42 protein-coding genes and 4 pseudogenes are annotated in these 46,439 nt (G+C 41.4%); 34 read left to right on the forward strand and 12 right to left on the reverse strand.

The features are described from left to right. Together L5M10_RS15135 and L5M10_RS15140 are read left to right on the forward strand one after the other, a co-directional pair. Nucleotides 1-212 (forward strand): annotated as a pseudogene (locus L5M10_RS15135) (IS30 family transposase); the annotation flags it as partial. A 34-nt stretch (nucleotides 213-246) separates the two neighbouring features. Further along, a pseudogene (locus L5M10_RS15140) lies at nucleotides 247-1,836 on the forward strand (M61 family metallopeptidase); the annotation flags it as partial. 171 nt (nucleotides 1,837-2,007) lie between these two features. Here the strand turns inward: L5M10_RS15140 and rdgC are convergent. Next, nucleotides 2,008-2,922, reverse strand: coding sequence for a recombination-associated protein RdgC (gene rdgC / locus L5M10_RS15145; protein ID WP_113941038.1), 915 nt, complete (start codon nucleotides 2,920-2,922; stop codon nucleotides 2,008-2,010). 291 nt (nucleotides 2,923-3,213) lie between these two features. Between rdgC and L5M10_RS15150 the strand changes: the two genes are divergently transcribed. From L5M10_RS15150 to L5M10_RS15170, 5 genes are all read left to right on the forward strand, one after another. After that, a complete protein-coding gene (locus tag L5M10_RS15150) occupies nucleotides 3,214-4,182 on the forward strand; it encodes a porin (protein WP_263255501.1) in 969 nt (322 codons plus the stop codon). Between the two features lie 186 nt (nucleotides 4,183-4,368). Beyond that, nucleotides 4,369-5,058 (forward strand): phosphate regulon transcriptional regulator PhoB, encoded by a 690-nt coding sequence (phoB, locus tag L5M10_RS15155; protein WP_006085167.1) that lies wholly within the window; start codon nucleotides 4,369-4,371, stop codon nucleotides 5,056-5,058. A gap of 80 nt (nucleotides 5,059-5,138) precedes the next feature. Then, nucleotides 5,139-6,437 (forward strand): phosphate regulon sensor histidine kinase PhoR, encoded by a 1,299-nt coding sequence (gene phoR / locus L5M10_RS15160; protein ID WP_263255502.1) that lies wholly within the window; start codon nucleotides 5,139-5,141, stop codon nucleotides 6,435-6,437. Between the two features lie 228 nt (nucleotides 6,438-6,665). Continuing rightward, nucleotides 6,666-7,637: a PstS family phosphate ABC transporter substrate-binding protein gene (locus tag L5M10_RS15165; RefSeq protein ID WP_263255504.1), complete on the forward strand. Its 972-nt coding sequence runs from the start codon at nucleotides 6,666-6,668 to the stop codon at nucleotides 7,635-7,637. A gap of 613 nt (nucleotides 7,638-8,250) precedes the next feature. After that, on the forward strand, nucleotides 8,251-10,104 hold the full coding sequence (locus L5M10_RS15170) for a M1 family metallopeptidase (RefSeq protein WP_263160731.1): 1,854 nt from the start codon (nucleotides 8,251-8,253) through the stop codon (nucleotides 10,102-10,104). Nucleotides 10,105-11,117: 1,013 nt separating this feature from the next. Here L5M10_RS15170 and L5M10_RS15175 read toward each other — a convergent pair. Then, a complete protein-coding gene (locus L5M10_RS15175; protein WP_028760673.1) occupies nucleotides 11,118-11,603 on the reverse strand; it encodes a glutathione peroxidase in 486 nt (161 codons plus the stop codon). Between the two features lie 151 nt (nucleotides 11,604-11,754). Here L5M10_RS15175 and L5M10_RS15180 point away from each other — a divergent pair, with 151 nt between their 5' ends. From L5M10_RS15180 to L5M10_RS15190, 3 genes are all read left to right on the forward strand, one after another. Continuing rightward, nucleotides 11,755-13,125 carry a magnesium transporter gene (locus L5M10_RS15180; protein WP_263160729.1) on the forward strand — a complete coding sequence of 457 codons (1,371 nt, stop codon included), beginning with the start codon at nucleotides 11,755-11,757 and terminating at the stop codon, nucleotides 13,123-13,125. A gap of 91 nt (nucleotides 13,126-13,216) precedes the next feature. After that, nucleotides 13,217-13,720 (forward strand): GNAT family N-acetyltransferase, encoded by a 504-nt coding sequence (locus L5M10_RS15185; RefSeq protein WP_263160728.1) that lies wholly within the window; start codon nucleotides 13,217-13,219, stop codon nucleotides 13,718-13,720. 166 nt (nucleotides 13,721-13,886) lie between these two features. Beyond that, nucleotides 13,887-14,426 (forward strand): YfaZ family protein, encoded by a 540-nt coding sequence (locus tag L5M10_RS15190; RefSeq protein ID WP_263160726.1) that lies wholly within the window; start codon nucleotides 13,887-13,889, stop codon nucleotides 14,424-14,426. A gap of 62 nt (nucleotides 14,427-14,488) precedes the next feature. On the opposite strand, the gene L5M10_RS15195 is transcribed toward L5M10_RS15190, so the two are convergent. Next, nucleotides 14,489-15,340: a DMT family transporter gene (locus tag L5M10_RS15195; protein ID WP_028760669.1), complete on the reverse strand. Its 852-nt coding sequence runs from the start codon at nucleotides 15,338-15,340 to the stop codon at nucleotides 14,489-14,491. A 245-nt stretch (nucleotides 15,341-15,585) separates the two neighbouring features. On the opposite strand from L5M10_RS15195, the gene L5M10_RS15200 reads away from it, so the two are divergent. Further along, nucleotides 15,586-17,259, forward strand: a complete 1,674-nt coding sequence (locus L5M10_RS15200; protein WP_263184735.1) for a diguanylate cyclase — start codon at nucleotides 15,586-15,588, stop codon at nucleotides 17,257-17,259. An 869-nt stretch (nucleotides 17,260-18,128) separates the two neighbouring features. Here the strand turns inward: L5M10_RS15200 and L5M10_RS15205 are convergent. Genes L5M10_RS15205 through L5M10_RS15220 form a run of 4 tightly spaced genes read right to left on the reverse strand, consistent with a single transcriptional unit; the run spans nucleotide 18,129 to nucleotide 23,048 of the window. Then, nucleotides 18,129-19,478: a hypothetical protein gene (locus L5M10_RS15205; protein ID WP_263255505.1), complete on the reverse strand. Its 1,350-nt coding sequence runs from the start codon at nucleotides 19,476-19,478 to the stop codon at nucleotides 18,129-18,131. Then, nucleotides 19,469-20,419 (reverse strand): TniB family NTP-binding protein, encoded by a 951-nt coding sequence (locus L5M10_RS15210; RefSeq protein WP_126491949.1) that lies wholly within the window; start codon nucleotides 20,417-20,419, stop codon nucleotides 19,469-19,471. Before L5M10_RS15210 ends, L5M10_RS15205 begins: the two co-directional genes overlap by 10 nt. Continuing rightward, nucleotides 20,413-22,428, reverse strand: coding sequence for a transposase family protein (locus L5M10_RS15215; RefSeq protein WP_263255530.1), 2,016 nt, complete (start codon nucleotides 22,426-22,428; stop codon nucleotides 20,413-20,415). Before L5M10_RS15215 ends, L5M10_RS15210 begins: the two co-directional genes overlap by 7 nt. Beyond that, entirely contained in the window at nucleotides 22,428-23,048 is a 621-nt protein-coding gene (locus tag L5M10_RS15220) for a Tn7 transposase TnsA N-terminal domain-containing protein (RefSeq protein ID WP_261271641.1), read from the reverse strand. The genes L5M10_RS15215 and L5M10_RS15220 overlap by 1 nt, the downstream gene beginning before the upstream one ends. Nucleotides 23,049-24,524: 1,476 nt before the next feature. Here L5M10_RS15220 and L5M10_RS15225 point away from each other — a divergent pair. The 6 genes from L5M10_RS15225 to L5M10_RS15250 all read left to right on the forward strand — a co-directional run bounded on the left by L5M10_RS15225 (nucleotide 24,525) and on the right by L5M10_RS15250 (nucleotide 27,590). Next, nucleotides 24,525-24,839, forward strand: a complete 315-nt coding sequence (locus tag L5M10_RS15225) for a hypothetical protein (protein WP_182751884.1) — start codon at nucleotides 24,525-24,527, stop codon at nucleotides 24,837-24,839. 74 nt (nucleotides 24,840-24,913) lie between these two features. After that, nucleotides 24,914-25,288 carry a hypothetical protein gene (locus L5M10_RS15230; protein WP_263255507.1) on the forward strand — a complete coding sequence of 125 codons (375 nt, stop codon included), beginning with the start codon at nucleotides 24,914-24,916 and terminating at the stop codon, nucleotides 25,286-25,288. An 87-nt stretch (nucleotides 25,289-25,375) separates the two neighbouring features. Continuing rightward, entirely contained in the window at nucleotides 25,376-25,615 is a 240-nt protein-coding gene (locus tag L5M10_RS15235) for a hypothetical protein (protein WP_263255509.1), read from the forward strand. A 245-nt stretch (nucleotides 25,616-25,860) separates the two neighbouring features. Further along, entirely contained in the window at nucleotides 25,861-26,211 is a 351-nt protein-coding gene (locus tag L5M10_RS15240) for a hypothetical protein (protein WP_263255510.1), read from the forward strand. A gap of 104 nt (nucleotides 26,212-26,315) precedes the next feature. Continuing rightward, nucleotides 26,316-26,552: a hypothetical protein gene (locus L5M10_RS15245; RefSeq protein ID WP_106650479.1), complete on the forward strand. Its 237-nt coding sequence runs from the start codon at nucleotides 26,316-26,318 to the stop codon at nucleotides 26,550-26,552. Between the two features lie 558 nt (nucleotides 26,553-27,110). Then, entirely contained in the window at nucleotides 27,111-27,590 is a 480-nt protein-coding gene (locus tag L5M10_RS15250) for a hypothetical protein (protein ID WP_219234170.1), read from the forward strand. Nucleotides 27,591-27,671: 81 nt separating this feature from the next. On the opposite strand, the gene ltrA is transcribed toward L5M10_RS15250, so the two are convergent. After that, nucleotides 27,672-28,976, reverse strand: a complete 1,305-nt coding sequence (gene ltrA / locus L5M10_RS15255) for a group II intron reverse transcriptase/maturase (protein WP_263255511.1) — start codon at nucleotides 28,974-28,976, stop codon at nucleotides 27,672-27,674. A gap of 327 nt (nucleotides 28,977-29,303) precedes the next feature. On the opposite strand from ltrA, the gene L5M10_RS15260 reads away from it, so the two are divergent. The 6 genes and pseudogenes from L5M10_RS15260 to L5M10_RS15285 all read left to right on the forward strand — a co-directional run bounded on the left by L5M10_RS15260 (nucleotide 29,304) and on the right by L5M10_RS15285 (nucleotide 33,164). Continuing rightward, nucleotides 29,304-29,561, forward strand: a complete 258-nt coding sequence (locus tag L5M10_RS15260; protein ID WP_263255512.1) for a hypothetical protein — start codon at nucleotides 29,304-29,306, stop codon at nucleotides 29,559-29,561. Nucleotides 29,562-29,691: 130 nt separating this feature from the next. Beyond that, complete coding sequence (locus L5M10_RS15265; protein WP_220777824.1) at nucleotides 29,692-29,895, forward strand: hypothetical protein; 204 nt, start codon at nucleotides 29,692-29,694, stop codon at nucleotides 29,893-29,895. A 596-nt stretch (nucleotides 29,896-30,491) separates the two neighbouring features. Further along, nucleotides 30,492-30,767, forward strand: a pseudogene (locus tag L5M10_RS15270) (DUF952 domain-containing protein); the annotation flags it as partial. Between the two features lie 206 nt (nucleotides 30,768-30,973). Then, nucleotides 30,974-31,837: an alpha/beta hydrolase gene (locus L5M10_RS15275; RefSeq protein ID WP_219234174.1), complete on the forward strand. Its 864-nt coding sequence runs from the start codon at nucleotides 30,974-30,976 to the stop codon at nucleotides 31,835-31,837. 94 nt (nucleotides 31,838-31,931) lie between these two features. After that, nucleotides 31,932-32,297, forward strand: a complete 366-nt coding sequence (locus tag L5M10_RS15280) for a hypothetical protein (RefSeq protein WP_263255513.1) — start codon at nucleotides 31,932-31,934, stop codon at nucleotides 32,295-32,297. Nucleotides 32,298-32,327: 30 nt separating this feature from the next. Next, on the forward strand, nucleotides 32,328-33,164 hold the full coding sequence (locus L5M10_RS15285; protein WP_263255514.1) for a PhzF family phenazine biosynthesis protein: 837 nt from the start codon (nucleotides 32,328-32,330) through the stop codon (nucleotides 33,162-33,164). Nucleotides 33,165-33,311: 147 nt separating this feature from the next. On the opposite strand, the gene L5M10_RS15290 is transcribed toward L5M10_RS15285, so the two are convergent. Continuing rightward, nucleotides 33,312-33,740 (reverse strand): DUF6957 family protein, encoded by a 429-nt coding sequence (locus tag L5M10_RS15290; protein ID WP_263255515.1) that lies wholly within the window; start codon nucleotides 33,738-33,740, stop codon nucleotides 33,312-33,314. Between the two features lie 444 nt (nucleotides 33,741-34,184). Here L5M10_RS15290 and L5M10_RS15295 point away from each other — a divergent pair, with 444 nt between their 5' ends. The 7 genes from L5M10_RS15295 to L5M10_RS15325 all read left to right on the forward strand — a co-directional run bounded on the left by L5M10_RS15295 (nucleotide 34,185) and on the right by L5M10_RS15325 (nucleotide 41,478). Beyond that, entirely contained in the window at nucleotides 34,185-34,775 is a 591-nt protein-coding gene (locus L5M10_RS15295) for a hypothetical protein (protein WP_263255516.1), read from the forward strand. Nucleotides 34,776-34,947: 172 nt separating this feature from the next. Next, nucleotides 34,948-35,493, forward strand: a complete 546-nt coding sequence (locus L5M10_RS15300) for a PIN domain-containing protein (protein WP_261272569.1) — start codon at nucleotides 34,948-34,950, stop codon at nucleotides 35,491-35,493. A gap of 782 nt (nucleotides 35,494-36,275) precedes the next feature. Next, the gene (locus L5M10_RS15305; protein WP_263255517.1) at nucleotides 36,276-37,721 is read left to right on the forward strand and encodes a hypothetical protein; all 1,446 of its coding nucleotides are present in this window, start codon (nucleotides 36,276-36,278) and stop codon (nucleotides 37,719-37,721) included. Then, on the forward strand, nucleotides 37,718-38,524 hold the full coding sequence (locus L5M10_RS15310; RefSeq protein WP_263255518.1) for a hypothetical protein: 807 nt from the start codon (nucleotides 37,718-37,720) through the stop codon (nucleotides 38,522-38,524). The genes L5M10_RS15305 and L5M10_RS15310 overlap by 4 nt, the downstream gene beginning before the upstream one ends. Before the next feature lie 9 nt (nucleotides 38,525-38,533). Beyond that, the gene (locus tag L5M10_RS15315) at nucleotides 38,534-39,946 is read left to right on the forward strand and encodes a MotA/TolQ/ExbB proton channel family protein (RefSeq protein ID WP_263255519.1); all 1,413 of its coding nucleotides are present in this window, start codon (nucleotides 38,534-38,536) and stop codon (nucleotides 39,944-39,946) included. Further along, nucleotides 39,943-40,845, forward strand: a complete 903-nt coding sequence (locus L5M10_RS15320) for a hypothetical protein (protein ID WP_263255521.1) — start codon at nucleotides 39,943-39,945, stop codon at nucleotides 40,843-40,845. The genes L5M10_RS15315 and L5M10_RS15320 overlap by 4 nt, the downstream gene beginning before the upstream one ends. A 201-nt stretch (nucleotides 40,846-41,046) precedes the next feature. Further along, nucleotides 41,047-41,478: a thermonuclease family protein gene (locus L5M10_RS15325; RefSeq protein WP_263255522.1), complete on the forward strand. Its 432-nt coding sequence runs from the start codon at nucleotides 41,047-41,049 to the stop codon at nucleotides 41,476-41,478. A 377-nt stretch (nucleotides 41,479-41,855) separates the two neighbouring features. Here the strand turns inward: L5M10_RS15325 and L5M10_RS15330 are convergent, their stop codons facing one another. From L5M10_RS15330 to L5M10_RS15340, 3 genes are all read right to left on the reverse strand, one after another. Continuing rightward, nucleotides 41,856-42,728: a hypothetical protein gene (locus L5M10_RS15330; protein ID WP_263255524.1), complete on the reverse strand. Its 873-nt coding sequence runs from the start codon at nucleotides 42,726-42,728 to the stop codon at nucleotides 41,856-41,858. Between the two features lie 4 nt (nucleotides 42,729-42,732). Then, nucleotides 42,733-43,101 carry a YebY family protein gene (locus L5M10_RS15335; protein ID WP_263255526.1) on the reverse strand — a complete coding sequence of 123 codons (369 nt, stop codon included), beginning with the start codon at nucleotides 43,099-43,101 and terminating at the stop codon, nucleotides 42,733-42,735. A 219-nt stretch (nucleotides 43,102-43,320) separates the two neighbouring features. Further along, nucleotides 43,321-43,890, reverse strand: a complete 570-nt coding sequence (locus L5M10_RS15340; protein WP_263255527.1) for an SOS response-associated peptidase — start codon at nucleotides 43,888-43,890, stop codon at nucleotides 43,321-43,323. Between the two features lie 324 nt (nucleotides 43,891-44,214). On the opposite strand from L5M10_RS15340, the gene L5M10_RS15345 reads away from it, so the two are divergent. From L5M10_RS15345 to L5M10_RS15360, 4 genes and pseudogenes are all read left to right on the forward strand, one after another. Continuing rightward, complete coding sequence (locus tag L5M10_RS15345) at nucleotides 44,215-44,445, forward strand: hypothetical protein (RefSeq protein ID WP_263255528.1); 231 nt, start codon at nucleotides 44,215-44,217, stop codon at nucleotides 44,443-44,445. Nucleotides 44,446-44,505: 60 nt separating this feature from the next. Then, nucleotides 44,506-44,913: a LexA family protein gene (locus L5M10_RS15350; RefSeq protein ID WP_107404054.1), complete on the forward strand. Its 408-nt coding sequence runs from the start codon at nucleotides 44,506-44,508 to the stop codon at nucleotides 44,911-44,913. Continuing rightward, entirely contained in the window at nucleotides 44,913-46,169 is a 1,257-nt protein-coding gene (locus L5M10_RS15355) for a Y-family DNA polymerase (protein ID WP_263255529.1), read from the forward strand. The genes L5M10_RS15350 and L5M10_RS15355 overlap by 1 nt, the downstream gene beginning before the upstream one ends. 169 nt (nucleotides 46,170-46,338) lie before the next feature. Further along, nucleotides 46,339-46,439 (forward strand): annotated as a pseudogene (locus tag L5M10_RS15360) (integrase); the annotation flags it as partial.

The following is a 46,439-nucleotide window of genomic DNA, read 5'->3' on the forward strand; positions in this document are numbered from 1 at the left end:
AGGTATATTTTGCGCACCCTTATCGTTCTTGTGAACGAGGAGCGAATGAAAACGCCAATGGATTACTGCGGCAGTACGTCAAAAAAGGGGTTGATTTGAGGCTAGTGAGTGATGAATTAATCGAATTTGCTCAGAATAGAATTAACTATCGACCCAAAAAGTGTTTGAAGTTTAAGCAGCCTGCCGTGGTGTTTCACCAGTTAGCTGCTTAATTGTCGAGTGTCGCACTTCGGGGTTGAATTCGGGTTTAGTGCTAAAGATAGTCAAGGTCATGAACTGCAATGGAAGCGCACCGCGAGCGGTGAATGGCAAGTGGCGCTCACGCAGCCAACCCGTGTTACCGTCAGTTATCAATTGTATGCTAATGAATTAGGCCAAAGGGTGCGCCATATTGACGCGAGCCATGCCTATTTAGATGCTAGCGGTGTGTTCATGTACAGTCCGCAATTTCGCTCTGAACCAATATCCGTAGAATTAAAAGTACCTAAAAATTGGCAAAGTTACTCTGGGATGTCATCGGGTAAAGCCGCTCATTCCTTTATTGCCCCTAATTATGATGTGTTGATCGACTCCCCGATTGAAACTGGTGTGAGTACCCATAAACAATTTAGTGCTAATGGTAAAAACTATGAATTGGTGTTTTGGGGGGAAGGTAACTATGACACGGATAAAATAGTAAAAGATCTTAAAGCCTTAAGCGGTCAAGCCAAGGTGATTTGGGATGATTATCCTTTTGATCGTTATGTTTATATGGTACATGCAACGAGTGGTGCCAGTGGTGCGACTGAACATTTAAACTCTACTGTCATTCAGCTGCCGCGCTTTAGTTTCCGTGAACGCAAGGACTACCTGCGCTTTATTAGCACGGCATCCCATGAGTTTATCCATACCTGGAACGTGAAGGCTTATCGTCCCGAGGGATTAGTTCCCTACGATTATCAACATGAAAACATGACGGAATTACTGTGGATGGCTGAAGGTTCTACCAGTTATTTTCAAGATCAGTTGCTGTTGCGGGCTGGAGTCATAACAGTTAAAGAGTTCCTCGAAGATTTAGCCAAGCGCGTCGAGAAAAACCAACTCAATCCAGGTCGTGAAACTCAATCTGTGGCAGAGGCGAGTGCAGGGGAGTGGAGCAGCATCGGTGGCGATTATGCTATTAACCACAGTGTAAATATTTACTCAGAGGGTTACTTAACCTCTTTAGCCTTAGATTTTTCATTATTGCAAGACTCCGAACTTAAGTATTCATATCGCGATGTGCACCGTCGTTTATATCAAGAACATCGCGTACCAAAAGGCTATGGTGTTAGTGATGTTCAGTATATTCTTAAAGACTTATCCGGCAAAGATTATGCACCTTGGTGGCAAGCCAATGTGAATCGTCCCATGAGTTTAGATTTCCCAGAGTTATTATCACAGGCAGGGTTAAATCTGTCCTATGGTAAAGATTCAAAAGCTGAGGCATTTGCGGGAATGACCTTGAGGAGTACCCATGGCTCTTTAGTGTTAGACCAAGTGTTGCGTAATGGTCCTGCTTGGCAAGCGGGCATAGTTGCGGGGGATGAAGTATTAGCGATTAATGGTCTCAAGGTGACTGCTGCGGGTTTCTATAAGCGCATCAAAGACTTTAAGGTTGGCGATAGTGTAGAGGTGGTATTATTTAGCAACGATAAAATCAAGCACGTACAGCTCATCCTTGGCGAGCAGCAAAGCGGTAAGCTAGTGCTCAAGGGGGATGCAAAAGCGACTAAACAGCAAAAAGCTTTCTTCAAGACTTGGTTAGGCATTGATTGGCCGTTTGACAATAAAGGCGAGTTAGCGATTAAAGCTTAATGTGGTTAGGGCTTCATCTTTAGCATTTAAATGCCTTTGTCTTAAAGCCACCTAAAGTGAAATCGTCATAAAAAAGGCGCAACCATTATTTTGATGGGGGCGCCTTTTCTTATCTTGTACGGCTCAGTCTAACAAGCGAGTCGTAGCTCTCGTCTGCTTAACGAGTTTTGCTTAAACTTGTGCGTCTTCGAGTCCACCAAGGGCGGCCACGAGTGCATGCATCAAGGCGACTAACTCGCTGCCCATTAGGGCAAAGTCTGCATCTAAACGGGCCATAGGATCGTCAGTGCCGACTTCATCGTTCCCTGCTCTAAACTCTTCAGAGAATTTAAGGCGCTTCACGCTGGCATCTGATTGCAATAATAGTGCAATCGATTGGCCGAAATGCAGCGCTAACTTGTGTACTTGCTTACCTGTTGCTAAGTGAGCTAACACTTCGTCTTCTTTCAAATCCTGCTGCTTAAAGCGCACAATTCCGCCTTCATCAGCTTCAGATTTTAGCTCGGCTTCGTCTTGCATTTCAAAGGGTAATGGCGCGCTGCCAAGTTTTAACCATTCAGTTAAATTGGATTCGACTGGCGCTTTAAAGCTCAGTGGGATCACAGGTAAACTGCCGAGAGCTTTACGTAATAACGCTAATAATTCTTCGGCCTTAGTGGCACTTGAACTATCAACGAGGATCATTTCTAGCTCAGGCAAAATCAAGGCGTGGGTTTGGCTTCGGCGCGAGAAAGCGCGTGGCAGCAGGCTAGTGATGATTTCATCTTTTAGCGCATCTTTTTCTTTTTTCGCCAGTTTACGATTTTCTTCATCTTCAATGAGAGCCACTTTTTCTTCTAAGGCTTCTTTGATGACTTGGCCTGGCAGAATTTTCTCTTCTTTAGTCACGCAGATCAGATGGCGATTGTCAGCGCTATGGACCAAAGAACTGCCTTTTTTGCCTAACGCATTTGAGAAACCAAATTTACTGACATCTTGGCTTGAGCAGGGGGAAAAAGTGAAATCGGCCAACGCAGTTTCTAGCGCTTCGGTTTCGACGGCAAAAGGTTTATTGAAACGATAAAGAGTAAGATTTTTAAACCACATAAGAGGCGCCCATTGAAAATTAAAGTGGCAGTTTACGGCATAGTTTGGGCGGGGTAAACCTGTGTTCAATAGCTGATTTTTAACTGAGGATCAGAATTCATTAAACTGTAACATAATAATTAGCTTAGCTGCAGCCCGCATTTTTACTGGGTTTTATGCCTGGCTTCGCGTCAGCTTTTTTGCACGCCAACGTTAATGGTCACAATTGAAATAAAATTGAAACACATTCATTGCAAACTTTCGGTCGTTCCAAACCAATAACCAAGACGAACATAACGTCGAAAGGATTAAATGATGAACGTTTTTTGTAAAACTCTACTTGCTTCTGCGCTAGCTTCTGCAACTCTGGCTTCAGCTAATGCCGCTGAGCCACTGACTGTTTATGGTAAGTTGAATGTCACTGCTCAATCAAATGATGAGAAAGGTGATGCTACAACAACTATTCAAAGTAATGCTTCTCGTTTTGGTGTGAAGGGTGATTTTGCGCTGTCTAGCTCGCTGGAAGCTTTCTACACAGTGGAATATCAAGTTGATACAGGTGCAGCATCAAGCGATAACTTTACTGCACGTAACCAATTTGTTGGTTTGAAAGGCGCATTTGGTTCGTTCTCTGTGGGTCGTAATGATACCTTGTTGAAAATTTCTCAAGGTGATGTTGATCAGTTTAACGACCTTTCAGGTGACTTAGGTAAGCTGTTCAAGGGTGAAGTTCGCGCTGCTCAAACGGCGACTTACCTTACGCCTTCCTTTGGTGATTTTGTATTTGGTGTTACCTATGTTGCCGAAGGAAATGATGTAAAAGGTCAATTTGCTCAAGATGGCTTTAGCTTAGCGGCCATGTATGGTGATGCGAAACTGAAGAAAACACCCGTTTATGCATCTCTTGCTTATGACTCAGATGTGTCTGGATATGAGATTGTTCGTGCCAGCTTACAAGCTAAGTTTGCCGGTATTAAACTGGGTGGTATGTACCAGCAACAAGAGCAAACTTATAAATTTGATTCTGCAACGTCGATGCCAGTTGAAGTCACTGCAGAAAGTGCTAACGGCTATCTATTAAGCGCTGCCTATGATATAGATGCTGTTACTTTAAAAGCTCAGTTCCAAGATATGGAAGAACTTGGTGATTCATGGTCGGTAGGTGCAGACTACAGCTTAGGTAAGCCAACTAAACTATTCGCTTTCTACACGAACCGTTCGTTAGAAGCGTCTACAGATGATGACAAATACATTGGTGTTGGCTTAGAACACAAATTCTAAATCTAGCATTAAAACTCAATTAAGGAGGCATATAGCCTCCTTTTTTATTGCTATAAACAAACAGTTATATAAACTTATTATGACAAATATTACTACTATATGGCTCAAGCGGCGTGCTTATTCATAAATCTGTAATAAAAATGACTAATAATAGCCGTGTTGACATTCACTGACAGAAAATCACTTATGACTGCAAGGATATTGATAGTAGAAGACGAGTTGGCCATCCGCGAGATGCTGACTTTTGTAATGGAACAGCATGGGTTTACCACCTCTGCGGCGGAAGATTTTGATTCGGCCATTGCGCTGCTAAAGGAGCCTTACCCCGATCTGATTTTATTGGATTGGATGTTTCCTGGCGGAAGTGGTATTCAATTGGCGAAACGCTTAAAGCAAGATGAGTTTACGCGCCAAATTCCGATCATTATGTTAACCGCCCGCGGTGAAGAGGAAGATAAAGTCAAAGGCCTCGAAGTTGGCGCCGATGATTACATCACTAAACCTTTTTCCCCTAAAGAGCTGGTCGCACGTATTAAAGCCGTATTGCGTCGCAGTGCACCGACTCGTTTAGAAGAAACCATTGATGTACAGGGCTTAATGCTCGATCCTGTGAGTCACAGGGTGAGTGTGGGTGAAACTGTATTAGATATGGGCCCAACCGAATTTCGTTTATTACACTTTTTCATGACCCATCCTGAGCGTGTTTACAGCCGTGAACAGCTGCTCGATAATGTGTGGGGCACCAATGTGTATGTTGAAGACAGAACCGTTGACGTGCATATCAGACGCCTTCGTAAAGCCGTTGAAGAGTCTGGTCATGACCGCTTGATCCAAACGGTTCGTGGCGCTGGTTATCGTTTCTCTACACGCATTTAGTGCTGAATAACTGTTAGGCACAAGTTAGCTTTTACGCTATCTTGTGCTCCTCTTATTTAGCCTGATGTTTGGGTTTATTTATGTCTGACTCTTATTCAGGGTATCGGTTGTTTACGCGCTTAGCCTTATATCTACTGTTTTGCGCGCTAATAGGTTTATTGGTTGGGAAACTTCTCTGGATACTCTTTATCGGCACGCTAGGATTAGTTTGCTGGCATTACCGACAATTATCACGGCTTAACTTTTGGTTATGGCGGGATAGGAAACTCACGCCGCCGCAGGGCAGTGGGAGCTGGGAAGGTGTATTTAACGGTATTTATCGCCTTCAAGGGAAGAATCGTCGACGTGTCGGTCAACTGGCCACACTGCTGGCACGATTTCGTCAAGGTGCTGAGGCGTTACCCGATGCCGCTGTCGTGCTTGATTCAGAGCATAATATTTTATGGTGCAACAAGTTAGCGCAACTCATTCTCGGTTTTGTGTGGCCACAGGATAATGGTCAACGAATCGATAATTTAATCCGTCATCCTGATTTTTCTGCTTACATTAAATCCGCACAATACAAAGAGCCGCTGGAGTTACCTTCGCCGGTATCGGATAGGCGTTTGCTTGAAATCCGTATCATGGCTTACGGTGACAGGCAGTTACTGTTAATTGCGCGGGATATCACTCGTATACGTCAGCTTGAGGGAATGCGAAAAGAGTTTGTCGCCAATGTGTCGCATGAATTAAAAACGCCGCTCACTGTGCTACAGGGTTACCTCGAAATGATGCAAAGCATGGCTGAGCCTGATTCGATGAACGTCAAGCCGTTAGCATTGATGCAGCAGCAGACACGACGAATGCAATCTATGGTCGAACAGCTATTGATGTTATCGCGAATTGAAGATGCGGCGGATATTAACCTCGAAAACACTGTGAATATGACGCAGTTGATGGAGGTGCTCAAGGAGGAAGCTAAGGCGCTGGCACAAGATAAGTATGAATTGAGTTTCTATTGTGAGCCTGGACTTGATTCTCACGGCAATGAATTGCAGCTGAGAAGTGCCTGTTCTAACTTGATTTCTAATGCGATTCGTTACACAGAACCTGGCGGGAAAATTACAGTGCAGTGGTGCAGTGTGGCTACGGGTGCCATCTTTAGCGTAACGGATACGGGTGAAGGTATTGCGGCTCAGCATATTGGTCGATTAACGGAACGCTTTTATCGGGTAGACAGTGCGCGCTCAAGGCAAACCGGTGGTAGTGGTTTAGGTTTAGCGATAGTAAAACATGCGCTTAACCACCATCACAGTAAGCTTAAAATCAGCAGTGAAGTCGGTAAAGGCAGTACTTTTAGCTTTATTATCCCTTTGCATCTTATCGAACGTAAGAAATAGTATGTGTGAGTGAAATATTTACAATAAATAATAAAAACAGGCCATTAGGGCCTGTTTTTATTTCTAGATTTATTGAGTCTTTAATAAATGACAGAAAAAAGCGATAAATAGTGCATTGTCATTTAAGTGTCATATCACGGACATAGAATTGTCATTGTAGCGATTGATACTGGCTGCGTCTGAAGAAACTTAAGTTACAAATTAGTTAGCTTACTACTGGAGCACATAATGAAACTGAAAAAGCTTGTCGGCGCGATTACTCTAACAGCCGCTGGTGTATTCTCTGCCACTGCGATGGCATCGATTGATCCATCTCTGCCTACTTATGAAAAAGCGAGCGGTGTATCTGGCAACTTATCATCTGTAGGGTCAGATACCTTAGCCAACATGATGACACTTTGGGCAGAAGAATTTAAACAAATGTACCCTAACGTCAACATTCAGATCCAAGCGGCGGGTTCTTCTACTGCGCCACCAGCGTTGACTGAAGGCACTTCACAGTTCGGTCCTATGAGCCGTAAGATGAAGCCTAATGAAGTTGAAGCGTTCGAAAAGCATTTTGGTTATAAGCCAACTGCGATTCGTGTAGCTATCGATGCTTTAGCCGTATTCGTACACAAAGATAACCCAATCAAAGGCTTAAACGTTGAGCAAGTTGATGGTATTTTTTCTTCTACTCACAAATGCGGTAGCAGTGACATCCAACGTTGGGGCGATTTAGGCTTAGACGGTAACTGGTCTGCCAAAGACGTTCAACTTTACGGTCGTAACTCAGTATCGGGCACTTACGGTTACTTTAAAGAGCACGCGCTTTGTAAAGGTGACTTTAAAGCTAACGTAAACGAGCAACCTGGTTCAGCTTCTGTTGTGCAATCTGTTTCTCAATCTCTGAATGCGATTGGCTACTCAGGTATCGGTTACAAAACTGCAGGTGTTAAAGCTGTTGCCATCGCTAAGAAAGGTAATGAGTTTATCGAAGCTACAGCTGAAAACGCTGCTAATGGTACTTACCCACTATCACGTTACTTATACGTTTACGTGAACAAGCAACCAAACAAAGACTTAGCACCAATGGAAAAAGAATTCCTGCGTTATGTGTTGTCTAAGCAAGGTCAGCAAGTGGTAGAAAAAGACGGTTATGTACCTGTGCCTAATAGCGTAGTTGCTAAAGATTTAGAGCAAGTAGGTATTAGCTTGTAAGCCAAACGGCTTGTTAATCAAGGACCTCTCAGGAGGTCCTTTTTGTTTTTGTGGTTTTAAATGTGTGATGATGTCGAATTTAGAACAAATTAAAGACATAAAAAAAGCAACCTAAGTAGGTTGCTGTAAATTCCAATTCGGAATCTTGGGACGGTCGCGCTAGAAACCATCTAAAGGAGAATGATGATGAACGAAGAAACTCATTACAAAGATTCGGTTCATAATATCTGACTCAGCATCATCAAATTAGTTCAGGGAAAGTGCGAAATATTTTAAATAATTTTGTATTTTGTTTTTATAAAAAGAGGCTGACTCGATTTTTGCCAAGTTTGCACGTCTCAATTTTAGCTGCTTCTACTGTGACTACCGATAAATCCAGCAAGCTAGAGATAGCTTATTGCAAACTCGGTACCTACACCCAAAGATGAACTGTTACAAAAAACTTGTTCCTAAGGAGCTCTAGAGCTCAGTTACGATTTGCCTCTGAGTAAATTTGCAGTCGATAATACCTCCCAATGATTAGTGATAAGTTATCAAGCCCGTTATCACAGCAAGGTAACTCATAACTCACTATTTAGAACATACCGCTCAAAACTTGAATATCGAGGCGACAGTGTTGCAACCAACTAAGAGTATGTTAGCTGATGTAGCCCCTTGGGATTTAACCCGAGATTACCATTCTTTTGCGAATACCGAACAAGTGCAAGTGACCCATGTCTCTTTGGATGTCATGGTGGATTTTGACGCGCAGCGTCTTTTCGCTAAAGCGACGCTGTCCTTGGATTTTCTTGAGTGTGATGTAACAGAGCTTTGGCTTGATAGTCGAGATCTAACCATACTCGCTGTGACTTGTTTTAATGCTACAGAGGGGGTGAGTGCATTAACAGAAATGGATGAAGAACCGCTCGACTTTGTGCTTAATGAAGCTGACCCCATACTCGGGCAAAAATTGTGTATCACTTTACCTGCATTTCTTTGCAAGCAGGTTTGTATTCACTATCAAACCTCTCCGTCCGCCCAAGGATTACAGTGGCTAGCGCCTGAGCAAACCGCGGGTAAACAGTTACCTTACCTCTTTAGTCAATCGCAACCGATCAATGCCCGTAGTTGGATCCCATTACAAGATACGCCTAAGGCGCGGATAACTTTTGATGCTAAGGTGCAAGTGCCCAAAGGCATGCGCGCCGTTATGAGCGCGATGAATCATCCCGATACGCCACTTAATGGTGTGTTTCACTTTGAGATGGAACAGCCTATTCCGACCCATTTAATGGCCTTGGCTGTGGGTGATATTGCCTTTCAAGCTATAGGTCCAAGATGCGGCGTGTATACCGAGCCGAGCACGTTAGTGGCCGCCGCAAAAGAGTTTGAAGATACTGAACACATGCTCGACGTTGCCGAGTCATTGTTAGGTCCTTACGTATGGGGCCGCTATGACATGATTATCTTGCCGCCGAGTTTCCCATTCGGTGGAATGGAAAATCCGCGTTTAGCCTTTTTAACGCCCACACTCATTGCTGGTGATAAAAGCTTAGTGTCAACCGTTGCCCATGAGTTAGCGCATTCTTGGACGGGCAATTTGGTCAGTAATGCGACTTGGCGTGATCTCTGGTTAAACGAAGGTTTCACGACTTATTTTACTAACCGTATTGTCGAGGCTGTCTACGGCAAAGAACAGGCAGAATTAGAATGGGTAATAGAGTTTGGTCGCTTAAAAGAAGAAATAGCGTCTTTGCCTAAGGATAAGCAAACTTTACCCGCTAATGTGCAGCATGACGATCCTAATCTTGCTTTTAATCGTTTTACTTATGATAAGGCTTCGATGTTTGTCCATGATTTAGAGCGCAGGCTAGGGCGAGTAGAATTTGATAAATTTTTACTCACTTATGTGAATCATTTTGCGTTTAAAGCCATTACCACCGAAGTGTTTGTCGAGTACGTAAAACAAACTTTACTGCAATTACACGCAGATAAAATCACTGAAGCTGAACTATTAACGTGGATTTATGGTGAAGGCTTACCTGAGGGCTATTGCGGACCAACCTCCATGAGTTTAGATAAAGTTGATGATGCGCTGGCGTGTTTTTTACAGGGAACAGCAGCGGGCCGATTAAGCGTTAAAGATTGGCGAGTGCACCATTGGCAATATTTTCTGACCCAATTACCTGAAGTCGTTAGTCAAGTTCAATTGATGGATCTGGATGAAACCTTCCAATTAACCCAATCGACTAATGCAGAAATTGCCTGTGATTGGTTTCGAGTCGCTATTCGTAATCATTATGATCCTGTGTTGCCGGCATTAAGTGCCTATTTAGTGCGTATTGGACGCGGTAAATTTGTGCGGCCACTCTATGCTGAGTTACAAATTGCGGGATATCACTCTGAATTAAAAGACATCTATACAAAGGCTCGTGCAGGCTATCATCCTTCGATTCAAGTTCAATTGGACAAATCACTCAGCTTATAGAAATTTAGGTAAAAAAATGGCAACCTATGGGTTGCCACAAAGAAATCAGTGTGGGATACAAATAGAATTCAATGCGCTAGCGTGTTTTCTATTGTGTCCCAAAAGGGAGATGATGATGAACGACCAACTAATTCGACTCAATGCGATAAAACAGAAACTGTGTCATTTGAGTGCATGAAACTGCGACTTCACATATTTCATTCTCAAGGTGCATTTAATCTTATCCGTTAATCCTTACCTATACTCAGAGTCGCCATTTTTAATTAAGTTCACTGATATCAGAAAAAAATCCCAAAAAGTTTAAAAAAGATTTTCTGGGACATTTTTCTGGGGAATACTGAGTACTCACACTTAATTGTTACATTTGTTTTACATTAAAATCATGGGGATAAAAAATTAAACGCGTGCCAGATTTATTAATCTATAAGCTAGCGTTAGCGCTTGTTGAAATTTGAGTAAAAAAAATGGCAACCTAAGGTTGCCACAAGGAAATCAGTGCGGGATACAAATAGAATTCAGTGCGCTAGCGTGTTTTCTATTGTGCCCCAAAAGGGAGATGATGAACGACCAACCAATTCGACTCAATGCGATAAAACAGAAACTGTGTCATTTGAGTGCATGAAACTGCGACTTCACATATTTCATTCTCAAGGTGCATTTAATCTTATCCGTTAATCCTTACCCATACTCAGAGTCGCCATTTTTAATTAAGTTCACCGATATCAGAAAAAAGACAAAAAAGTTTTTGAGAGATATTGCGTGCCCATACTTAGTTGTTACATTTATTTTACATCTAAAATGACGGGATAAAAAAAGGCAACCTAATGGTTGCCTAATGACCTATTCCTAGGTCAAGGGGACTGCGCTAGAAGCCCCAGGGAGATGATGAACATGAAAAAGACATTCACTGTTCAATACATTTGAGGGGTCTTGTACGGTTAAAGTTCCATAAAAAAATTAAAATAAATCTAAATTTTTATAAACTGCAAGATTTCAAATAGATAGTGATTAAATTATTTTAGCAAAGCAGCAATTTTACTTTCTAATGCTTCGGGTTTTGTCGTTGATGCAAATCTTTCGATTGCTTCGCCTTGGCGATTAACTAAAAATTTAGTGAAATTCCATTTAATACCTTGAGTGCCTAATACGCCGGGAGCGGCTTTCTTAAGGTATTGATAAAGTGGATGGGTATGTTCGCCATTCACTTCTATTTTAGAAAATAGCGGAAACGTCACGCCAAAATTCAATTCACAAAAGGCTTGAATGCCTTGTTCATCGGCTTTTTCTTGGGCGCCAAATTGATTGCAAGGAAAGCCCAAAATCACTAATCCTTTATCTTTGTATTCTTGATATAGCGTTTCTAATCCTTTGTATTGCGGTGTAAATCCACATTCACTGGCGGTGTTGACGATTAAGAGTACTTTGCCTCGATATTGCTCTAAACTTACCGCGTTGCCTTGAATGTCTGTTGCTGATTGGCTGTATATATTCGTAGTCATGTTCACCTCCGTAGGATCTTAGCCAAACAGCATAAACCTTAAAATAATTTTCAGCAATATAATTGCGCGCAATTTATTTTGTGGGTTTGCTAATTTACTTAATTATCAATATAGTTACAGCAATTTTGTGGCTAAAGAAAAGGGCATCTGTGTGATAGAAAATGACGCAGAATACGAAACAAACATGCAAGCTGATGTGGGGCAAGTAGTTCAACAACTCACTGAAGTTGAAGGCGAAGAACAGGCTGAAGTGTTTAGTGAAATTCTGAATGACTCAGAACCTGGAACTATAGCCTTAGCGCTTGAGTCCTTGCCCTTGGATGAGCGTTATGAGCGTTGGCAGCAAGTTGAATTTGCTGACAGAGTGACTGTGTTGAGCCTAATGCGTGCCGATCCACGTATGGGGATCCTGAAGCGGATGCCTGACAATGAAGTGGATCTGTTATTTGCGCAATTAAGTCCTGAAGATTTAATTGAGTGGAGTGATTATCTTCCTGAAAGTTTTACCGATCGTGCCTTGGATCAGATGGGGGAGCGTCAGCGACAACGATTCGAACTTTATGATCAATATTCTGAGAATGAAATCGGTCGTTATACCGATCATCAAATGTTGGTGCTCAGTGATAAGGCGACAGTTGCTCAAGCGCAGCGCTTCTTTCGCCGTATAGAGCTCGATTGTAACGACAATTTGTTTATCGTTGATGATCTGGATAAGTATCAAGGTACTGTTCGTCGTTATGATATTTTTAAACATAATCCCGATGAGTTATTGATTTCACTTTTGTCTGAGGACTGCCGTGCGTTATCCGCCGATACGAGTCTTTTGGAAGCGGCCGAAGCGATAGAGCACAGCCGCGAAATTGAATTGCCTGTGATTGATGAGTCCGGAGAGTTAATCGGTCGTGTGACGCTAAGAACCGCAACGGCATTAGTGCGTGAGCATTATGAGGCGCAGTTGATGGCAACAGCGGGTATGGATGAATCCGACGACTTGTTCGCCCCGATTATGAAAGGTGCTCAGCGCCGTGCTGTATGGCTTGGGATCAATTTACTGACGGCTTTCCTTGCCTCAGCGACCATTGGTTTATTTGAAAATGTCCTATCGCAAGTGGTTGCATTAGCTGTGTTGATGCCGATTGTTGCTTCTATGGGCGGCATCGCGGGGAGCCAATCTCTAACGCTAATGATCCGCGGCATGGCCATGGGACAGATTTCGGCGGGTAACTTGTTTTCGCTAATGAAAAACGAACTCGGCATTGGCATAGTTAACGGATTTTTGTGGGCGATAGTGATAGGTTTAGTTTCTGGCTGGTGGTTCGGTGAAGCGACGATAGGTATAGTGATTGGCTGTGCGATATTGATTAATATGGCCGTTGCCGCCATAGCTGGGGTGATAGTGCCTATGGTGTTGCAGAAGTTTAATCAAGATGCGGCGTTATCGGGTTCAGTGATCTTAACGACTGTGACCGATGTGGTGGGTTTCTTTACTTTCTTAGGTATGGCGACGTTGTTATATCTGTAGCGTGGGTTCTTGGGTGAGTTTGGAAGATGAATGCACGGCAATTTGGTGTGCATTCACCGTATGTTGGGAACATTAACGGTTTAATCTGGATATGAATAACATTCAGTTTGTTATAGGTAAAAAGCCGGAAGAATTAGCGCTGGCGGCACAATTAATTGATGGGCGTGATGATAATGCTCATCCGTTGGATCATCAGGTCTTTTTCCATTCCCGTGCGGTGATCTTAGCGAAAACTATCGAGGGTGAGATTGTCGGTTGCGCCGCGATAAAAGCTGGTAAAGGCACTGTCGGTGAACTGGGTTATCTGGTGGTGTCGCCCCATTATCGACGTCAAGGCATAGCACAAGGGTTAACTCATAAACGGATTGAGGTGGCAAAGGCCCTAGGAATGTCGATTTTGTATGCGACTATTCGCGCCGAGAACACGTCGAGTCAAGCTAATTTATTGAAGGCAGGTTTTCAGTTTTGGCGTAATTATTTGAGTATCCGTGGCACGGGAAATACTGTGGGTTGGTATTACTTAGCTTTAAGCGTTAATGTTGATGCTGAAGCGATAATGCAGTCTTTAGTTGGCGATCGTACTCCAGCGTTCTAATTGTGTTGTAAGTGAAAAGACTTAGATCTTAATGTGTTTTTATCTTGTTTTACATTTGTATATTCCTCGCAAATAATCCCTCTTTATACGCAAATAGGCTGATTTTCTTTATTTATTCGGTATGATCCGCGGCTATTACCCACAGTCATTATTGAGGTGTTTTTTTATGGCTAAGTTCAGAGTAGCAAGTGTCTTATTATTGAGTGCAGCAGCGCTGCAAGTGAATGCGTCAGAAATTAATCTTGGGTTGAACAACGATGTGGTTTCAACTGAGTTAGAACTGCAATTGAACAAAGATACTAACGCGGTTTTGGGTTATATCTATGCGGATGAAGGCGGCCATATCGCTCAAGGTGCAATGCATATGACCCATGATGCGGGTGTGCATCACTTTGAGGTCGGTGCTCAGTTAAGCCAGCTTTGGTCTGACTATTCACCCAATGGCAGTGCTGTTTCTGTTGGTGGTCGTTATGCACTATCAATGGGACCCAATATTTCACTGCACGCTGCGGCTTACTATGCACCGTCTGTATTGTCATTTGGCAATGTTGATGGTCATTATGAATTAGACTCAAAAGTGCAATACCGTATAACGCCAAACATGGCACTTTATGTTGGTTACCGCAAGATTGCCTTCGAATACGATGATGCCCGCAATTTTACTTTCGAAGATGGTGTGTATATTGGCGGTAAATTCCGTTTCTAAGCACAAGGCATATTGATTTAGCTGTATTGCGATCGAGATGTCGAATTAAAGAGCCGGCGAGGTTAACTTCGCCGGCTTTTCCATTTCGCCTTTAGCTCACTGTAGCTTGGTAATATGGATGAGAAAATGACCAATCCAATCCCGATTAAAATCACTAGGCTGAGTTCTTCATCGAGTATCCACCAGCCTAACAAGGCTGCAAAAATCAATCCTGTATATTCTACTGGTGCCATTTGGCTCGCATCGGCACGTCGATAGGCATGGATGATGAGATAGGTCATGGCAATGTAAAATAGTCCCAAAGTCAGTCCCACTTGCGCCACTGGTAAACTAAATTCGGCGCCTTCGTATAAGGTCGCAGGTATCAGAAATATCATCGCAAAGGCATTAGACCAAAAGAGCATGGAAAAAGGATGTTCATGGGTCGAATAGGCCTTTAAAATCAAACTATTCAATGCTGATGTCATGGCACCGAAAAAGGCTAAACCTATATACAGGTTAAATTCTGTTGGTTGGCTGATAAGCAAAATGCCGCTAAAGCCGATAAGACCAGCGACCGTGCGTCGATAACCAATACGTTCATTTAAAAAAATGGCCGATAGTACTAGCAGTAACAAGGGTGAGGTATAAATCACTGCTGTTACTGTTGCGAGCGGAAGATGCAGAATAGCAAGCATAAAAATGGCGTTGCCCAGTCCAATCAATAGCGCGCGGGCGATATGCACTTTGTAAAAAGGACTGAGTTTAAGATTACCCTGTAAGTGCCACACAAAAGGCAGTACAAGCAGAGTGGCAAATAATTGCCTGTAGAGCACCAGTTGAAAAACAGGCACATTGGTTTCAAGCAACTTAACCAATAGGTTACCGCTGGCAATCAGTAGTTGTGCGGCTAAAATCATCAATAGAGGCTGCATAGGATCCCAGCAAAAATAAGTCAGTATTAAGGTGTATCTTGAATTTCATGCCGCAGTTTGGACTTTGAGACTAAAATAGCATCATAAGGCATGGTATATCCGACTAATTTAGCTTAACTGATTGTAAAAAACTAAATGTAGCCATAAAGTTAACCTACAAATCCAACTATCGACTAAGATTGACAGCATTAGCATTTTCTTCATAGCTGTAAAAATGATCTATGGCCCTTTAACTAAATAAGCCGATGAACAAACTTAAACAAACTCTATTTGGGTGTTTTTTACTTTTCTTGTGGACATTAAGTCCCTCTGTATTAAGCGCTGAAATTGCGTTGGACTCCCCGTATTTGTTCCATGCTAAAGCGGATCAACAGCCTCCTGAGCGGTTTGAAACCGTGCCTCATTGGATGGGACAACTCGACGAAGCTAGTTCGGTCAGCTTAACCGGTGGCGATTATTGGATGATTACACCTGTGATGGTCAATCAACGTCAATCAAACTGGGTAGTGGATGCAAGTAATTCGATTATTGAATCCGTAGATTATTGGATACTCGGCAGTGACGGCAGCGTACAACATGCCCACAGTGGCTACAGTGCTCCATACCAGTTTTTATTCGATTATGGCCGTAAGGTCACCTTGAATATGGGCACGGATTATTGGCTGGTTGTGAAGCTGAGCAGCCGTTATTACTCCTCTCCCCCTGAGATAGCATTGCAAAGTGTGGCGGATCATCAGTTGATGTCTGACCGTCTCGCAATGGCAGTGCTGCTGTGTTTAGGCGGATTATTGTTTATCGCCTTATATAATATTTTGATTTATATCTCTATTCTTGATAAAGCCTTTCTCTACTATGGCCTTTACGTATTTGCTTATTTTGGTGGCTGGGCACTGACTTTCCATTTGCCAGCACACTTATTTAATTTTCATTACCTTGAGTTGCATCATCTGTTTTTCATCAGTTTGCCCATTTTTAATATCATGTTTTACAAGCACTTCCTGCAGTTGCCTAGTTACTCTCCGCGGCTGTGGCGTCTTAGTCAGTATTTAATGTTTGCCTGTATTGTGGCTCTGCCGACCAGTATTTGGTTGTTATCCTATACGGCAATTATTGCCTCTGTACTGATCATGCTATGGATTGCTTTAGCGATTACCTGCGGTAATGTGTGCTTGATGAAAGGCTTTGCTCCTGCGCGTTATTTTATTCTTGCCTTTACTTGCTTGCTGTTGCCTGCGGTGATTATTTTACCCGGAAATATGGGGCTCACTCCTGATTTCATTGAACATGCAGAGCTTGCGACTCTGATGGGCGGTACGGCTGATGCGTTATTACTGTCCTTAGCGTTAGCGAATAAGCTGAAATTACTTGCTGAGGAACGTAAGGCGCATATTGAAGAGTTAGCGATTGCATGGGAAAAGGCTCGTTTAGATGGATTAACGCGAGTCGGTAATCGTTATGCCTTTGACGAATATATGAACTCACAATTAGGATTTGCCGATAAAGTCGTGCAACCGATGGCGTTAGCACTATTGAATATCGATAGTCTGAAAAGTGTCAATGAAACACTCGGCCATCAAGAAGGCGATAGATTATTGCTGTTGATAGTGCAGTTATTGCAAGCAACAGACTTAGCGCACATGAAGGTTTATCGTATTAGTGGTGACGAGTTTGTGATTGTGACGCCTTCTGCTGGTATCCAGTTATTACAGAGTGCTTTGAGTGGCTTAGGTGAAGAATTAGCAAGCCATGGTTTTAAAGATTGCCAGTGTAGTTTTGGGATGTCGTTAAACACTGAGGTCGCAGATCCCCATGAGTGGTTGCGTTCTGCTGACACTCACTTATATCAATCGCGTATGGATAAGCGTCGTCAAGAGTATGCAGATACTCGCGGTGTCGATGTGAGGCTACATTTAAGCTAGCTATTGAAAAAGTTAAAATAATCGTTTTAGTAGAACATTAGAAAACATAAACGGCGTAGAATTTATCTGCGCCGTTTATGTTTTTATCTTAGATTTATTAGCTTCATTTTGCTTGGACTCAGCAGTGTCCAAGTTTGCGACTTAGCTAGATTTAAGGACGAGCTTAGAAGTCTTTTTCGCCCTTAATCACCGCAGGATGACCCGATATCGCTTTTGAAGTGTGCATTCCCGCCATCGTCGCCGCTTCGACGCAGCCCGCATTAAGGCCTGTCTGTTCGTGGTCACACAGAATGAGAATCTCAGGCAGCCGTAATTGAACTTATTCAATCACTTGGTGCTTTAACAAAATAACAACATTGCCATTCAAGTTGAGATTTTTGAACATTTTTGCCACCTAAATTGAGATTCATTTTTCACCTTAAAATCAATAACTTGGTGGTAATACTATGCTTTATTCGCCGCCAATCTATTCATTTTCCACAAATCAAATATCAAGTCAACGCATATCGGATTGCTTCAAGGTTTCTACTTACATATGTTGTAGGTGTGGTAAGTGAGCCGCCGACAATACAGGCGTATATTTAAAAATCTAAACGAATTGAAATTTGCGCGGATAAAACGCCATTATTTAAATCGTATCTGAGTGCGGAGGTCTGCTACATATATTTGGAACGGATATTGGGTGCAGGACGATATTGCTTTAATGAGTTAAGCGATGGGGATAATAAGTGGGATTTATATGAATGGCTTTCAGCTTAAAACCCACATCATTACCGATGATGAATGTGGGTTTTAACCTTAGTGTCGATGCTTTAGGATAAATCGTAAGCACCTCATATATATAGTTTTTAACAGGTAGCATTGCTTTGTTATATGAGTGATAACTGCATCGGTTTTTGTTGCTGGCGTATTTGTAGTACATCTTCAAATTGGCAAAGTGCCAGACTGCCGGCACGCGCGACGCGAGGAGGGCGAAGTTTACCCATTTTTCTAAGTGCGTGAAGTAGCTCCATGGGTAAGCCTGTTAATGATACTGCTTTCTCTAGGGAGATAGCGTCATATTGCCGCTTGCTAAAGACGTCTTTTGCAAAGCGTATAAAAGACGCCGGTTCACACCAGATAGCACGTCGTAAATTGTGACCTTCGCCATATCCTAACTGCAGGCGGCCTTCTTTGAATCCTATGAGAATGTCATACATTTCAACATCATTATGCACCATGACCTCCGTAAGTGTTGATAAGCACACCATGCCAGGTTGGATGTCGTTACCGACTAACAACTGGAAAATAGGTGCGACATCAATTTGGCTATTATGGTGAAGTCTGCTTTTACGTGCATGTTTCACTAAATTAACGTGTTGAAGCAGCTGCAATTCTTCAGGCCTCAGCTCAAGTAGCCGAGATGCTTTTCCAAATGGAAGCCATTGTTCTGTCACCGAAAGAGCAATGCCATCTACGGGGGTAGCTGGGATAACAATATCTAACGTAGCGGCAGGCCACGTGCAGGAAAGTGTTTCAAGGAACTGCACAATAGCCACACTGCGGATATTGTGAGGTAGTAAAGATGAGGTTGTCTGAAGTGTCTTTTGTACCCACTCTCGAAAAAATGCATTATCCGTTAATAACCGATACCCCTTTTCGAGCATGTTTTCATAAAATGGCAGTGAAGCATAGGCGTTCGGTTTGAGCGCCATGATGTGCTCTTTTTCCAATACCAGTGCGGCATAGAGGCAATCTGACACTTGAGCCTCGCTCAATGAACGCACATTTTCTGAGGAGGGTTTCAGTTGTACCCCGCATCGAGGGGAAGTACAGTGCCCTTTTATAAGTGGAATATCCCAAGCAAGGCTTTCGTAACACGTGGGGCATTGACTCGTCAGTGCAGATTGGTGTTTGGAGCAGGCATGACAAAACGGATTTTGCACTTCCGTTAACAGGTAGCCATCTTCATTCAAGCACTGAATACACACTTTAGGGTTGAGTTGAATGTTGCGGTTAAACATCGGATTGATAATTGTAGAAAACACATCACCTTGGCTTATTGGTATGCCAAATTTAGCATTTAGAGCCGGTGTAATTTGAAGCTTAATAATGTTATTTTGCTCAGCTGACGACACCATACTCCCAATCCTTGCGTAACCATTAGCGCGCGCTAAACGAAGAAGGTAACCGATGCTAACTTCATCAGGTTTTCTCTGTGGCGAAAAGGCTAAAGACACGTTTTCAACTCCCGCTTTAATTTCTGGTATTCATGTGTGACCGCAGCGTCTATTGCCCTATAGCTATATTCAGACTCATCAAAGGGATTATTGACGTTTTGGCTGTAAATATAAAAGTTCGCTTTTAAACGCATCATCAGTGTGTGGCGGTCTTTGATATGACTCATATCTTCACGCATGAATAAGCCATCAAGGGTACTGAAGCTGCGCTCCATATAGGCAACGTAAAGTCTATCTAATAGCTCTTTATCCTCGATACCAATTTGAGGAGCGCTGATTTGCTGTAGAAAGCTGTTGATACAATCAACCCATTCTTGCGTTCTCGGTAAGATACGATGCAGTTTTACTGACCTCAGCATTCTGCGACTGAGTTGCTCGTTGTCGTCGACGGTTTTATCCACTTCGCCGAAGGTCAGGAGTCGCATGGCCCGCTCACTACCGATAAAGACAATTGAACAAGTGAGCGTGTCGAGTAGGGCGCAGAAGTATTTCAACATGTCTAATGCAATTTTCCCTTGTTTAGCAGGAAAAACCTGTTGAATTTCATCAAGAATAATGAGCTCGACACCACGTGCTTTAATCAGAAATCGAAATTGCTTATCTAACTCACCCGCGGCAACTTTACCTATGGGGGGCTGCACGCCTAATTCCGTTATCAACAGTCGCAAAATATCATCAACTTTGCTTTTCGCTTCTTGAAAACGGTAAGTGAATATCGGCAGACGAATGTGGTCGACTTCTTTCACCGGAGGATACTGAGCGGCATAGCATTCAGCGATGTAGGTTTTTCCTTCGCCCGATTTGCCATAAATGAGCACGCCTTTTTTATTATTGGGAAGGTGACACATTTGATGAACTCGCCCAATTTGTTCATGCGCGTGTTTAACCAATGTATGTTTAACAATAAAGGTGTCTACAGGTGTAGGTATGCTGACTACCATAAGGCTTTAGTGTCCCTTTGCGTGTTATCAATAATTTGTTCTGGTTCATTCAGTTGGCTTGCGCGTTGTTTGTCAGCCAATTCAGTCTTGTCTAATGAGTTTTGCCACTTAATATCTTTTAACGAATCAGTCGCATTGGCATTCTGAATGCGCTGCTCGATTGACAGCTCTTTTGCATTATTGTCTTCAAACGAACTTGTCGGTTTGCCACTTCGTTTACTGCGTACCGTTTTGGCGGGAATGAAACGGTCAATCGTGACGGCATATTGACCGGTAACCTGATGTTTTTCAGTTTGGAAAATGTGTTGTCCTTTCTGCACTTTGCCATTTAACTGTGCAAAGGAAACGGGCCAACGCGAGTTGATTTCTTCATCATAGTTATAAGCAACGATTGACCTGGCCTCTGTCTCGTTCGGGAGCGCAACGCTGACAGTGACACTGCTTGCATCATAGGGGTTGTAAAACACCTGAACGGTGGGGTTGACGTTTTTGTGACCATAGGTCATGAGTAACGTATGCACTTTTTTCAGTTCAACACTGGTGAAGCGGTGTTTCAATACACGGACAAAACCTCTTGAATCGAGTTGCTGCTCATGCGCCTGCGTCGCGACATGGAAGTGGTGCTTAATAGAATCGTAATCATAATAAGATTGCACCACCCTAGATTGCTGCCAACAGAATATCGGTGAGCAATTTAACCCTGAATGGGTCTTGTGAGCGTATTCTGTCAGCATGGTATTGATTATCTTTGTGAACGTACTGGCAGTAATATGCGTATTCTTAAGTGGATTTATTTTTGTTCTAGTGCCTTTTTTCGGATAGGTATTTAAACCAACAGTGCGGTTGCCGGCTGAATCCGTCACCACCATCGACTCAAATTTTTGCCTAAACACTCTAAAGTGCGACTCAACAAAGGGTTTCGCTGACGGTGTATTCGAAGGGGTATAAACGATATTGCTCCCCAGCTGTTCACATAGACTCTTAATTAACTTGTTGTTAAATGCAGGGCCATTATCCATGATGAACGTATCTGTCTTACCGCAAAAGGGGAGATTGTCGTCACGCAAATACGTATTTTGGATCAACTGTAAAACAACCTCCGTCGCTTCTCCTTTGCCATAATCAAAAACCATACTTAGCGGTGCACGCGTATAACAATCAAGTGCATAATAGATGACCACAGGCTCAGTTAACTCCCCCGTGACATCGTCAATAACACGGATATTTGTGTGCAAACAATCGAGTTCAACACGTTGCAATGGGTAATGCAGTTTTATCCGTTTAATCAGGTTAAGTGAGAGCTGCTGACGTTCAGCGTGGGGAGTTTTTGGATCGTCTAATTTGTCACAAATCGACTGTCTCGCTTCAATTCTGCGCGAAAACGTTCGTTTGCTTGCAACGATAATATTGGGATTTGTTTCACGTGCTTTCAGCGCATCTTGTTTGTAACAAGCATAATGACCCGTAGCCACTTTATGGCGACTATCTTGGTAAGTCGTGCTTAAATACGTGTCGATTAACGCGTTAGACTCCTCACCGATACGGGGGGTATGTGAGCGTGATTTACAGATTAAACTGTCATCATTGAAACGTGAGCTTATCCAAGTCTTCCAGTAACGGTTAATCGTTGTTTTCTTGGGATGCTCAGCCCCTCTGAGTGCAGGGTAATTCTCCTCAACAACTTCAATCATTTTCTGATAGGTAGTGGACGTCGTCGGCTTTAGGGTTTCGTCGTTCTGCAGCAGGTCGCGCAGCGTATGAATATAAACAATCCGCGAATCCCGAGTCGCTTGCTGTACTGGGGACAAAATGAGACGCGTTTTTTCGACCGGTTTGGGGAAAAGGGTTTTTTCATGCAGTTTTGTGCTAAATACATCTAGCGCTAAGAACTCTCGCGTTTTTTCATCATCATCCACTTCGAGCAAAATCGACACGTCATCAGCAAACAAGACCGTCATGATGTCGCCGTTGCTATTGTGGAATTGATGGTCACGCGCCTGAGCAAACATCACGATAGCATCACCTTATTCAGGGTTGTGCTTGCCAGTAGCAACTGTGATTTGTCGAATTGGTAAAAACCGGCTCCGACTAAATGATACGCATCACCCACGGATGTTTGGCTTCTAGGCTTGAGCCAATCGACTAACGCCTCAAATGTCAACAATTCAGGTAGGTCTGCATGGTTGAGTGAACATGATAACCGTGCAGAACGCCGATTAGCGATTAATTGGAGGTTGGTATAAATCATGGGCGTTAACTGACGCTCATCAACGAGGACGATAGGGACATTAGCCGTCTTAAGTGAGTATTCATTGAATAGCGCTAATCGCGACTGGAAGTCTTTCGTGATATGACTTGAATGATGGACTTCAATAAATGCCGCAGTACCATTAGCATATTTAATAAGAAAATCAGGTGTATATCGAATGGTCTTATTGGTAATACTGTCATGGAGATGCAGGCTTTCAGGCTGCGCAGCATAGGCAACTATATTCGGTTCACACTCCATCTGCGCCGCAATACACAATTCAAGGAATGATTCGACCTTCAGCGGGGCTTGATTCTTCTGCGAAAAATATTGATATACATGCCTGCCGCGTGATTTATTCGCTTTATACTTGTTACTCACGTTACACCTCTTTCTACATTTCAGAGTGCTAACCGTTAATTTGCAGCGGAAAAATTAATCTCTGCTAAAATTAAAGGTTACCCCTATGGATAAGGCAAACGTCTTTCCCGACATGGGGAAAGCGCTCACGTGTGTTTGTTAACACGCGAGCAGCATATTCAATTTTCGAAAATCCACAAAAACTTGTGAATTTTCGCGCAAGGCACAATTCATTTTAAAAAAACATGCAGGCGTTCATCACACTTCGATGCCCCCAATCGCTATTGATACCTCGCTGTTTTATTTCAATTCTTTTAGCTTGAAAACGTATTTTAAAAACGCATTACATTCAAAAAATGCATTCACAATGATTTTTAAAAATCATTGTTTTTAAAGCATTATTTTTTAAAACATGCTCTGCATAAGCGCATTTGCGCTGTAAATCTATCTTTACAAAATGACGGTGTGAACATCGCTAACTTAAGGATAAGCCGATTAATCCACATTAAAATTTGTTACTACATAACAATGATATAAACGACGAATGAACCTTAAATTTGTCAGCAAAAAATATTTTTGAGGAAATGGAGATTTTTTTTTGCAAACCGTGAAAAAAGGCAAGTTTATTGTTTTTAATTACGCATAACCCATTCGAAAGTTGCCCCTGATGTCGCGATTTAGAAATGCATGTTTGTTTGGCCAGATAAACGCATGCTGAACCTCGATGGGCAAGACGCGCTAAACACGCCGGAATACAGTTGTATGCCTTCATGTGGCGGATTAACGCGAGAGTTGAGAAAGGGGCAAATGTCTGAAGCGTACTCTATTTGTTGTCCACAAAAGACGGGAAGGTTAATGATATGACTGATACATCTATAACGTTTTTGCTTGTTGAGGCATGCGGGTATTAGACCTTAGATACCGAACCTACTTCTGGCTAGGGTAATGAACTGCGGTCGATCCGTTCATCCCTGGGTCACAATAAAATATACGAATGCAACGACGAACAGTGGATACAACAATGCCAATCTTAAGTTATCAATATGGCAGTCTGTTCTAAATAGCTTATGCCCCAAAACGAGTTAACAAGTTGTCAGTAGATCAGTAACAAACGGACTTTCTGTCTTAGACATTTTCATCATTACACCCGTGTGATGTAATTCATTACTACCCATCAAAAACTGGATAATTATACAGTCGTATTCAAATTATAAGGATTTTTGAACGATTTTCATCCTGTATTCGTGCGCGTTTTCTCATTTTCGTTTAAATAAATAGCATTAAAATTAATTACTTATACTTTTCATTAAGCAGATAATAGGTTTGGGAAACGCGCATGCGCGTTTTTCCAGATGGTGTATTTGAAAAAAAGCTGATAAGTTCCTTTTATTACAAGTAATTAACAGTGCGCGTTTTTACTGGTCTAATGAGGTAAACGCGCATGCGCACTAATAAAATGTTGCACTAATAAAATGTTAACTGCTCTTAGAGGTTTGAGTGATCTACGAAATTCGAATTAATGATGTAGTAATTGGTACTACCAACTTAGAAGGTGGTGATCCGCCGATGGGTTTCGTATTTGGCAGTGTCACTCCAACTGAAAACTATGAGTTTTTATCTGGTGTGGTGAAAGCTGAGCTATATGAGCAGGGCCGAGATACCGAAATTAAATGTGAGTCTATTTCTTTTGAAGACCTTACAAAGGAAATGGGAGAAACGTGCCTTGAAGTCACAGCTCTTATAGATTCTTATGAGGAATATGATAAGTATTTTAAACACCATCGAGAAGCTTATGAAAAACAGTTCTCGTAATCAGCAGTTAACAAGTAAAGGCATTGGACGCGATAAAGCCGCGCCCATGCTTTAAGCGTTATGTGTGAATGACTATGGATTGGCGTCAAATGGAAGTATTTAAGGGCATCGATCTCAATGATTCTTTCGTTTTAGATTGGAATTATGAAAATAACCGCCTGTGCTTTGAACTGGAAGCCAGCATTTGGCCAGAGTCTAAATATTATGTTGAGCCAAAGCTAAATGAATATACGTGTTACCGAAAAGCAATACTTCAATTCGTTAATACAGTTTCCGTAACTGGTTTAAAAACCAAATCAGCTGTAATGTCATCAACTGATCCAGACGGTTCAATTGATTATGGCAACATTGATACATTGCAGGTGGTCGATGGTGGATTTGAGCTTACCGGTGATTTTGGCAATATAAAAATATCTGGCGGGGAGCTTCGATTTGAAATTCACACATAACAATCCGCGTCATTCTGGGCCTTCGGCCCCTGCGACGCTCACAAGTTCGCGCGCATGCGCGGGGCGTTATGTAACAAGGAGAGTAATGTGAAATTTGGAACCATAATAGTTTTTTGGGCTGCACTACTTTCCGCCCCTTCATATGCCGATGAAAATAGCTCAATTGGTTTTAAAACAGTCGCCCTAGCTATGGAAGCATTAAAAATAAAGAAGGGACGAAAATTAGTGTGCAAGGCGGATGGACAATCATCGAAGACCAAGAAGATTCTAATATGGTCTTATGGTCGTTTACCCCAGATTCTCACCCTGCGCATCCTGCAGCAGTAAAACGTAAGGTACTTGAGAAAAACCAAAGTATTTATATTCAAATGACAGCTCTTTGCCAGGCTAAAAAGGCAGCCTGCGATAAACTAATGCAGGAATTTGAAGAGCTTAATCAAAACATCATGAAAGGCTCGTGACACATGTTACATAACAAGTTAAATCATCGGAAAATCCCTCGCAGGCCAAACAACGGCCTGTACGCTCGGACTTTCCGCTGTTTAAAGCGTTATAAGCCATGAGGAAGTTTGGTGAATAAATCGACATTAGGAAAATTGGATGTTTTAAGTGTTTTTATTACTTGGGCGTTATTAATTTTACTTTTGAGCACTTTGGCATATTTAAAGGCTTTTGCTGATCCAAATTCAAGTGCTGCAATTATTGTTTATTTGTTTGGTGCTTTCTTTATTGCAGCACTTAGCCATTTAATATTGGCATATTTTAATCGCTGTCCTCATTGCAATAAGTGCCTTACAATTCAAGGATTTAAAACACCACATCCAGACTCTAGTGGTAGCTGGGATAAAGTTGTTTGGCATTGGTTTTCAGGTACAATAGTTTGCATCCATTGTGGGCAAAAGGTTGATACAAATGGCCTATAACAAGTTGCTTAATTTCGTTCCGGCCACAACAAGTATGGCCTCACTGGACTGCCTTTGCTGCGCTGCGGCAGCCAATTAGCAAAGCCTTAGGAGTCTTGAGTAACATGGAAATTGAAGGAAGAAAATATACTCTTGTTGTTACAAGCGCTAACGACTTCGATACACTTAGCTTGGAATGCACACTCGATAACGAATTAATAATTGAAGCAGAGCTAGTCAGTTATAAGGAAAAACAGGCAAAAATCCACTTCCATAAAAGTGGGCTTTCGCTAAAGGTGGTTGAGGCGTTCATCAATGAGGTCAATAAAGAGCTAATTCATGGCGGACAGAAAAACTCCTAACAAGTTGCTTAATTTCATTCCGGCCACAAACAGCGTGGCCTCCACTGGACTGCCTACGTTACGCTGCGGCAGCCAATTAGCAAAGCGTTATGCGGCCAAGAGCGAATCATGACACACAATAAATTTTATGCTCCAGGAAACTACGAGAGCCCCTTGACGCCCGAAGGACGCGCTCGAACGATTGCTTCATTCCAAATTTGCTGCGCCCCCCAAGAGCTTGCGAAGGATGTTCCAATGAGGCGTGATGTACTAAGAAACCTTATGAGTCCAAGGGCCGTGAGCTATTGGCTGGAGCTAGGATGGCTTAAAAAAGATCGGCAAGGTCGGAAAGGTCGAACTACTGGTTCTGTCATCTAAGGGCTTGGTTACCTGCAAGAATAGCTTGGCAGGCGGCTCGGAAGTTCCGACAACAAAAGCACTTGTGGATCGGTGTGTCACTCAGATGACAGTAGGATCACCTGGATTCAAAGAGATTTCCTTTGCCCCTCTTGAGGATGTGAAGTGACGTGCCGCATAACAATGCGCGCAATCGGACGGCTTCGCTAGGCGTTACATGCTATGAAAGTATCTGAGCTTCAAGAAAAATTTATAGATGAGCTAAAAAAGCTGCTTCCGGAGTGGACGTTTGTGAAGTGCAATCGTCACTTCAAGCTAAAGCGTGAGAATGTAGTGTGGTTATTCCATATTTCATGTATCAACCACGAATCAGATTTCGATGCAGTTGGTAACGTAGCTGTAGAATTTCTTTCAGGTAAAGAACGAGTGTGTATTATCGGCGCTGAACTCGGAAATATTAATGGCTCCGGCCAAGCAAGGTTTCCAGTTTCCTCATCAAATGAGGTAATCAACTCTTCAAAGTGCCTTTTCGATTTATTTGTTAAAGTTGGTCAGCCATTCTTAAATAGGTTCAGCAACCCTAATGAGGTAGCTTCAACCCTTAAACGCGGTGGTAAAGAGGCAATGCTTATAAGCCCTTTAATCAATCAACATGAAACGCAAATTAATCGCCTGTGCCATGAATATAGCATCGGCATGTAATCGGGTAGCCGGAGGTATTTAGCCTCCAGCCCCCACACTACCATGCATGCGGCTCCGCACAGGGCGGTTCATTTAGAACGCCTAACCTGTTTTCTGGTTCGGATAGTGAACTGCAATCCATCCATCTCTCAGTGGACATAAACCTGCTTTCTTGAGATACTCATTACTCAGCGCTTGCTGTATCCCTGGTGTTTTCGAGCTTCGCCACGGCCCTTTGCTTGTAATTCCACAAGCAACGGCCGCTTGGATCCTGACGCCATGTTTGAGTAAGTTTTGTACCTTAGTCCGTGGCTTTCGCCATTGACGCCAGTAGCACATACGTACTCGACGACGGATCCAGTGGTCTAAATCGACACACCCTTGGTAAGCGTTGGCTATGCCAAAGTAGTTGATCCAGCCTTGCATGTATTGCCGCACTTTAAACAATTGATAGCTCATGCTCACGCCCCAATTGCGGTTTGTCAGTCGCCTTATCTTTTGTTTGAAGATGTGCAGTGTTTTGACATGCCACTGGATCTTTCCGCGGTTAAAGGTAAACCCTAGGAACTTGCTTTGGCCTACCTTAACCACTTGGCTTTTCTGTTCGTTAACAACCAGTTTTAGCTCAGTGGCAAGATAGCGAGTAATACTCTTGAGGACACGTTCGCCCGCTCGTTGAGACTTGACCAAGATGATAAAGTCATCCGCGTAGCGGGCGAAGTGATGCCCTCTGCTTTCCAGCTCTTTATCCAGACTATCCAACATGATGTTTGATAGTAATGGTGAGAGTGGGCCGCCCTGAGGTACGCCTTCGAAGCTTGCTTCAAATTGGTCGTTGATCATCACGCCAGCACGCAGGCATTTACCAATAAGCGCCAGCAGACGCTTATCCTGTACCTTGCTCCTTAACTGAGTCATTAAGAGATCATGATTTACTCGATCAAAGAACTTGGACAGATCAACATCGACGGCAAATTTGCGTTTATGTTTGATGATATCCCTGACTTGCAAGACCGCTTGTTTGGCATTCCTATTCGGTCTAAAGCCGAAGCTATTAGCCGAGAAGGAAGGGTCAAACAACGGCGTGAGAATTTGAGCAATTGATTGCTGTATCACACGATCAATGACGTTAGGGATACCCAGTTTGCGTTTACCGCCATCGGGTTTGTCGATCTCTACGCGTCTGACTGCTGAGGGTTGATATTCACCTAACTCAAGTTGAGAATTACACTGTTGCCAACCGCCTTGCTGCACCCAAAGCGGGAAGGCTTCGATGGTCATGCCATCGATACCAGCCACGCCATTATTGGCTTTAACCTGACGCCAAGCTCGGTGTAGATTCTCAGGCTGAAGCAGTTGTTGGAATAAATCGCTGTTGAAGGCTGGTTGCTCATTTACAGTGGCCATTAGATCAAGTGGTTTCGTCGTCTTGTCCCCTTACTTCGTGGGGGAGGCCCTGCCAACTCACCTCTAGCCTACGCCTCATATGATGTTCTTGTTCATCAGCTCGCAAATTTGCTAGCGGCTTCCTTCAAACCAATCATCAATGATAAGCCCTTGCCATTCGCTAGTAGTTAACGTTTAATAACAGTATGTTATTGAACAGTGACCTTCCTACAGAGGACTTTCACCTCATTAGTTCATGCCCATGCTGGGCGTACACAAAACGTGCCAGCGGGACAAAGTGCTGCGCACTTCGCCCCTTCACTTGGCGTTATGTTTTCAAGGCAAAGTATGACTGAAGCACCAGAATACCGTGAGTTTACTGGCACACAGAAAGCGTTCGACGAAATTGAAAGAAAATATTCTGACTCGAAGAAGACTGTTGCTATAGTTGGTCAGCGTATCGATGGTGCTTACACGTATTTTGTTTACAAATGGGATATCACTGATTGGGAATATATTGGTGAAGGGTACTGGTCGCCTTCTGGAATAGGTGGTTTTTTCCAAGATTTAGATTCAGCTAAAACAGAGGCTTATCTGAACCTATGAATTTAGTGATAACCTCTGAAAAACATAACAAAGCGCTATTGTCGCCGTTATCGTGGCTGGGACGGCATACGCTACTCTTCAGCCGCCCCAAAGCTTGGCGTTATACAACATTCAATATTTGGATAAATTAATGGGATTATTTTCAAGTGGAACAAGCAATTCACCTGTTTTAAATTGGGAAGCATTGAAAAATAATGGTGGTTTGGGATCTAGTAAATATACATACAGAACCAAGGTTCCTGGTGGGTGGCTAATATCTTCATTCGTTAGTGAAGGCATGGGGTTAACTTTTATACCAGACCCTAAGCATGAATGGGATGGCAATTCACTCTAAAAACAATCTGTACTTGTTGTATAAAAATGCGTTTAAGACAGATTCCCTACACTCGGCATTTTTCAGTTTAAGTCGAGTTTTGTGTCTAAGGTGCGATGGTTTGGGTTCGGTGTTAGCGTTGATCACACCTTAACGTGGCGTTAACCCATAGATATATTTATCTGAAACCGATTAATTAGAACCTAAGACCCAACAAGCTTTTGTCCCAAAATTGAGCCAATGAATCAGTATGGGGTAGTGTGAATCACACGCCAAAACCAGTCTGTTTGTGTTGGCTTCGGGTTAACCAGCTTTGGCCCAAAAATAGATAGAACAACTTGAGTAATGATACAGAGTGTCCACTATTACTGGCTCAGATCATTGAAAGCTGACTCACCACTTTGGTGCAGCCCATGGCTATAGAGTTAAACAGCGGCGTATGACAAATCGTTTGTTTCGCTCATTTAGGCGGGCTAAAGCCCGCCCCTTAACCAAACGTTATAAGACAGATAGGAAGCACCGGTGTGAATCATTTGTATAGAGTTGTTCCTAAAGAAGATTGGGTTGAGGCTCAGCGTTGCGGGCATGTCCCTCGATGCTAAGCAGATAAACGGCGGGGCAGAGTTCATCTGAATGAGTTGAAGGATGTGGAGCTTGTAGCGAACCGATGGTTTTCTGTTGAGGAAGAGCCTGTCGTTCTTGAGATTGATGTTTCTGGGGTGGCGGAATATCTGAAATGGGAAGAGAGGGCTGAGGAACCTTTAGCTACCTGGCCAAATCTTTATGTTGAGGGCGTAGCAGTTGAAAATGTGGTTCGAGCTTTTGCGTTAGACGCAGGGCAAGATGACGAAGGTGCTGTCTCGTTTCGGATAGGAAAAGCTCTGTCTGAGTAGTCTGTATTCTAACTAAGCGTTGGAGCACTCTATGCGCAACTGTAAATTAAAAAGAGGGATCGGGTGAATATCTATTTTTCTGACTATTTCGGGGTCAGCAAAGAAGAACTTGATGCTTATGGTGCATTTAGTGTATCTCTCATAAACGACCTTCCTATTTTTATCGATCCTAGCTGCGTTTAACCTTCATATATTTAAGGAAAATGATGTTTTTTAAGTTTATTAAGTTGGCTTTTGCTATTGTTGTTTTTTTCTCTGTGCCGCTAAGTGCCAAGGAAAGCACTGAGTTTAAAATTCAAAATACACATACCCTACAAATAAAATCTGAAGGAAGCGGATTGGAATATGAACTATATATCCGCTTGCCTAACGATTATTCAGAAAACAACAAAAAATACCCGTTGGTATTGTTAAATGACACAGGTTATTCAGTTGCAGTGGCGAGTGGCATTGTACATCTGATGGCAGGCCGAGATATTGAGGATGTCATTATTGTAGGGATTTCATATTCCAAAGGACATAACCCTTTGCTTAGTCGCACCAGAGACTACACGCCAACATTTGCTCCAAATGAAAAACGAGGGCATTCGCTCGAAGTTCAGAAGTATTCAGGTAAAGCCAGTCAGTACATTAGTTTCATTTCAGACGAGGTTTTACCCCTGATTAGTCAAACATACCGAATCAGACAGGATAAAAAAATATTTGTTGGTCATTCATATGGCGGATTGCTTGGTGCTAACATCCTGATTACCAAACCAGAGTTATTTGATTATTACATCTTAGGTAGTCCATCGTTCTGGTATGACAACAAAGTGATGTTTCGACTTGAAAGTGACTATGCAAAAAGCAATAAGGACATGAAAGCAAGGGTGTTCATGTACATAGGCAGTGAAGAAGGTAGTATGGTGGAGCAAATGCTTGCATTTGAGAATCAGTTAAAATCACGAGATTATCAAGGGTTAAACATTCAATCCAAAGTATTGCTAGGGTTGACTCATCACAGTGCTTTTGCAGTGTTATTAACGGATGGCCTTCAAAAAGCCATTCCAAGACAAAGCAAAAGCAGCTAACAAGCAAATTTGATCGCCAGCAAAAAGCGCCGGCTGCGACGTTAACTCGCTACTCGGTTTTCCGCGCTAAATTTAAGCGTAATAGGACTTAAAGATGAACGAGGCAGAAGATCAAATTATCGATAATTTCTTGAATGAGATATGCTTTTTATTCCCAGAAGTGAAACGCAAAATGGATTCGCACGATGTCTCTATGACCACTTCAAAAATGGAGGAGTTTGCAAATGCTACTACTCAGGCATTTTCTTCTGGCAATATTGCGTTAGCTCAAAGCTATCTAGATTACATAAATGAAAAATTACCCAATGCGCATCCAAAAGAGTTTGAGTTTATTGATGTGTATTATGTAGAACATTTGTTTTGGCAGGCTAGCCAGAAAACTAAAGAAATGGGCTGGCCTTTAGTGCCAACAAAGCTACAAAGTTTATATGTTGCATTTCATGGTAAACCTGCCCTATAACAAGTTGTAACACATCGCCCCGTTGGGGCTTTGACTGGTGCCGCTTCGCGCCGACTGCACGTGTGCAAAGCGTTAAATTGCAGTCAAGGATGGTGGATTATCAAAATAGAGATTTATGATGTGTTTAGCGGCGAATCGGCTTTTGGCAATCCTTGTGGAGTGTTAGAGCTAAATAACTGGCTGTCTGATACTGAGTTGCATCAAATTACTCATGATGTTGGACTGCCAGTGACTTCGTTCATTACTAACGTCGACGGACAATTTCACATTCGCTGGTTTGCATTGGATGGTGAAATTAACCTTTGTGGTCACGGTAGCGGTAGTTTGGGAGCTGGTGCAGCGATCCTTTCTAAGTACCAATTGGAAAAAGTAGTTTTCAACAGTAAACACGGTGAGGTCGTGATTTCTAAAAGAAATGGCCTATATTCACTCGTATTGCCGAGTTGGGAAGGTAAGCCTTGTTCTGTTCCAGCAGAAATAGCTGATTTGGCGATTGATGCCATTGATGTTTTTTCTACTCGAGATTTAGTCTTAGTTTTCCCCTCGGTAGAGACGGTAATGAATTTCCAGCCAGATTATAAGCGCTTGAGAGAAATCAATGAATATCATGCTTTAATTGTAACGGCTGCAAATAGTAATAATGGTTATGTTCTAAGATACTTTGCTCCAAAAATTGGCATATCTGAAGATTTGGCAACAGGCTCAGCACAATGCTCTCTTGCACCGTATTGGTTTAAAAAATTTGGTTCAGACTTATTGAATGTGCGTCAACTTTCAATGTCCGGTGGTTATTTTGAAGTAGAGCGAGCAACTGAGAATTCAATAACAGTATTTGCTCAAGCAAAGCTGCGAGCAATTGCAATTTAACTAACGCTTCAATAGGGACTGTCAACGCGTGGCGTTTCCTGCCCCATTGAGCCGCGGTGGTTGCGATTGCTGTGGTTTACTCTATATCAACATCGACTTTACTAGCAAGGTAGGTAGGCCCTTATTCAAGAGCCCATTTTGAGCGTATCAGTAGATTTGACTGAATAATTTAATTTTCTGACCAAACTCGTTGAGGGACAGGTGCTTACTGTTACCGCTTCCCACTAAAATGTAGAAGGTATTGTTCGTTTCAAAGATGCAGTTATGGTGAGTATGGATAACCATTGTGGTTCTGACCCATCCACCACTGGGGAAACGGCCTTGGCCATCTTCAATTATGTGATTCGCCAGTACCAGCTCTTTAATAGGGTGAGTGCCAGGGGTGCCTTGTGGGACATCAATAATCCAAATGATCCACTCTGAAACGACGCACCAAGCTTTGAATGGTTGGATTGACTTACAATGCAATTTCATCTGTTCAATATCATCCATTCGACAACCATATGCGGTAGGGATGCCTTCAAGAGAGAACAGTTCTGCTGTTATTTCAGCTTGTTGAGCCAGTTTTTCTATCATGGGTTGCTCCTTAAATATTAAAGGCGCAAGTGCGTTTAAGCAGCTGATTTACGCTATAAACCGGACTGCATATCACGAACATTGCAACAACCCAATTTTAGTTTAGATGTTCAATACGATTCTGCCAGTAGACATCATTAAAATTAACTTACATAAATGACTCTCTCTTCAGTACAAGACTGTCCATCATCAATTTTTCACTGTGTTATTCGAGACCCATTTTGAAGGTAATTAGCTTGCCATTTTTTAGCCGTTAACATTTAATAACATCAGCTTAATGAAGGAGGTCTTGCGTAAATATATTTTGACTTCGATCGTTAATGCTCAGTTTCGGTATAGGTATGCTAAATCTGTTTGGAGTCGCTGCATTGATGCGTTTTTCTTTGCGCGACTGCAGCTTGGCATTCAAGCACTGTTTGTTAGGTTAGGGGCAAAGGAGCTGCAATGAAATATCTCGTGATACTGTTCGCCATTGGTTTGAGTGCATGCGCATCCAAACCAAACTTTCCTCAAGCCGGTATTGGGCAGACCTATGAGATTCTTGGGGCAACAATAAGTTCACCCAATGAGCCTAACTGGTACTTGATGCAACATGACCAAATGGGCATTTTCTTTGGCAAAGAAATGACGTCTAAAACAGATAGTCTGATTGCAAATGCATTGGTGTTTGGTGTCGGCGGACATGAAGATGATGACTCATTCTTTGATTATGTGATTGCAGAGCGTGAGAGAAACGATGATAAAACGAGATTCGTCGACCGAGGTGTGAAAAACAACCGAGCAACCTTAAATGGAAGCGCCTGCGTTAAGTACGACACCATTGCGGAAGACCACGCAAGCAAAAGTAAGAGCAGCCAACCATTTCAATATTTCAGCACTATGGGCTATATCTGTAGGCATCCTGGCAACAAAAGCGTCGTGATCCAGCTTGAGGTTTCGTATCGTTCTGATCTACAGAATGTACCTAATGGTATTACACTTATGTCAGATCAATTTTTCAACTCCTTAGAGTTTATTAATAATAAAGTGAAGTAATGAAGCTGTTGAAATGTCGGTATCTAGCAGAACCGCACCAAACATCGGATACTGAACAACAACCGGACGTTAGTTTTACATATCAATCCGATTTTGCTTATGAGGGAAGGAATTAGCGCTATTGGCTTAAACAAGCGCAGCGTTAATTATACGAAGACTAAGGAGACACACATTGAAGTGGGCATTTATAGACTATGAGAACATTGGATGTCTTAGTAAAGTAGACCTCGCTATTTACAGCAAAGTGGTTCTATTCCTTGGTGCGAAACAGCCAAAAATTGACCTTGGCGACACTAAATACGATTCTCCTATCGAGCTTGTTTTAGTTCAACTTAAGGCAACTCAGTCCAATAACCTAGACTTCCATCTATCATATTACCTCGGTAAGTTTGATAGCGAAGCTTCTTCAAACGTATCATTTGAAATCATCAGTAATGATCAAGGTTTTTCACCGCTAATTTCACATATCAAAACGAATGGCAGAATTTGCAAACAGGTCAAAGTTGCCACCGCACCAAGTACAAAAAGTAAATTGATTAGCTCATTAACGTCGAAGCCTAAAGAAAAGCGACCTAAAAAGGTCGTAAGTCTTCGTAACCATATTGCGGCTCATATGGGGGTTAAGGGAAACGATGTAGCGATACAAAATTATTTCAACCAACTGGTGAAAGAAGAACTCGTTAAGATTTCTGGTGATACAGTGGAGTACAAATACTAGCTGATTATTCCATGTATTCTCTTAGGTTTTTGGCCGTATTGTTTTTATGAGTCAGGAGCTCGATTCAGAATTGAATTATCATAAAAATTAATCACTTAAATGATTCTGGTAATCAGAACGAAACTTAAGCATTGAAAATATCCGACGTATCAGACTGTTTTGCCCAAAAACGCGTTAATAAGACTTAACTAACTTTTTCAAAGAAATTATGTGCATAAACAAGGTACTAATAATTTGCTCAATGAAATCACATTAACTGTTGCTAAATTAACGGCTTGTAAAATCCGTCCTATAAACTCTAGTCGAACAATCCAATAGTGATTTAACGTTATGTAATTAAATATATTTATATCATGCATAGAAGAAATTCGAACTTTAGATGATGCATCAATCTAGCGACAATCTGAACTGAGGTATTATTAAAAAGTCCTCCAAAGGGATTGTCTAGTTAAAAGCTAGTGGAAATTTGAGATCAACCAAATCACCATGAAAACAAAGACAAGTAAATCAGATACATAGGGCTCATTGGTGATGTGCGAATGAAATTTTCAAACTAACCACTTTGAAAAAAAGTTTTCGTTAGTGAACCTCAGACGCATGTTTGATTTATTTTATGATAAAGTTGCAAAAATGCAACAATATCAATGACCGTTAATGATTAATCGAGTAAAATGAAATGCATCGTAAACTACGCAAAATGTGTGCGTGATTTGCGTATTTTCAGGTTCATACACGTGCCTACCAATGTAAGTTACACGAAAAAGGGTAGCTATGAATCGAATGTGACAATATTTATCGCAGACGCTGTAAATCAAAAAAAATCAAATAAAATGAGAGCGATGATGTTTAAAGGAATAAATAAAAAAACCATTGTATCTGTCTATAAGCCAGTAGAGTTTCCTGCCGATACAGCAGAAGAATTAGCCATCCACTTTGATGTAGAAAATATTGCTAAACGAATGGCACGTCAGAATCTACCGCCAGGTGATGCCAGTAGCGTTGATGCACAGGAATTGCAGATTAGGCAAGAAATGGAAAAGCGAGCAATCCAAGCAAAAGCAAGAATTCAGCAAGATGCTAATTACAAAGAAATGGAGATTTCAAATATTTCGATCGAACGTGACTTAGCTGATCTTACTGCGATTCCGGAAACGTTTAGTAACACTATAAATCGCGAGTACCAAGAAGCTGAGGCTGAATTAAAACAACTCAAAGAGCAATTCACTGTTAGCTTAGATGATTTACAGGCCTTTAAACGCGAAAATAATCTTAGACGTGAGGCTGATTATCCTCTTAGCAAATTAAAAAGTATTGGTTTATTAATGGTAATGCTCATTTCGGAAACTGTTCTAAATGCTAATTTTTTTGCACAAGGGAATGAATTAGGTTTACTCGGTGGTGCATTTCAGGCTCTTATCATATCGCTCTTGAATGTAAGTATTGGATGTTTTTTTGTAGGTGTGTTGATCCTTCGATTCAAAAACCATGTATCTCCAATGAAACGCACTCTTGGGTTGGTTGGTACAATCTTGATGAGCGTATTGGCTTTAATGGGTAATCTATATGTTGGTCATTATCGTGATGCAATGAATATCGACCCAGATAATGGGGCTACAGTTGCGATTCAAAACGCCAGTGAGGGCCTATTTGCTTTAAAGGATTTTAACTCTTGGATACTCGTTGCGTTAGGCGTAATTGTATTTTTCATAGCTCTCTACAAAGGATATAACTGGGATGATATATATCCAGGGTATGGGCGAGTTGCTCGTAGAGCACAATCAGCAAAGGATGAATTAGTTGTGACAAAGGATGAACTTTGCGATTCTATTCATGAAGTCTATGAAGATCATTTAGCAAAAGCTGAGCAGCATTTTAGGAAAATTCAGAAAGACAGAAATACATTGAATATTTTATTTTCGTCAATAAAAAATGATTTCGGTCTTTACCGCAACTATCTGTCAAATCTACGAAATGCCTATGAGTACCTAGTGACTCTTTATCGACAAACCAACAAGAAAGAGCGTGAAACACCACCACCGAGTTATTTTTCACTCCCAATCGCTATTTCATTCGATGAACTAACTGAAGTCAGTGAACCTATAGATCGTCGTCAACAGTATGATGAGTGTCTGAACAAAGCAGCATCAGAGTTCCCTGAAATTAAAAACAAACTGCTTACTGTGCAAGCCGAGAAAGTAAAGTTAATTGATGAGGTTTGTAAAATATGAGTCGAAGTAGAGCTAACAAAAAAAAAAGAGATGATCTCTATGGTATTTTGCTTATAACATTTGCAATCATGGTGTTCGTCGCTGGCTTTTTCTTTTTTATAGATGTAAGTAAGAACCAAGTTCTAAGAGATGAAAAGGACAATTGCCGTATTGATGGTTTTATAGCTAAAGAGAGCGTATTACTTGTAGATACAACTGATTCAGTTAATCCTACGCAATACCAAGCAATTAAAAATAAACTTGAACTTATTTTGGATAATTCAATAGTTGATGAGAGAGTAACCGTCTATACAATCACTGAAGACCCAACAAAAATCTCGCCACTTATAGTTACGTGTAACCCAGGTGACGGCGCAGATAGAAGTGAATGGACTTCAAACAAACGGCGCTTGAAACTTAATTGGGACAAAAAATTCAAAGAAAAACTTGAATCAGCTGTGACTGGAATATTGGAAGCAGAACTAACAAAGCAATCACCTATTTTGGATGCAATCAAAGCGGTAGGAGTATATTCCTTTTCCTCATCAAAAGCTGAATTTAAACAATTAGTTATCGTTTCCGACTTGTTACATCACACGGCTGAATTATCACACTACAGACAGCCAAAGCTTACGTATAGTTCAGTTGAGAATAGTCCCTACATGGGGTCTGTATTAGCAAATCTAAATGGTGCAGAAATTGAAATACTCTATTTAACGAGACAAAAAGACTACATCCGCCAAGGTCGTACTCATCTTTTGTTTTGGGAAAAGTATTTTGAAAAGAGCAACGCTGTAGTAATCAAAATTAGTAATGTAAATTAAGGTATGTCTATGGACAGCAAAGGTAAAATATCGGGATTTCAGTCATCAATCATAAACCGTACATCTCTTAAGCAGTCATTTGTTATCGCTGTTATTTTAGGCTCGTTTTTTACACTTGTCGGTGCAAAGCTAAATTCTAATTTTATGGGTTTCTTTTTACCTGTAGTAGTGATTTGTTTATACTGTTTTATTGTTGTGAAGGGGTCATTAGATGTGCCAAGAGTTGTCGCTGGTGACAGTTGCTACTATTTGGGATTTATTTTCACTCTTGTATCTTTGATAGCATCACTTTGGCTAATTTCAGATGCTCCAGAACATGGGCAGGTCAATTTTAGCCAAATTGTCTCATCATTTGGCGTCGCATTGGTCACTACAGTAATAGGGTTAATTATGCGTTTGATAATTACTACTTTTGATGTGGAAACTAAGCAACGCCAAGAGCAAATTGAACGAGACATTGAACAGTCATTGGAAACATTTAAAGGACAGATTGATGTGCTCGTTAGTATTGTCACCTCGAGTGTTATTAAGGTTAGCTCACAAACTGAGCAGACAATTATTGATACCCTGAAACAATATGAGATAGTGAATCAAAATATCTTACTGAAATTGGAAACAAACTTTGATGACGCTCAACATAAGTTTGCAGTTGCTATCGATAAATTATCAGAAAAAGTTAATGACATTGAAGTTTCCGAAGATGTCATAACAAAACCTGTGTTAGCTTCGATGAAAAATTTAACTGATAATCTTGCCATTTTCAGTAAAAGCTTTACTAAAGGTGCTTTGCAATTACAAGGTAACAATGAAAAACTTGCTACTCATATTGCAAGTAGTACAGATATTATCAATCTTCACATTAATGCTTTTGAAACTAAACTCAGTGCAGTAATTACTGAGCAAGCTAGTCAATATCATCATGTATTGTCTGAAATCGGCGATGCTGTGTTAGCTAATTTTGTCGATATCAAGGATATTAAGTTCGAGGCCGAAAAAAATATATCATCAAAAGCTGAAAAGCTATCTGAGCAATTTGAAGCACTGTCAACGGCTATTGATAAAACAGTACCTACTCTAACATTATCTCTAACTACGCTAGTTGATGAAACGTCAACAATTCATAATCAATTATCAGGGACACCACAAATCATTCAGACTTATATTGATGGTTTGAGCGAGCTTTCTGAGAAATTCAAATCAGTTACATCAGAGCTTCCTCACTTGAATGACATTAATGAAAAACTTTCAGACTTTGAAAAGCTATTGGAAGTCTCAGGAAAACGAACCATAGAAACATATAGACGTTTTGATGAGACCGCATCAGCTACTGAAGAGTATACAAGTCAAATTGCTAAGGATATTGCAACGGTTTACACTAGCCTTGCACAAGAAATTCAGAAGCTTAGAGGCAGTACAGTGTGAGACTAACAGATACTAACAAGAACAAGAGTTCAATTTTAGATACATCTCTAACCGAGCTCGCATTTATTTTCTTTTTTATCCTGCTATTAGTATCAGTTTGGAAACTGAATGAACAGGAAATAAAGCTGTCAAAACTTGAAATCTCAAACCAAGAGCAAAAAAGTCTAAATGAAAAGAATCAAAAAATTAGCGAACTTGTAGAAAAATTAAAAGAAAAATATGGAGAGGATAATTTTGATGAGTATTTTACAGAAATAAATAAACTACAGGAAAGCGTAAAAAGAGCTAACGAGCTTGAGATCGAGCTTAAAGATAAAACATCTCAACTGGCCTTCTTAGAAAATAAATTTTCTGAGATATTTAATATTAATGATAAAAACAAAATTATCGAAAAATTAAAAGAAAGTGCTGAGCTCAATAAGTTGATTAAAGATGCGTTACCAAACGTGACCAATACAAGTAAAGCACTGAAGCAGATTCTACTCGAACATAATGATGTCGTTGGTCAGAATAATAATTTGCGACAGCAAATTGTTAAATTAGGAAACGGGCTTGTTCATCCACCTTGTTGGGCGGATGCAAAAAGTGGAGCCATCGAATTTATTTACGACATTACAATTTTTGAAGATGGTGTAACATTTTCAAGAGGTTGGCCTGACTCAAGGAATGAGCAGGCTTTGACTGATCCTTCAATTGTTTCAGTTATTGGCACATATAAAAACAATAATGAGCATCTTGCAAAAACAAAGTCTATTTTTGATGATTCGGTGAGAAAAGGATGTCGACATTTTGTACGGATATCAGATAAAGCAATATCGAAGGACGCGTTTAAAAAACAACTATTTGCTATTGAAACTCACTTTTACAAACTATTGACAGAGGTTAAGTATGGAAAGTGAAAAGGAACAATTAATTCATTCTCGAAATTTATTTCTTGGGGAATTCATTAAGATTAAAGTCTTTATTGATGAAAACTATTTACATAGAAATATTGAAAATAGTGCTGGATTTATAACATCGATAAAACGAATGCTTGGTTTTAAAAGCACAAGAAAATAGAATTATATGAAAAGTTGTTTTACTTTTTAAAAGGATAAAGTATGAGTAAGCTTATTTTTATTCTGCTAAGTATTTTCATTGTCACGAAGTCTAATGCTGGAACACAAGAATCTGTTACTGTTTCTACATTAATAAGTATTTATGATGGTGACAGCTTTACTGTCAATGTTGATGAATGGCCACCAATATTGGGCCAAAAAATTACAATTAGAATTAAGGGTGTAGATACTCCAGAGCTTCGGGGGAAATGTAAAAAAGAAGTAGAAATGGCAAGGTTAGCAAAACAGTTTACTGTTTCTAAACTCCGAGAGTCTAAAACTATTCGCCTTACTGGTATTGAACGAGATAAATATTTCAGGATTTTGGCTGACGTTAGTTTAGACGGTATAGACTTAGGACGTTTACTGTTAGAAGCTAAGCTTGCTGTTCCTTATACTGGAGCTAAAAAGCTTGAATGGTGCAATATTTTGTAATTTCCATATTTTCATACAGTCCCTTGTAAATAACATGTTAATTTTTGTCAAAATAAAAAATCACGGTTTATGTGACGTAGTATTGCTTAATTCTTGTATGAAGTACGTAGATAAGCACAGCTAACCTAACATCAGAACCGACTCTATACGATTTATCTCTGTATAGTCGGTGAATTGATAAATGATCTCGCGGCGAATAGTCATATCCATTCGTTCTGAAGTTGTAAAATCCATGGCTATAAGCTCACTGTTGGCATTTCCCCAATAGTTAATGCCCTACTAATGTATATCTTCCCATTGGGATAAGTGATTTTGTAAATTACTTTGGTTTCTTTAATCGGTTGAATCATCATCTTTCTCGAAGAGTTGTAATTACTTTATCTATAGTGATACTTCCCTTTGGGTGGATTTTGGTGCGCAATCTCCGGCTTTTTAATAACACTCAGATGATCATTGCACTTAGGGCAGAGGTTGAGTAACGAGCTGCCTTCAAAGTCTAATTTACAGAATACGCAGCGATACATCTCGACTGTTCTTTGGTCGAGCTTAGCTATTTGCTCTTTAATCCGGTCTCTTGTGGTCTTGGGTTCATCATGCTGCTTTCTACTTTGTTGGTGCTCAAGCCACTCCTTTCGCCTTGGGTTGTAGATCCAATGCTTTCCCTTGATAGCTGTTTCTAGCCATTCATGGAGCAGCTGTGTCGATGATTTTATCTTATGTGATTCACTGAATAATTTCGAGAAATGGATTAATTCAAGACAGAGTACCGCTGTACGATGATCCCCACTCAAATTATTATATATCGGTGCGGGGCGCCCAGGGTGACTTATGTAAATGCATAACTTGCGGCCTGATACCATTAGGATTATGTCAAACATCACATCCTGCTCATAGCTATCAAGTGTTATGTTCTGGTGCTCAATGGTTATTTTCGCGCTTTTGGTAATGACATGCTTGTCGCCTTCGAAGTCTATCTCCAAAGGTGGCAACATCAACATGCCTGTCTCCTGCAACATCTGCTTGAGCATGTAGCGTACCGAGACAAAGAAGGAGAATTGGCAAGCCTCAATCTCTTCTTTACAGCCGCCTTTTGGATCATGAGAAAAGTGGGAGGCATAAACTTCACCCTGCCGAGCGATTAAAGAAATGCCACACGATGGACAAACACAATCACAAGCCTTGCCCCTTGTCGCGGCATCTGCATCGATATACACGCCATCACTACGAAGGCCAAAGGGGATTAAGTTCATGAAGTTACTTGCACAGTTTCAATCCTTCCTGAAGGATTGGGTTGATGTTCACACGGGTTACTCCACCCATTTTATCCTGCACTTGTTGAATAGTTTTGTTTTCCTGCTTTGCTATAGACTGCTGGTATTCCAACATCGAACTATCAACTTTCCATATAGGGGAAATATCGACATACCCCTTACTTATAGCAATACCGTTAACTGCATATTCTATATCATTGGCAATGAAAAATACCGCCTGCTCATAGCAAGCGATCTCTCCACTCTCAACTGTAAACGGCCAACTTTCACCATAACTGTATTGTTGAATTTCTTTAGCAGTTGCAGCTAAGCTCAGCGCTAAAATTGAGAAGGCTAGAATTGTTTTACACATGGTTACATCCATGATATCAGAGTGTTATGCCATCAATCTTACTTTATTAATCAGACCATACATAGAATCAAATGTCTATGGACAGTATAGTTTGATAGGTTCCATTAAAGTTTGTCACTTTTATCTCAGCCAGTTCACGTGACCGAGGTTATGTGGATAGATTATTGCTAACACGCCTTTATCCAAAAATGAGTTTTTTATTTTTGACTTTATAGAAATTTAGTTAGCACGGATTGCGATATCAATGTCTTTGGGGTGGCAGAGCAGTGCCTCTAACATAACCGCTTCAGTTTGAAGCCAAAAATCAATTTCAAATAGGCTAATTAGCAAAGGCATTCTGCCATGATAGGCTTTGCACTTTTCTGTGGGCTCAGTCGTTAATGTAACTAGCTGGGTAAACTCTGCGTTTGGATAGCATATTCCGGCCATGTAAAGAGGCTCTCCTTTATCATGACTAAACAGATATTTCTGTTTTTGTTTTTTACCTTCCTCGCGCCATTCATACCAACCAGAGCAGGGCACAACGCAGCGGTGGCTCGTAAATGCGGAAGCAAACGTTTTCTTTTCTCGCACGGTTTCAGCCTGTGCATTGATCAATAACTTTTTCGACCAAGCAGGCTTTATTCCCCAGCTACAATCTAGCAGCTGAAGCTGGCTATCGGCCATTATAATCACCGACACTTGTTCGGTAGGGCGCAAATCAAGGTTAGTTTGCGGATTAAATGGCACACCCAGTTGAAGGGATACCGTATTAGCGAGAAAACTATCAATGCTTATGCGTCCGCACATTAGGCCAATTCCTCAATATTTTTATCTTTATACAATAGACTAAGTGAAAAAAATCAGTATGTGCGCCACAAAAGTCTAGTCTGTACCTCTCACGAATTAAGCCGCCATGAACAGTTAGTTCTCTGTCTGCTGTAAAACAAATATCTATTTTTATTAGTGGGTTATAGCTTGGAAAATGTAGTCAATTGAGTATTAGTGAAGATAGACATCAGAACAAGCTCAATGAAAAGTGGGTCATCTTGATTGATTTTGCATTTTTGACCCGCTGTTACTACATTTCAACGTAGCTGAACAGGTTGTTTATTTGCAAAGGAAAGCAGAACCATGATCTTCAGACCAGTGCGGGTGTTTGTCACAACATTACTTTTAACCACTTTTAGCTTCTTAATCTTGTTTCTGGTGCAGTTGTCGGAACCTACCTGTGTTGATGATTTATCTGAACTAAAAGATATCGTTGCAAAGATACACCAGACGGGTGACACCACCGCGGTGAATTTTGATGTGGGGTTTGATAAAGAAAAGAACCAATGGTGTTACATCGAAACATCACAATAATTCTTGCCAGTTATCTAACAACGCCTATAATTACTGTATATAAAAACAGTGGTGTTAACTATGCGTATTATCCCCATCTATGCCAGTGCCGGTATTACTGGCTTCGAAAGCCCTGCAGCTGAATATAGTCAGTTGGGTCTGAGCCTTGATGAGCTGTTAGTTGTGCATCCTAGTGCGACCTTTATTGGTATCGCAAAAGGTGACTCAATGCAGGGCGTGGGCATTTTTTATGGCGATTTACTGATTGTTGACCGCCAGGAAACCGCACGTCATGGTGATGTGATTGTTGCCAATTTCAACGGTGAATTTGTATGTAAAATCCTCGATAAAACGCATCGCATGCTACTGTCGTCGAATGAACAGCACCAACCTCAGCCTATTCACGACTACGATAACTTTACCATTGAAGGTGTTGTTATTCGTTCTGTTCGTTGCCATCGCCAAAGTCCATTATTAGCGGACATCTGATGTTTGCCTTGGTTGACGCCAACAGTTTCTATTGCAGCGCCGAGCAGGTATTTAGACCTGATTGGCGTGGTAAGCCAATGATTGTGTTGAGCAACAATGATGGCTGTATTGTTGCGGCAAACAAGCAAGCGAAAGAACGCGGTGTGCCTAAGTTTGCGCCATACTTTCAGGTCAAAGACCTGTGTACGAAATTAGGTGTCATTGTTTGTTCAAGTAACTATGAACTCTATGCTGATTTATCTGCAAAGATGATGAATATCATTGGCCGATTTGCACCAGAGCAGCATGTCTATTCCATTGATGAAAGCTTTCTCTCCTTTAAAAATTGTTACCCCGCCATTAAGTGCTTACAAACCCAAGGTCAGTTGATTCGAAAAGCGGTTTGGAAAGAAACACGTTTACCGGTTTGTGTCGGCATAGGCTCAACACTCACACTGGCTAAAGCAGCCAATCACGCGGCAAAGAAGTTACCTGGTTATCAGGGTGTGTGTGTTATCGATAATGAACAAGACAGAATTTCAATTTTACAATCAATGAATGTGAATGATGTCTGGGGCATTGGGCGTAGGATAAGCAAAAAACTTGAATTGATGAACGTCAATACCGCCTATGACTTAGCCAAAATCCCTGCAGGTTTAGCTCGGAAGCAATTTAGTATTGAAATAGAACGCACTGTGCGTGAACTTAATGGGCAAGCGTGCAAAGTGTGGGACGAGGCGAGGGCGGATAAGAAGCAAATATTCTCAACTCGTAGTGTGGGCGAGCGTATTACCGAGTATGAGGATTTACTCCAAGCCTTAAGTAAACATGTGGCGATTGCCGCAGCGAAAGCGCGTAAGCAAGGTTCTAGCTGTAAAACTATGTTGTTGTTTGCCAGCAATTCCCCCTACGATGAACGCCCAACAGGCTTTAAGACCTTAGTGCACTTTGCTTGTGCCACCGATTGCAGCATTGAACTTACTCAAGGTATGACACAAGCAGCATCTCAACTTTTCCGTGCAGGCGTACGTTATTATAAAGTCGGCGTGGGCCTGATTGATTTGGTCAGCACCCAGCATGGCCAGTTAGATTTATTCAATGTCTCAAAAGCCAAGCCCGAGTTAATGAAGACTCTTGATGTCATCAATCAACGTTATGGCACAGACTCCTTATTCATTGCCGCTCAGGGTATCGAGCAAAAATGGGCCATGCGCCGAGACCTGCTCACGCCACAATACACTACCAAGTGGAATTGTTTGCCCGAAATAAAGTGTTGAATAGAAGGACTAACACGTTTATGCCCCATTATCAGTTAGACCAAATACACTACAGTTTTGAGTTTCAAATCTGTCACAATTTCCTAAATTGCATATCTATTCAACTCATTGACCTCAATCTCAAGCTAAAATAAATAAGGACATTTCTAAAGTCATTTAGGGGTCAGTTATGTGGACGAAAAAAGGCCATCGAACTGGGCAGAAAAAGCCCTTTAAGCTCGAGGATATCTGGCGTATCCGCACTAGACTCGAAATCGAAGGTAATATCAT

This window comes from Shewanella sp. SM32, assembly GCF_025654235.1.
GTDB lineage: Bacteria > Pseudomonadota > Gammaproteobacteria > Enterobacterales > Shewanellaceae > Shewanella > Shewanella oncorhynchi.

Coding starts and splice junctions, on each gene's coding strand:
- rdgC (WP_113941038.1), bottom strand. CDS start 2,922: ATGTGGTTTAAAAATCTTACTCTTTATCGTTTCAATAAACCTTTTGCC.
- L5M10_RS15150 (WP_263255501.1), top strand. CDS start 3,214: ATGATGAACGTTTTTTGTAAAACTCTACTTGCTTCTGCGCTAGCTTCT.
- phoB (WP_006085167.1), top strand. CDS start 4,369: ATGACTGCAAGGATATTGATAGTAGAAGACGAGTTGGCCATCCGCGAG.
- phoR (WP_263255502.1), top strand. CDS start 5,139: ATGTCTGACTCTTATTCAGGGTATCGGTTGTTTACGCGCTTAGCCTTA.
- L5M10_RS15165 (WP_263255504.1), top strand. CDS start 6,666: ATGAAACTGAAAAAGCTTGTCGGCGCGATTACTCTAACAGCCGCTGGT.
- L5M10_RS15175 (WP_028760673.1), bottom strand. CDS start 11,603: ATGACTACGAATATATACAGCCAATCAGCAACAGACATTCAAGGCAAC.
- L5M10_RS15185 (WP_263160728.1), top strand. CDS start 13,217: ATGAATAACATTCAGTTTGTTATAGGTAAAAAGCCGGAAGAATTAGCG.
- L5M10_RS15190 (WP_263160726.1), top strand. CDS start 13,887: ATGGCTAAGTTCAGAGTAGCAAGTGTCTTATTATTGAGTGCAGCAGCG.
- L5M10_RS15195 (WP_028760669.1), bottom strand. CDS start 15,340: ATGCAGCCTCTATTGATGATTTTAGCCGCACAACTACTGATTGCCAGC.
- L5M10_RS15200 (WP_263184735.1), top strand. CDS start 15,586: ATGAACAAACTTAAACAAACTCTATTTGGGTGTTTTTTACTTTTCTTG.
- L5M10_RS15210 (WP_126491949.1), bottom strand. CDS start 20,419: ATGGTAGTCAGCATACCTACACCTGTAGACACCTTTATTGTTAAACAT.
- L5M10_RS15215 (WP_263255530.1), bottom strand. CDS start 22,428: ATGTTTGCTCAGGCGCGTGACCATCAATTCCACAATAGCAACGGCGAC.
- L5M10_RS15230 (WP_263255507.1), top strand. CDS start 24,914: ATGGATTGGCGTCAAATGGAAGTATTTAAGGGCATCGATCTCAATGAT.
- L5M10_RS15245 (WP_106650479.1), top strand. CDS start 26,316: ATGGAAATTGAAGGAAGAAAATATACTCTTGTTGTTACAAGCGCTAAC.
- L5M10_RS15250 (WP_219234170.1), top strand. CDS start 27,111: ATGAAAGTATCTGAGCTTCAAGAAAAATTTATAGATGAGCTAAAAAAG.
- ltrA (WP_263255511.1), bottom strand. CDS start 28,976: ATGGCCACTGTAAATGAGCAACCAGCCTTCAACAGCGATTTATTCCAA.
- L5M10_RS15260 (WP_263255512.1), top strand. CDS start 29,304: ATGACTGAAGCACCAGAATACCGTGAGTTTACTGGCACACAGAAAGCG.
- L5M10_RS15265 (WP_220777824.1), top strand. CDS start 29,692: ATGGGATTATTTTCAAGTGGAACAAGCAATTCACCTGTTTTAAATTGG.
- L5M10_RS15275 (WP_219234174.1), top strand. CDS start 30,974: ATGTTTTTTAAGTTTATTAAGTTGGCTTTTGCTATTGTTGTTTTTTTC.
- L5M10_RS15280 (WP_263255513.1), top strand. CDS start 31,932: ATGAACGAGGCAGAAGATCAAATTATCGATAATTTCTTGAATGAGATA.
- L5M10_RS15290 (WP_263255515.1), bottom strand. CDS start 33,740: ATGATAGAAAAACTGGCTCAACAAGCTGAAATAACAGCAGAACTGTTC.
- L5M10_RS15295 (WP_263255516.1), top strand. CDS start 34,185: ATGAAATATCTCGTGATACTGTTCGCCATTGGTTTGAGTGCATGCGCA.
- L5M10_RS15310 (WP_263255518.1), top strand. CDS start 37,718: ATGAGTCGAAGTAGAGCTAACAAAAAAAAAAGAGATGATCTCTATGGT.
- L5M10_RS15315 (WP_263255519.1), top strand. CDS start 38,534: ATGGACAGCAAAGGTAAAATATCGGGATTTCAGTCATCAATCATAAAC.
- L5M10_RS15325 (WP_263255522.1), top strand. CDS start 41,047: ATGAGTAAGCTTATTTTTATTCTGCTAAGTATTTTCATTGTCACGAAG.
- L5M10_RS15330 (WP_263255524.1), bottom strand. CDS start 42,728: ATGAACTTAATCCCCTTTGGCCTTCGTAGTGATGGCGTGTATATCGAT.
- L5M10_RS15335 (WP_263255526.1), bottom strand. CDS start 43,101: ATGTGTAAAACAATTCTAGCCTTCTCAATTTTAGCGCTGAGCTTAGCT.
- L5M10_RS15340 (WP_263255527.1), bottom strand. CDS start 43,890: ATGTGCGGACGCATAAGCATTGATAGTTTTCTCGCTAATACGGTATCC.
- L5M10_RS15345 (WP_263255528.1), top strand. CDS start 44,215: ATGATCTTCAGACCAGTGCGGGTGTTTGTCACAACATTACTTTTAACC.
- L5M10_RS15350 (WP_107404054.1), top strand. CDS start 44,506: ATGCGTATTATCCCCATCTATGCCAGTGCCGGTATTACTGGCTTCGAA.
- L5M10_RS15355 (WP_263255529.1), top strand. CDS start 44,913: ATGTTTGCCTTGGTTGACGCCAACAGTTTCTATTGCAGCGCCGAGCAG.